Raw genomic sequence first — 51523 nt, 5'->3', positions numbered from 1 at the left:
GGTGACCGCCCCCCGCTTCCCCGGCGCTCCAGGACACGCCCTGCCCCCGGAGCCGTGCCACCACCTTCCGCCGAGCCCATCCCGGCGCCGGTATCGGCGCAGCCGCCATCACCGCAGCTGATGGCGCGCTTCGCCACGGGTGTCCGGCGCGGCCAGGCCGAGCAGCGGCAAGGCCGCACCAATGACCCAGAGACCAGATGATCACCGCCCCGGACATCGGCTGTTTCACGCCCTACGGAGAGATTCGGATGACGCCCCCCATACCACCGCCCACCGCTGCTCCCGCAGCCTCACCACTTCGAGCTGCATCGGTTCCAGCGGGTGACGGCTTGAGTTGGCTTCTCCAAGAGTTCGCCGACCGGGTCGCTGGTGCCACCGGCGCTTTGCTGGTGTCGCGGGACGGGCTGAAGATGGCGGTATCAGGCTTGGACACCGCTGGGGCGGACCGCGCGGCCGCATGGATGTCCAGCTTGCACTCCCTCGCCCGGTCCGCTGCCACCCTCGTCGGCGCTCAGGACGGCGGATTCCGACAGGTCATCATCGAGGATGCCGGCGTCCTCGTGTTCGTGGTGAGCGCCGATTTCGCCGCCATGACCGGGCCGGGTGCCGAACCCGACCTGGTCGGCTGTGTACTCGGTGTCCTGGCCGAGCCGGACGCTGATCCCGGCGTGGTCGGCTACGAGATAACCCTGCTGGTTAAGAGCGTGGCCGAGCACCTGACCACCCGGGCTCGCGGCGGCCGGGACACCGCCGGGGACCGGTGACCATGCTCGACCCAACAGGCCACCGCCCTTCAGACGCCCCCGTCATGGCAGCCGCGACGAGACCAGCCGCTGCTGTCGAGTGGGATCAGGCATGGGAGACCTATGACGCAGAAGAGGTGCGTCCCTACGCCATAACCGGAGGCCGGACCCGCCCGCAGCACTCGATGCGGCTTGTGACTCTGTTGGAAGCCGCGGATACCGCACACGTCCAAGGGCTTGGCCCCGAGTCCGCCCATGCGGTCGAGCTGTGTCGGGCGCGGCCCTGCCCGGTCGCCGAGATCGCAGCCCGCCTTGGTCTGCCAGTCCAGGCCACCAAGATCGTCATCAGCGACCTGATCGACCGCGGTGCTCTGGTCATCGCCCGGCCCGGCCCCGGAGCGTCCGACGATCTGCAGGTGCTGGAGGCGCTGCGTTCCGGCCTGGAAACGAGGCTGTCCGATGTCGCCTGACCACGCTGAGACCACCGGACTTTCCCGGCGCGATTCCGCGCCCTTAACGGCGAAGATCATCGTTAGTGGTGGGTTCGGTGTCGGCAAGACCACGATGATCGGCGCGGTCAGCGAGATCGAACCGCTGACCACCGAGGAGCGACTGACCGTGGTCAGCGACGGCATCGACTCTCTCGCCGGAGTGGAGGACAAGACCACGACCACCGTGGCGCTGGACTTCGGCCGCCTCACCTTCGACCAACAACAGCAGATGGTGCTGTACCTGTTCGGCACCCCCGGACAGGACCGGTTCTGGTTCACCTGGGACGACCTGGTCATCGGTGCGGTCGGCGCCGTCGTGCTGATCGACACCCGCCGGCTAACCGACAGCTTCGGCCCGGTCGGCTACTTCGAGCAGCACGGTATCCCGTTCGTGGTCGCAATCAACGAGTTCGCCGACGCACCCCACCACTACACGCCCGCCGAGGTCCGCCAAGCCCTCGACATCCCCGGCCACGTGCCGATCGTGTGCTGCGACGCCCGCGACCCGCACGCTGCCATCACGGTCCTGCTCACCCTGGTCGACCACGCACTCGCCCGCCCGTACCCACCTCAGCAGCCGCACCAGCCCATCGCCCAGGAAGCTTCCGCATGAGGTATGACACCGACACCGGACCGCACGTCCCCACCTGGCACGACACGGCCGAACAGCGCATGAGGTCGCTCGCTGAACTCGGCCTGGGCGAACCGGACACCGCGTTCGACCGGTTCGCCGCCCAGATCTCCGGCGCGTTCGCTGCCGAACTCGGCGACCACGGTCAGAACCTCTACGCGATGGTGAACCTATTCACCGAACATGAGCAAACGTTCGTCGGGCTGCATATCCCGCCCGGTGCTCGGCCGGTTGACCGAATCATGCGGCCCGATCATGGGTTCTGCCCGGAGATGCTCGAACGCACCAAGGCGCTGATTCTGGCCGACGTGTGCGCCAATCCGCATTTCGCGTCCAATCCGGTGGTCGACAAGCTCGGTGTCCGCACCTACGCCGGAGCTCCACTCATCAACCAGCCGACCGGGACCGTGCTGGGCACTGTGTGTGTCATCGGCACCGAGCCGCTCCCTAGGGACACCGGTCAAACCTCGCTCGTGCTCATCAAGCGGCACCGTGACGCACTCATGGACGTGCTCGCCCAGCGAACCGGCGCCGGCGGCCGCGGCGCTAGAGCGGCGGATACCTCGCCGCAGCGATGACGTCTGCCGGATCCGACCGTCCGGCAGTGGCCCCAAGTGGAAAGACATCCCAGGAGGTTTGATGTCAAGCAACAGCGCTTTGAAGGTGGTGCGACCAGGCGGTCGCTTCGTCGTAGAGCGTTCCGGTCTTGAGGCAGCCGTGCAGGATGCCGACGAGCCGGTTCGCGACCTGGCGAAGCGCGGTGTTGTAGTTGGCATCGCGTCCGCGCTGCCGTTCGTAGTATGCGCGGGCGCCGGGCGACTTGGTAATCGCAATGGATGCCTGCATCAGCAGCGCGTCGATGAGCCGATCGTTATGCACGAACCGGGCGGCTACAACCTTTCTCTTGCCCGAGGCGCGGGTGATCGGGGAGGTGCCGGCGTAGTTCTTGCGGGCCTTGGCGGTGACGTAGCGGTCGGGGGCATCGCCGAATTCTGCGAGCACCCGGGCGCCGAGGATTGGCCCCAATCCGGGCTGGCTGAGGATGATCTCAGCGGCCGGGTGCCGCCCAAAATGGGCTTCCACCTCTTTGTGCATGGCAATGACCTGCTGGTTCACGGTGCCCAGCACGGCAATCAGGGCCCGGGCCGAGGCCGCGTAGGCGGCGGTGACCGCGGCGGGCTGTCCCAAGTGCTCGGTACGCAGTGCGGCCTGGATTCGCGCGGCCTTTTCGGCGATCTTGTAGCGGCCCGCCTTCTTGAGCGCTGCGCTGACCTGCGTGATCGTCAGCCTGGCGGCCGACTCCGGGTCGGGAGCCTTGGCCAGCAGTTCCAGCGTGTCAGGCGCAGCAAGGTCCTCAAAGGCCTCCAATGCGGCGGGAAAGTACTCACGCAGCGCGTACCGCAGCCGCTGCGTATGGCGGCCACGTTCCCAGATCAGCGTCTTGTGGGCACGCGTGACCACCTTGACCGCTTCGGCTTGCGCGCTATCTCCGGCGACAGGCCTCAGCTGGTGGGAGTCGGTGCGGACCATGTCGGCCAGCATGTGCGCGTCGGCCGCGTCGCTCTTGGCGCCCGACACCGCCAGGCGTTCCCGATAACGCGCGGCCTGCAGCGGGTTGACCGCCAGCACGGTGTAGCCCGCCGCTACCAGTGCCAGCACCCATGGGCCGCGGTCGGTCTCAATCCCGACCACGACCTCGGCCTGGTCGGCCTCGTCCCCAAGCTGCTCACCGATCATGGCGTGCAGCCGGGCCATCCCTACCACACCCTCGGGCAGCCGAGCTTTGGCAAGCCGCCGTCCGGCGGCATCCATCAGCTCGACATCGTGGTGAGCCTCGGCCCAGTCGTCCCCAACAAACAGTCGCAACGCCTCTCCCATCACCGAAACCGCCGCTCAGCAGCCTGCGGGAGAACCATCAGCGACCTAATCAAACAGTGCTCACGCCCGATCGGGGCGGGGCACGACATCCCAGCAGCGATCAACTCTCCCGGCCGACCGGCAGGGGCACGATCTTTCCTTGGGACTCCAGGTCCTGGGGATGTGAGTGCTCACCTGCCGGCGGCTACCAGCCCGGGAGTCTGCCGGAATGGGCTCACTCCCATGACTGATTAGGGGATGGTGTCCCGTGTTCGAGACCGACGATCACCAGCGCCTGCGCAAGGCCGTCCGGGCCTTCGCGCTCGCCGAGGTCGCGCCGCGCGTGGCCCGGATGGAGTCCACCCAGACCGTCGACGTCGAGACCTCGGCTCTGATCGCCCGACAGGGGTGGATCGGGGTGACCATCCCCCGCCATTACGGCGGCATGGGCGCCGGTCACCTGGCCAAGACCATCGTGATCGAAGAGCTGGCCCGGGTGTCGGGCGCGATGGGCGCCATGGTTCAGGCGTCCCAGCTCGGAGCAGCCAAGATCCTCCACTACGGAACCGAAGAGCAGAAACAGCGGTGGCTGCCGCCCATCGCCGCAGGCGACTGCTTGCCGACCATCGCGGTGACCGAGGAAGGCTCCGGCGGCAACGTGCTCGACATGCAGGCCACCGCCAGCCGCGACGGCGAGGAGTGGGTACTGAACGGCCGGAAGCTCTACGTCGGCAACTCCCACGTCGGGCATGTGCACGGCGTCATCGTCCGCACCGGCAGCGATAATGACACCCGGCGGTCCGAGAGCCTGTCGGCGTTCCTGGTCGAGCACGACCGGCCCGGCTTGACGCTGGTGCCCTACGCGCCGCCGCTGGGACTGCACGGCTTCTCCTTCGGCGACCTGACCATGGACAACGTACGGCTCCCGGCCGCCAACATGATCGGTGACCAGGGCCAGGGCCTCGACGTCGCCTACAGCTCCTCGGTCCTGTACGGGCGGCCGAACCTGACCGCGGTCGCGTTGGGCATCCATCAGGCGCTGCTAGAGCAGATCGTCGCCTTCGCCAAAGACCGCCACCGCCGAGATGCCCCCCTGTCCGCGCTGCCCACCATCGAGCACCGGATCGGACAGACCAGCGAGCGGCTGATGACCGCCCGCACATTGGCCTACCAGGCCGTCCACATGCTCGATCAGGGGCTGGCCTGTGATGACGAGTTGATCAGCGCCAAGTACCGGGGCGTGGAGTCCCTGATCGAATCAGCCCTGGCCGCGATACGAACCCACGCAGCCTGCGGACTCCGCCGCGACCGCCCCATCGAACGCCTGCTGCGCGACGCCTTCCACATCGACGCCCCCGCCGGAACCGGCGACATCCAGCTCCACCGTCTCGCCGAATCCGCCCTTGGTGTCGACCGTGGCCAATGGTCCGAACGCCTTGCCCACCTAACTGCCCTACCCGTCACAGCACCGTCCGCGGCCACGCAAGAGCACGCCGCATGAGCTCGCGTCCCCTGCGGCCACCACCGCTGCCTCGGTCCCGAGTCATCCACTGAGCCGTCGTGCGACCTTTGGCCGTCAACAGACCCCGCCGGCCTGGGGTCGCACGACACCTCCCGTTGTCCGCCCCTGAAACCGCGATCCATATGACCCTCAACGCGCATACGGCCAAACGGAAACCGACCTCGCCGCTCCCGATCAACGACACAACGACCAACAACCCCATGAGCAAACTGATACGCGACCCCGAACACCACACTGGTCAGCTCCGACTCGGCGTCTTCTACGACGGCGGATGGTTCAGCGGCCTGTGGCGATACCTGGCCGGAAATTCCCATTGGCGTTCGGCGCCGACTTTTATCGGCGTCCACGACGTCATCCGCTGGTTCCTGCACCTGCAAGGCCATCCACTCGATGCGGTCACCCTCGACTGCGCGCACTACGTGCTCGGCCGACCCGAACCCGGCAAGGGCGGTGCTGGCGAGCATTGGGACCGTGTCCTTGACCGCTACGGCATCGTCCGCCATGACGCCCTGGTCGTCGATGGCCGCGAGAAGAACGCCGACGCCCTGCTGAAGCAGGTGACCTACCAGCACGCCACCGACCGCGCACTGGATGCGGTGGCTTTGATCACTGGCGATAACGATCTGCTGCCCCTGGTCCATCGGCTCACCCGCGACGGACTCACCGTCGTGGTGCCCAGCCTCCCCGAGATCCGATACACCGATCACACCGGCCGGCGCTGGATCCGCACCTCACCCAAACTCACTGAGGCCGCGACCTACGCGCCCGACTGGCGCGACCTGCTCTCGACCGCAATCGAGCCGGACTACCCGCTGTCCTACCCGTTCACCGACCCGGTCCCCGGCGCCCTCTCCAAGCCCGCCGCCGATGGCTACCGGTACGGGACCGTGAACCGCTGGCACCCGTACGAGAACTACGCCTTCATCATCGACCGGGGCGGCGTGCAGTGGCACGTCAACCGCAACGCCCTCCCGGACACCACGATCCTCCTCGACCTCGCGCAACCGGTCCGGTTCACGGCAGCCCACGTCCTGCAGGCGGCAAGAAGTACCCCCAGGTCCGCGGAATCCAGCCCTACCAGCCACACGGCGCCATCCCCTGACCGAGCCGCCGACCCAACCACCCAATGTCACCGGCGCGTGTCGTCCACACACAGCCCTGCGGTGGTTACACCGGCAAGACCGCCCATGGAGAGAAATGAGTAACGGCAACATCGATGACCTCGGTGTGTTCCGCGCGTCTCGCTATGGCGGGTGCATCACCCATGTCGGCCTTGACTATGGCGGGACGCTGACCAGCGGGGACGGCTGGGTCGACCCCGGTTTGGGTATGCGGCCGGTCAGCGCTGAGGCCGCAGCCGCTGTCCGCCAACTGGTCAGGGCCGGCGTCACCCTCGCCCTCGTGTCCGACACGAAACCAGGCCAGGACCGCCGCCGCGCACTCGAAGCCGCCGGGATTGCCGGCGCCTTCGACGGCAGGATCTATCTCAGTCACGAACTCGCGACCGGCAAGGCCCACCCGCCCTTTTGGACGCACGTCCTGGACGGCCTGGGCATCAGCCCCGGCGAGCTGCTGGTGTGCGGCAACAACATCGACACCGACGTCCGCGCCCCAGCAGCCCTGGGCATCCGCGCCGTCCTGCTCGGACCGATCGCCGCCCGCACTCACCTGCCCCCACACATCACATTGATCAACCGAATCAGCGACCTTCCCGGCCTCCTTGCCGGAAAGCCGACCCCTAATGCCAGCTGGTGTCCGCTCCCGCGCAGCCGTCGGACCACCCAGAAGCAAGGACGGACACACGATGACTCGTGACAAGGTGACGCTCCGCGTGGGCACATACAACTTGCTCGAAGGTGGCCTGGGCAGTCCAGGCGACGACGATGCCCGCCTCCAGCAGCAGCTTGCCCTGCTCAAGCGGCTCGACTGCGACCTGCTCGGGCTTCAGGAGGCCACCTGGGGTGCGCGATCGACCGGCATCGCCGAAGCCGTGGCCGACGAACTCGGGATGGGCTGGAAGTTCCTGGGCCCGTCGAACTTCTACGGCTGCGACCTGGCCGCCTTCGTCCGTGTCGGCGACCACCTCACCGTCGATGACGTCACGCACCTCACCGGCCCGCCGTTCGTCCACGGCCTCGCCAACGTCACCCTCCGGATCAAGGGGCATCCCCGGCCAGTGCAGTTCCTGGTCGGCCACTCGGCCCCCAGCTCCCCAACGGCGCGGTTGGCCGAGGCCGAAATGATCACCGTCCACCGCAAGCAGGATGCGATCTATGTGGCCGACTGCAACGCCATCTCCCTGACCGACGACCTGGACGTATCGGGGATCGACCCGGCCAAGGCCGGCAAGCTCGACACCCGGCCCGCCCAGGCACTTGCGGCGGCAGCGCTGCTGGACGTGGGGGCGCTGCTGGACGACCCGACCCCCACCGTGGGCCACCACCGCGAAGACTCCCTCGCGTTCAGGTGCGACCGGATCCATACCAACGTGCCCGCCGCGTGGATCACCGAATACGGCGTCGAGACCGGCGGCGACCACCTCTCCGACCACCGACCGGTCTGGGCCGAGATCACGTTCGGAGAGACCGAAGGGCCCACATCGTGACCCCGATGGACTCGCTGGACGTCGACCCGTTCGCTTCCCCCAGCCCGATAGCTCGCATCGAGCACCTGTTCTACCTACGCCGCGCGACCCACCGCTTCCTCGTCCGCCACGCCACGACGCTCTGGACCCGAGTCCAGCAGTCCGGCGGACAACTCGCCGTCGTGCCGCCGACCGTCGCCGCGCTCCCCGCCCGGCGGCAGCCCGAAGCCCTGGCCGCCGAGGAAGCCGCACGATTCACCCACGCCCACTTGTACGGCCTCGACGAGGCGGCCACCACCGCCGCCGTAACCCTCGGCGCCGCCATGGTCGACTACACCCACAACGGCGTCGCCCCGGGTGCCCATCGGGCATGGACACCAGTCGCCACTCCACCCGCCCGGACCGGCCTCCTTCGCTGGGCCAGCGGTATCGGCTACGACAGCGTCGGTATACCGCTGATCGCCTGCCACTGGGGACCCATCCCGCAAGGGATATGGCTGGCCTGGTGGCCCGACCACCGCCTTACTGTCCGCAACGACATCACCCAGTTCGGCATTACGCGCCAGAAGGCCAAGCTCGTCCTTGAGGAGTTCGGCCCGCTCGGTTACCCCGAGGTCGCCACGACCCTTACCCTTCGGCCGGACGCGGATCCCGACACCGCCCTGAACGCACACTCGGACACCGACACGCCCGCCGAACTGCAGGAGGACGCGTACCTGCTGGCGCTGACCTCAACCGTCCTGGCCTCTTGGGCGTTGCTGACCACACCCGGCGCAGCCCACCTGATCAAACGTCGCCCCACCGCAGCCCAGGCCACTCGCGACCGCCGCGCCGGACTGCAACCTCGCCCCGCGACCCTGGTCACCGAACCGATCAACACAGCAGTCATTGAGCGGCTTGGCAACGAGGGAGAACCGTGAACCGCGAGCGGCCCGATGCAGAGTCGCGGGTGCGGAGCCTACGTCCGGCGGCGGGGCTTGAGTAGCAAATCGAACGGCGTAGGTCAGGATCGACAGCGCATGGGCACCAGCGATCGGAGTACGTTCGTAGCGGTTGCGATCAGACGCGGGGCCCCAGCAGCGGGCAGCTGGGCTGGTCAGCGGAAGATGAGGCGGGCTGCGGTGGTGATGTGCTTGCCGGTCTGGGCGGCCGTGGCGCGGCTGGTGGTCAGGTCGAGCAGGCAGGCCAGCAGGACGTGGCCCAGGGTGAGGGCCTTGCCCTCGGTGTCGGTCCAGGCCGGATCGGTGAGGATGGCGCGCACCAGGCCAGTGAACAGCTCCCGCCACACGCTCAGGCCGTCGCCGCTGAGATCAGGTGAGCCGATCGCGCTCATCCCCGCGGTGAGCAGGAGTCTGTCGTCGGCGGCCCAGCCGATGATGTCGGCAAATCCGGCGGCGACGCGGTCGGTGTCGGTCCCGGCGTAGTCGCGGGCGGTCAGGTCGGCGATGACCCGGACCGACCAGTCGATCATCAGGCGCAGCAGCAGATGGTCCTTGGAGGGGAAGTAGCGGTAGACGGTGACGGGTGTGGTGCCGGCGCGCTCGGCGACCGCCCGGATCGTGGTGGCCTCCGGGCCGCCCTCGCGGGCCAGGTCCCGGGCTGCGGTCAGGATCCGCTCGCGCCGCACCCGTTCGGCCTCCTTCAACGGCCGGGTGAGGCTGATGGCGGAACGGCCGCGCTCGACGGCCGGGAGCGGGGTCTCCAACGGGGATCAGGCCTTCCTCTCCAACGATAACGTGAACTATAACGTGTTATATGAACGCACCGATGATCAACGAGGACCTGTTCTCAACCGAAGCGCTGGCCGATCCCTATCCGGTGTACGAACGGCTGCGCGAGCGCGGCCCGGTGCACCTGCTGCCCGAGCTCGGCCTGCACCTGGTGGTCCGCCACGAGCAGGTCCTCCAAGCCCTGGACGACCCGGCGACCTTCTCCAGCAATCTGGCCGGGTTGCTGACTGCCGGCGGCGCGGACGGCCCGCGGCTGATGGACATGGGCGGCGCCGCGGTCGACGTGCTGGCCACTGCCGACCCGCCCGCCCACACTCCTCAGCGCGGCGCAGTCGCCCCCACCTTCGGCAAGCGGAACGTCGCGGAGCTGACCGGCCGGATCCAGGAGTTGCTGGCGCCCCGCGTCACCGCGCTGGCCACCGCCGGCGGCGGGGACTGGATGGCGCAGGTCGCCGGGCCCGTCCCGGTCCTGGTGATCAGCCGGATTCTCGGGCTCCCCGAGGATGACGCCGCCCAGATCACCGCCTGGTCCGACGCCGCGATCGAGCTGCTGGGCGGCCTGGCCGACACCGACCGCACCATGCAGCTCGCCGTCGAGATCCTCGATCTCATGGAGTACATGGACCAGCGGATCACCGCGGCCGCCGCGCGGCCGCGCGGCGGCCTGCTGGACGCCCTCGCCGCCGATGAGACCCTGACCCAACCCGAGCGGGTCGCCATGGCGGCGCAACTGGTCACCGCGGGCAGCGAGTCCACCACCAGCCTCATCGGCGCTACCGCGCACGCCCTCGCCAACGACCCGGCCCTGGCCGACCGACTACGCGACTACCCTGACCAGATCGAGGCATTCGTCGAGGAGACCCTCCGGCTGGAAAGCCCGTTCCGCGGCCACTTCCGCGTCACCACTCGCGCCACCATCCTCGGCGGCGTCCACCTGCCCGCAGGCACCCGCCTGATGCTGCTGTGGGGTGCGGCTAACCGCGACCCCGCCGCCTACTCCGACCCCGCCGCCCTGGATCTGCACCGGCCCGCGATCCGATCCCACACCGCCTTCGGGCGTGGCATTCATTTCTGCATTGGCGCCCATCTCGCCCGCCTCGAAGCCATCCTGGCCGTCAAGGCCCTCCTCGGCCAGGGCTCCTTTCACGCGACCTCGACCACCCGGCACCTGCCCAGCCTCATGACCCGCCGCCTGGCACGACTCGACCTTGCCTTCCCGGCCACCCAGCCCTGACCAGTCGTGCAATGCCGCTAAACCGGCGCTTGTAGCAACGTGGCCGAACCGACCAGGGCAGGCGCCTCGGGATACACAAGACCCGCCGTTCGATGAAGCCCAGGTCGCAGTGACGGTCAGGTTATGGATTGGCGGGACGGCCGGCATTGCGGGGCCTCTGGCCGGACCTCGGTCAGATTTGTGGACGGCATCAAAGGAGACCTCGACTTCGGCGGCGATGGTGCGGATGGACTCACACGCCCGGCTGCGGAGGAAACCAGCAGCGCGCTTGTCCTCGCTGACGACCGGGCGGCGCCCGCCAACCGGCCGCGATTGCGCGCGGCTCCAAGCCCCTCAGATCTTGCGGATGATGCCGCTGCGCTTGTCCTCTGAAGAGGTAAGCAAATTCGCCAATAGCTGGTGGGTCTGGTCGTCGGGTTCGGTGTCGAGGTCGGCGAGGCGCGCGGTGAGCAGCCCGAATGTGCGTTGGACGGCGTCTGGATGGCCGAGTCGGCTCTGGAGTTGCATGACCGACCGGTAGAGGGGCTCGGCGTACGGGGCGTGGGTGATGGCGTCTTCGAGAATGGCAAGGGCTTGGTCAGGGTGGTCGGCTTGGAGGAGCCGGGCTAGCCGGGCGAGGGCGTCGATGACGGTGCGGTGCAAGTACTCACGGTGGTTGTCGGCCCATTCATGGTGGAGGTCGCTGGCGAATTCGGCGGTGTAGAGATCGGGGATGGGGCTGAGCGCAGCGATTCGTTCGGGATCGGTGGGAGCCTTCCGAGCGTTGGTGAGAGCGGTGTTGAGGTGCCATAGATCGACGTCGATAAAGTTCGGATCGATGCTGTAGCGGCCGGCGCCGTGGATGATGTACATGGGTTCGCGGAGGCTGGTGGTCTTGCGCAGAACCTTTCGTATGTTGGCGATAGCGGTGTTGAACAACGTGGTCGTGATTTCGGGGTCGTGGTCGGGCCAAAGGGCGCCGCAGCCTTGATCGCGTGTGATCCCGCTGGGATGCAACGCGAGGTAGGCGAGCAGGTCCCGCGCGCTGCGGCGGAGTCCGCTGTGGATGGGGCCGTCGGTGGTGTGGAGACGGACTGGTCCCAGGAGCTGCAGGCGGATGGGGGCCGGTTCGTTGCGAAGGGTCAGGCGGGGCGGTGAAGCGAGAGTGGGACCGACGTGCGTGCCTTCCGGTGCGGGTTCGGCATTCACCGGTGCTCCTGGCGTGTGAGCACCATCGGAGGGAGCGGCCGCGCCGGTGGCGCTGCGTAGCGTGAGAAGCATCCCGGCGGCGTCCTCGGCGGTCAGGTGGAACAGGTTCGCCCCGGTGAGGTTCTCGGCATGGACTCCTTCCGCGTGTGTGACGACGACGTCCTCAAGGCGCAGACTCGTTCGAGCTGAGGAGATGTCGAGGAGTAGGGCGCCGATTCCGTGCCTGTTTCCGAGTTGGGTGATGGCTTGCACGGTCGCGTTGGCTTGTTCGGGGACGGACGCGACCAGCAGGACGCTGGGAAGCGGCTCCGCGGGATCGGCGGTGCGTAGCGCAGGGAGGTCGGCCTGGTCGGAAGCGTTCAGAAGGCGAGCTCGGCGGAGAACCTCGGCTTCGAGATGGGTGATGGCCGTCCCCAAGTTCGGTGTGACGGTCAAGCCCGGGACGTCGGTGGGCGTGTCGACGGAGAACAGCGTTTCGGCGTCCGGCTGAGGGATGAGCAGTTCGGCGCGGTCGCGGCCGGCTCTGGCGAGGAACTCTGTGGCGATGGCCCGTGCAGCTGCTTGGAACCCGTCGCCCGATAGGCCGAGGCTTAGCCCGGCCACTGGCAGAGCGATGAGGGCCCCGTCGCGCGTACCGATGCTGACGTGGTCAGGTGCCGCTGCGGCGTTGCCTTGAGCGACGAGCTCGACGTCAGATGGAGGGGGTGAGCCGGCGTTGACGTATGAGCTGTCGAGGTGCTTCTTGCGGGCTCTGACCACTGCGGCGGCTGGCATCGGCTCGGTGGCTTCGGTGCCTTGCGCGGACGGTTCGCCGATAAGACGTCGTCGGCGTCGGTGCAGTCGGGTGGCGGCGACAGCGACGCTGAGCGCGGAGGCCAGGCCGAGACCGATATAGGAACCAGAGGGCAGGGTGAAGCTCGCCGCGGGATGAACCTCGTCCACCGTCTGTTGGGGCGACGATGGCGCACTGGTGGGCGGCGGAGTTCGTGGCGGCGCCACGACCGGGTCCGGTATTCGTGACGGTGCGGCCCGCCCCGGCCGTGGAGCTTTCTGCTGTTCACCGGTTTCCTGCTCGGCAGGTGCCGAGTGCCGTCCGGCGCCGGGCGGACTTTCCCGAGCAGGCGAGGGCGACGCGGAGGTCTTCCGCGGACGGGGAAGCCGTACACGCTGACCCGGGCGGAGCTCATCAGGATCGGTGATGCGCGGAAGCCCTTTGGGCTGGGCGAGATCGCGGCTGGCCTTGAATATCTTGGGGTAGAGGCGCCCGGAGCCGTAAGCGCGGCGGGCCAGGCTCCACAGGGTGTCGCCTCGGTGGACGATGCGCGTTTGCCAACCTTGCGGCTTCGGTTTCGAGGTCCTGTCACCGAGCAACGGTTCCCACTCCGTGCTCTCAGTGGGTGATGTGTTGTGACCGGACAATGGCTGCTCAGACGTATGCGAGTGGGCGTCCGTGGTGACGTGGACGGCGGCAGAGGCGGGCGCGGTCAGGGGTGCGGTGACTCCGAAAGCGAGAGTGGCGGTAGCGACAAGGTTCCGGGCCAGGGTCTGCAGAGGCAGGACGGGACGAGGTGGGTACGGCGTGACCTTCCCCGCCAAGCGGCTGAGCGTTTCGACGCAGGTGGAGGCGGCGAACAATGCCCAGGCTGCCCAGCCGAGCGTTCGGATGGCTACCAAGAACAGGTGCTGGTCGGTGTCGGGACGCATCAACGCAGCCATGACCTGCTCACCGGACGGAAGGGCCCTCGGAATGGGCCAGCCGGCAACGGCGTACAGGCCGATCGGGACGCCGCTCAAGAGGATGGCGAATACAAGCAGGGCACCCAGTCCCCGCAGGATGTCGACCGTCCGAGTGTGTGCGAAGCGATTCATGGCTGGCGAGGTCCTCGCACTCCTGTTGTCAGGTTCGCAGTGGCGGTGCCATCAGCTCGCAGGTGCTCGATGCCGATGACGGACAGGAACAGAGCGGGCCGGGTGATGGTGACGTGGACTCGGATGGAGTGGGCACCGGATGAGGTCACCGTCCCGGTGTAGCCACCGGCTTCTAGGTAGGCGCGAGCGGCCCGGAGCCCAGCTCGTCGGTCGACAGTGAACTCGCCGTCGGCGTAGGCACGATCGAGATCGACATGACCGGCGCCGGCGCGGGCGGCTTCCTGGGCAGCGGTGTTGGCGTCCTGGCGCGCTTCGAGCTTCTGCTCGAAGTCGACGACGGCACCGAAGAACACCACCACGACCAGGGTGAGAATGACGGCGAAGATGCTGATGCTGCCCTCGTCCTTACAATGACGGCGGCTCTTCGTAGGTCTCGCCTTCTCTGACGTCATGAGCATCATCGCCCTCGATACGGGTCGATCGGTGAACGGTGAGCCTTGGTGACGACCCGTGATCCCGGCATGCCGGGTAGCGCCACATCGGTGAGCTGGATGACACACGTAACGCGTGCGGAGACCGTTGCTGGCTGCCCGACCGGACGCTGGAAACCGGATAGGTCGAGGCGAACCGTCGGCGTGCAGTGCAAGCCTCGGTCACGCAGTGTGGTCATCGCGCTGGAGGTCGCCTCGGCGCGGGCTTGGGTGGCGGTGCGAGCGATCGAGGCGTGCCGGGCGGCGTCAGCAGCAGCCTGGGCGACGATGGCACTGCCGTGCTGTATGCGCATTACCACGAGAAGCCCTGCCAGGAACGCGATGAACAGCGGCGCGAGTATGGCCACCTCAACTGCCGCATTGCCCGCATCGTTGGTAGAAGCCGAGTTGCGGTCCGCGCTCATGGCTGGTCCGGCACGGTGAACCGCTCGCGCGGGCCACGGACGGTGCGGGTGATGGCGAAATCAAGGCCGGGCAGGATCGACGGCGCGCTCCCCGACACCTGGACGGCGATGGTCGTCGTCCCCGACAGCGCGACGCTCGGAGATCGCAGGATGGGCTCGGCGCGTGCGAACTCCAGCGCCGCGGAGCGGCCTTGGGCCGCTCCGCCCTCCCTGGCCCGCGCCACACGGAGCCCCTCCTCGGCCGCAGACAGGGCTACGTCCCGGGCTACCGAGACCATCACCGTCTGTGCCAGGACCAGGAAAAGCACTCCGACAGCCGGGAACACGATCACGGCGGTGACGGTCGTCGAGCCCCGGTCCCCTTGTCCAACTGCGAGTGGGCGCGTCATGGGCCGGTGGAACCGGGGATCTTGTTGATCCAGCCGTTCACCTTGCCGGCGACCGCGAGGTAGACGGTGAAGGCCAGCCCGGCGAACCCGGCAACGATGATGATCGTCTCCACCACGCCCGAGCCTCGGTCGCGGTCCGAGTCGAGGTCTGCGAGGCGGTTTATTACGGCGGTTATGGCGCGCGTTGCTGCGGCGTTAAGCGTGTTCATGACTCCCCGAATTCGTGGTGCGTTAGCCGGATGCCAGGAGCTTGGAGAAGAACGGAAAGCCGATCAGGATGACGAAACCGAGCATGAGCAGGGACGTCGGCACCCACATCGCGGTCGTGCGCGCGTTGGCCTCCGCGCGTGCGGCGGCTGATGCCTCATGCCGCATCGAGGAGATCTTCGCGACAAGGACGTCGTGCATTTTGGCGCCCTCACTTCCCGCGATCTCGGCCGTATGGGCCAGGTCGGTCAAATCCCGGACGTCGATGTCGGCACCGAGGTCGGCGAGTGCGCGCCAGGGCTGCTGCTGAGCGTGCCGCGCCCGGGACAGCGCTTGGTGGATGCGTTGGAACGGCCAGCCATCGGTGACCTTCGCGGGGTTCTCCAGCGCGGCGTTCAGAGCGGCACCAGCCTGGCGCTCCAGGACGACCAGCTGCAGGTAGGAGGTGAAGGCGTAACGGAACTCGCGGCGACGCTGCCGGCCCTTGGCGCGTACGTTCCAGTCCGGGACGAGGGACAGCACCGCCGCCAGCACCAGCCCGGCTAGGACCGGAAACGTCCAGGGCAGCGAACTCCCAGCCACTCCGACGAGGACGGTCAGCAGCGACGGCACGGCGAGACCTGCGAGGAACAAAGCCAGCTTGTCCAGCATGAACCGCTCGACCGGTCGGCCAAGCAAGGCCAGATCCGTGCGTGGGATGGCGAGCAGCCCGACTGGACGCCCGACCCGTTCGGCCAGCCATCGCCCGACTCGCTCTGCCAGTGGCGCTGAATCGTCACGGACCTCGGCTGACGGGAACGGCACCGGCTGGATGCGAGCCAGCGCGGCTTCCAAACGCGGCGGTCCGGGCCACAACTCGCGGACGAGCAGAATGAGTCCGGCGGCGAGCATGCACCCGGCGAGAACGGCGATCGCGGTCACCGGCCTACCCCCGCTTCGGCACCGGCCACCGAGCTGGTGGTGCGCAGGAAACGGGCGCCGGTCGACAGGACGGCGAGGCGATGCATCCAGCACAGGCCGGCCGCATAGATGGCTGCGACGACGGCGAGCACGGTTTGCCCGAGAGGGGTGTTGTAGGGGTCGGCGAGAGTCTGTGATGACGCGAACAGCACGCTCAGCACCCCGACCGAGGTGACGATCACGAGCAAAGTCGTGCGCAGCCCGGCTCGTTCGGCCTCGACCTCCCGGCGGACGATCACCTCGTGCTCGACCGCGTCGGACAGCGAACTCAACGCCTCGCGAGTGCCTGGGCCGCGGCGGCTGGCAGCCAGGAGCAGGGCGCACGCAATCAGGTCGCCGATCGGGTCGTCCAACTCGTCGGCGAACGCCCGTAGCGCCTGGTCGGTGTTGGCGTGGTTGTTCAGCCGTCCGGCCAGTCGGCCTACGGACTCGCTGACCGCGGCGGGGGCGACGCGGGCGCTGTCGGCCAGGGCCTGCTCCAAGCCACGGCTTGCGCCGATCATCTCCGCCAACCGCCGGGACCACTGCGCAAGCGCCTCGAGCCGCGCGATGCGCCGCTGCGGCGCTCGCCCCGTGAGCATCGGTGGCAGCGCGTACGCCCCTGCCCCCACCGCCAGCGCCGCCACAGGCCACCCGGACAGCAACAGCACCGCCAGACCGCCGCCGATCGCGCCGAGGACCCGGTTGCGGCGCTCCCGCCATGCCCGTGACCGCACCACGCTCCGCAGCCGGGACGGTGGGCGGCCGTCCCACTCACCGATCTCGGCGCCCCGGATTCCGCCCACCAGGACGACGACGCCTCCGGCGGCGCACACGCCCGCGAATACGGCCGACAAAGCCGTCATGCCCAACCTCCGTCTCCGGGCGCGGGTGCCAGGACTCCAGGGTCGAAGCCGTGTTTATGGAGTTCCTCCATCAGCCGGGGGCTGATGTGCCCGTCTTCCGGCATGGCGCGACCGTCGGGGCCAGGGGTGAAGATGAAGTTGCGGGTCGGTTCGGCGGAGTCCGCAGGCGGACCGATCTCCATCACCTGGGATACGTACCGATCGTTGGTGGCCTGATCGCGTTCCAGGTAGACGATCAGTGGCTCGGCCAGGCCGAACATCAGATGTACGTCGTCGGCGCCCAGGCCGAGGTCCGCGCGACGGCCGAGCTGCACGACGCGGCTGAAGACGTGCTCGGGACGATGAACGTGCAAGGTGCACATCGAGCCACGCGCGCCCGAGTACATCACTTCCAGCATCGGTGCGAGCTCCCCGTGCCGAGCCTCACCGACGATGACCCGGTCAGGGTTCAGCCGCAGGCATGCCGGCACCAGATCCTGCAACCGCACTTCACCGGTGCCCTCGGAGTTGGCCTGACGTGCTTCGAGGGCGACCACGTCGTGGTGCCGGTGTGCAAGGCGGGGGTCGTCCAGGAACAGCTCGAAGTCGCTTTCCAGGGTGATGACCCGCTCCTGGGGAGGGATCTCACCGGCCAGGGCCCGCACGAGCGTGGTCTTGCCGGTGTTGACCTCGCCGCACACAATGATGTTCCGGCGCGCGGCGATCGCGGCTCGGAGGAACTGCTCAAGCGGCGGTGTGAGGGTGCCGAGGTCAGTGAGCTGCCGCAACGTGATGTCGACCAAGCGGTGCACCCGGATCGCAAGGTGCGGGTGCCGCGACACCCATCCGACGACGGCCAGCCGCACGCCGTCGTTGAGAGCGACGTCCAGCAGCGGGGAGGCGTGGGAGAACTCGCGCCCCGTGTTGCCGCGCCGCGCCAGGAGTTGGACCCACTCGATCAGGTCCTTGTCGGTCTCGGCGACCGGCGGGCCCGGCTCTTTGGAACCGTCGGTGTAGCTGATCCAGGTCTGTCGGCAGCCGTTGACGACGATGTTCTCCACATCGGAACGCTCCAGGAACGGTTGCAGTGCGCCCAGCCCGAACCGCCGGTCGAACACCTGCTGCGCCACGCGCCGCTGTTCGGACGCGGAGGTGACCCGCCCAGCGGCCATCTGCTCGTGCGCCCATACCCGGACTTGCGCCTCGATCAGCTGCCGGGCCTGCGGCCGGTCGATCCCGTCATCCAGAACGTCGACGAGCCGCGCCGACACCTCACGGATCGCCGCCCACGTGTTCACCTCGCCGCTTTGCTGGACGGGAATCGAGAGCGGGGCCGACGTCCTTGCTTCAGCGGGCTTCCAGCCGGCCGCGGTCACTGGGGAGCCCCTGCCGCTACGGACGCTGACCGCGTTACCTCGTCTTCCGGTGCGGTAGGCGGTGCTGCTGAGTCCGTGACGGCCGAGTGAAGCCGTCGTCCTAGGATCTTCAGGCACCGCACCAGGAGTGAAGTTCTGAAGGTCAGCCGGGGTCGCGCGCCGTCCGACAAGACCTGGGCATCGGCGGGTGAGGACGGAAGCTCGGCCAGAACTGGAACCTCCAGTACGCGTCTGAGTTCAGCTGCGCTGTAGGAGCCATCGTTGATCACGCAGAGCCCGAGCGTTGCGTGTTCATTCACCACGCTCCTTACTGCCTCCAACCGAGGCTTGGCAGCATCGACCTGCGCCAAGGTGGGTTTGAGAACCATGACCACCGCATCCGCGGCCTTCAGCAGTTCCACAGGGGTGCTCTTGCCGCCGACCTGCCCCAGGTCGGCGATCACGTCGCCATCCCAGGCCGTCAATGCCTCGGCCAGTCGAGGCCAGAGAGGCCCTAGCCGCGCCCCATGCTGGGGATCACGGATACCGTGCAGCAGTTCCACGCGCCCGTCGTCCACGATCGGCACCAAGTAGTCCTTTAGCGGCAGCTGCGCGTCCTGTTCGGCCTCGGCCGCCATCCCCAGCCCGAGCAGGCCAGGACCGGCTGATTCGCGCATCCGGTCGGCCATGAACCCCGGGAGCACCCGGCGTCCCATCGGGTCGCACTCGGCTAGCAGGACGCGTCCGGGCCACAGCAACGACATTCCGAGCGCCGTGGTGGAAACCCCCGGAGCTCCTCCGGGAGAGATCAGGCAGCACAAGCCCATCGCGCTCACCCTCGCCTTTCGGTCACCACGAGCACGACCAATCCGGCCGCCGCCTGCTGTGCCACGGTGCTGCTGTCGGATTCAGTCACCATCAGCGACACCGTCACGGTCCCTTCGGTGTCCGGGCCTTCCACCTGGTCCACCACCCCGGCTACATCCCGCATCAGCCCCGGCCGGGCGCTGCCTTGCACCGAGCCGCCGACAGAGGCCGGCTCGCCAGTGGTGAACACCACGCGGACGCGCCAGCCGGGAGCGAGACCCGGCGGCACAGCGCTGGTCTTCAAGGGCACCGTCACCAACGCCTGTCCAGGCTGTGGATTCTGGTGTGCTGCCAGCTGCGAGGAGGCGAGCAGCGTGCCCTTCCGCAACCCCACCGCGGCCCGCAGTCCGACCACCTCCCGCAGTCGACTCTGCGGGACCGTCGCCACCTCGGACTCCGTCGCCACCCGCACCACATCCAGGTCGGCCTGGACGAGCTTCTGTCCGACCGGAACATCGCGCGCCAACCGCACTACCGGCATTCGTTCTCCAGCCGAACGGAACAGGTGCACATTCGCCAGGACGGCGAACGCCACGAGCATCGCGCCGACCACGATCCATCCCGGGCGCCGCTGCCGCGCCAGCCGCTTTGTCGTCGCGGGCATCGGCCCACCGGTCACCTTCGGAACCGCCGGCCTTGGCCGGGTACCGCCGCTGGACTTCATCGAACTCCTCATCCGTACAGGCCCTGCGCCTCGGTCACCCGCAGGCGGAATGTCGTCGATCGCGTCAATGGCGGCAGCGCACCGCCGGATCCGTCCGAGCCCCGCCACGTGCCGCCCCACGTCACCGTCACCCGGACCCGATAACTGCCACCCGGTTGGGTCGCCGACGACCGTGCGTAGGTGTACGAGCAGTTTGTGCGCTGCGCGGCCGCAGGCTTGGACGGGTCATATGCCGTGCCCGGCCCCGGGCAACCGACGACGTGCCGTTCGTCGCCGGGCTTGATCGTCAGCCGCTGCGGGACCGCGTTCACCTCTGCCCACACCTCGCCGGCCGACGCCCGCCCGCTCAGCGATCGCCAGTTCGTCACCCAGAACCATTCGGGCAATCCCACGAGGCCGGCCTTGTGTCGCGGCGGAGCCGTACGCACACGAGGAGCGGGAATCGGCAGTTGTGACCATTTAATGATCGCCAGGTCTGCGGGCGACCTGCCAGAGCGCTTCTTCGCAGGGCCGGTGGGAAGACAAACCTGAACGTCATCGCCCGCACTCCTGCAGTCGTGTGGGCCAATCGAATCCACCTCATTCCCCTTTGCGGGGGAACTTCCGTCGGCAGGTCTCCCTGACTGCCCAGTAGGACCGCCAGGCTTTCCATCTTTCTTGGCTCCGAACCAGTAACCGCGAATGTTTCCATTGCTGACCGGTGGGAGCGGATCCTGGGGAAGTGACGTCATGGTTGTGCCCGTCATTGGCACCGCCGCGCCCAGGAAGAGTGCGACTGCAACGATCAATGGTCAGCACCCCTTACCGTGGGAGACCGTCTTTGTGACACGCCACCGTCCGTCTGAATCTTTCAGAAGTTGGGCTGTAACGGTCTCCTTGTTGAGACCGCGGTCGATCTTCTTCCTGGTGAGTGTGTTCATGTTCCCGGCGTTGCTGGAGTCCTGGCAGTCGTGGAGCGTTGCGTCATTGCCGTTTACTTCGATGCGCTGTACGTGCGGGATCACGCTTCCGTACGAGGTGACGTTGTCACGCTTCATTTCTTGGATCCGGTTCATCACCTGGGATAGCTGAGGGTCGGTCATGTAGATCGAGAGTTTTTTCCGGCGGCTACTCGCCGGCAATGAGTCGGCGCGATCGAGGGTTCTGATGAACGCGATGTAAGAGCGCTTGATCGCCTCGGTGTCGGACTGTGGCGTGGTGGAGGTCCGAGGTGAGCTGGCTGCTGCTGGCAGCGGAGAGGTACTTGCCTTGTCGGTGCAGCCCACCAACGCCAGCATGGCGACTACCAGCAATAGCCGATGGCGGGGTGTGAGCTTGGCTGGTGTCCGCTGGTGCCCGGCTGAGTCGAACTCCGCAGGCGATTGATCGTTGTGAGATTCGCGCGGGTGCGTATGTCGTCTGGCTGAGTCTGCGGCGCGGTGTTGTGGCGTTGTTGCTCGGAATGCCAGCTTGGACAAACTCTCAGGCAGCACCATGGCGGTCACCCTCCACCCCAATGGATATGGCGGGGAGCAGCGCGATTACCCACTTGCCTTTCGGTGAGAAGGTCCGCTCCACCTGGAGCGCCCCGGCAATCGCATGGACCAGTGGAAGGCCCCAACCGCCCGTTCGGTCGTCCTCGTGCTCAAGGGCTTGAGGATCGGGAACGATTTCGTCCAGGGTCAGGTCACCGATCGTGGCGACCGTCGGCATCGATGCGGAGGCGTCCCAGACGCCGATCAGCAGCCCGAGGCCCTTCTGACGCAGGTGGATACTGATCCGATCGGTTGGCCTCGACGTCCGAACGGCATTAGTCGCCAATTCGCTGATGATTAATTCGGCGTCGTCCAGTGATACTGGAAGGTGCCATCTACGTAGGGTTGTGATTACTTGATCACGGGCCATGCCGACGATCGCCGGCTGGGCCGGGTAGTGGCGAGTCTTGGCATGTACGCTCAGCGTTGCAGTCATAATGATCACATTTCTCGGGGCTGTCGTACGTACTGAATGGTCATCCACGGCGCGAATAACGGATTGAATTGAATGGAAATGTGGATAGGGGATTGCCCGGGGACGCGGGCTTGAAGCGGGTGTTCCTCGCGCATGGGCGCCGCGTCCGTTCACCGAGTCCCGACCCCGCTCGCAATCCTTGGAGCCAAGGACCCGACTTCGGACTGGTGCCTTGCGTCCCCGGGAGCCACCTGAACCTGGTTTCTCAGTACCGAGTGAGTGGGACCCGGGTCAGATCGGCCGGAACTGGTTGTCGGCGCGTAGTCGGCATCTGGCGATGCGTGCTGTTGCCATGGCAGAGGACGGTTCGGCGTTCCTGATCCAACTGACCCCGCGTTGGTGACCGGCATGCGTTCTCGGCGTGTCGATGTGACCGGCGTTGGCGGTTTGCTCTTCTGAGTCGCTTCGCAAGTGGGCGGACTGGTCCATTGGCGTATCTCCCCCGTGGTGTCGTCGCCTCCAGGACGCCTCTTCACTTATAAGTGAAGAGGCGTCACGTAGAGTAGTGAGTCAATCACGGTGTGTCAAACCCGTGTGACCGGCGAAGTGGCGTCCCGGCTCGGAATAGAAGTGACGGCTTCGGCGGGTCAGCACCTGGTGCCGGTTTGCGCCGTGGGGTGATCCGCCTCTGATCGCCCGGATTGGCTTCAGCTGGTGGGGTTCCAGCGAACCGGGAGAGCGCGTAGGCCGCGCATCATCCGGCTGGGACGCCAGTCGAGCTGTTCGGCTGTGGTGTCCAAGCGCAGACCGGGGAGCCTGCGCAGCAGGCTGGTCAAGGCCGTATGGGTTTCAGTGCGAGCGAGCGCAGACCCCAGGCAGTAGTGGGGACCGTGGCCGAAGGCCAGATGACCCGGAGAGGCCCCGGTGCGTGTGAGGTCGAGGGCTGCGGGGTTTGGATATTGGGCGGGATCGCGGTTCGCGGCGCCGATGCTGACCATGACGACCTGCTCGGCGGGGATCGTGGTCGGGCCGTAAGTGACCGGCTGGGTGGTGAATCTGACGGTGGCGATCCCAAGAGGGGAGTCGTAGCGGAGGAACTCCTCGATGGCCGGCGCAAGCCGGTCAGGGGCGGTGGTCACAGCGGCGTGCTGGGCGGGGTGGAGGAGAAGGGCGAGCACGGCGTTGCCGATCAGGTTGGTGGTGGTCTCGTGCCCGGCGACCAGCAGCAGCGCCGCCAACGACACCAGCTCCTGCTGGTTGAGGCGGTCGTCGCGCTGGCGGGCCGCTATCAGGCTGTCGAGCAAGTCCTCCCCGTCTCGAACGGAGACGTCGCGATCGGCGCATTGGTACTTGGCGGTGACCAGGTGTGTCATGTAATCGGCGATGTGGTGGGAAGCCTGGTCGCGGAGGGCCGGATCACCCGAGGTGAACAGGGCGTTGGACCACTGCCGCAGCCGCGGACGGTCTCGTTCGGGGACGCCCAGTAGCTCGCAGATGACGGTGACCGGCAGCGGTACGGCGAACTCGTTGATCAGATCGGCGGTGCCCCTTGGGGAGATCGTCTCCAGCAGGTGATCGGTGATCTGCTGGATGCGAGGGCGAAGCCGGTCCACGGTGGCGGCGGTGAACGCTTGGGCGGCCAGGCGGCGTAGCCGTGTGTGGTCGGGGGGGTCGGTGGCCAGCATCGTGTCTCGCAGTGGCGGAGCGATGTCGCGGCGGTCGCCGAACAGATATCCGAAGCGGCAGGTGTCCTTGCTTAGCCGTGGATCGGCCAGGGCGGCGCGGGCTTCCGCATATCCGGTGATCAGCCAGACGTGATGCCCGCGGGAGGAGACCTTCACCTGCTGCACCGGGCCGTGGCCGCGCAGCTTGTCATAGATCGGGTAGGGGTCGCGGTGGAAGTCGGCATCGAACACGAGGAGCTCCACGATCAAGGTCGGACGGTACGGGGCGTTATCGACATCTAGGACGCGTGTCCTTGGCGGGGTTCCCAGCCGGGCTCGCCGAGATGGAGAACGCCGAGGACACCCGCATCAGCCAGTCGGCCTCGCTGTCCAGGTCGTCGCCGGTACCGCCGTTCCATGTTTCCTTGTCTTGGTGACCGTTCTGAGGATCACGCTCGGTGGCGTCGTTGTTGGAGGTGTGCCCCTCTCCCGGGCGTCCGGACTGGTAGGCGGTCAAAGCCATGCGGACTGAGTTCGCCTCTCGCACTGCCGCTTCCTGACGAGGGTCGAGCGCGGCGCCACACGTGGCGGCCGCGGCCTGTGATCCTGCGCCGGCATCCCGATAGGGGCCAAGGAGCAGCAGCCCGTCGCGGATCTCAATCACCCGGCGGTGGACCCCGTAGCGGTAGCTGAAGCGATCCCGGCCGTTCCTGGGCAGCACGATCTGCGGCATAGCCGTGGTCAACGCCAGCCACAGGGGGTTCAGTCGCTGGTAGGTACGCCTGTACTGCAGCCACCGCACAGGAGCCGCCGCGGCCGGTCCCCAAGCGGGCAAGGTCATGCCGATCGTGATCGCCAGCACCGCCAGTGCAGGAAAACCGACCGAGAACAAGCATCTTGGTGGGTGTAGCGGGCTGGGACACAACCCTGCTGGCTCCGGCAGCAGCGGACGTAGCCGCAGCGCTTGCGTGACCATCACCGCTGTCTTCTCAACCAGGTAGATGACCCCGAGGGCGCATCCCACGCTCACAATCCGCAGCCCGGCCCTCAGTTCGGGACGCGCTGCCGGGCCCGCGTACCGTACGGCGGTGACCGCCAGGACCACCAGTGCCCATCCCGAGAACGCCACGTAGATCAGGACGTAACCAACAAGTGTTGGGCGGTCGCGGTAAAAGTGGCCGAAGTCGATGACCGGTGGAAGGCGGCTGGACACGAACAGCCCGGTCATGACGGTCACCGCGACTAACAGCGCCAATCTCCAACGGCGGATGCGTACCCGGGCCTCCCTGGGAGGACGCGTGACGCACAATACGTGCGCAAGCGCTGCGAAGGCGGCGACCGTCGTGCACAGGTTGGACAGCAGGCGGCCCAAATTGGGGTACACCGCGTTCTCCACCTGCTGCGCGCCGCTCGAGATGAGCACCAGCGCCAGGCCGACGGTCCCCAACAGCAGGCACGTCGATCCCAGTCCGGGCGGAGGAGAGGAGCCGCGAAGGCCACGTGCTTTGGTTCCCGCCGCTGCGAACGCCGCTGCGGCGACCGTCCAGAAGAAGATGTTGACCAACGACAACCCCCGGATGTGCTTGTCGTCCGTTCGCCCATGTGGCTAGTGGCCGTGCTTCCCCCTACCACTCGCTGGCGCCCCGATGGCTTCAGCCGCCTCGACCGGCTTGGAACCCCGGGACATCGAACAGCGCCCCCACGCACCCTCCAACTTGTCGAGTACTTCAGCGACGGCCGGATCAGTCGCGACCCGATGGGCGGCCCGGCGAGGGCGTGAGCGCTTGGCGACCAGAGTCGCGAAATACTCGGCCTCTTGCTCTTGCTCGCTGGTGTAGCTGGTACGTCCCAGCACGGCACGCACCAGCGCTGGGTTCAGATCGGGCAGTAGGTCCGCGGCCAGGTCGCTTACGCCCACCCCGCCTTGGTGACCTGCGATCAGATGGCCGATCTCATGCATCGCAATATGTTCACGATGGAACACCGTGGTTCCCATCGGGATATAGATGTAATCGGCACCTGCGGTAGAGACGTATAGGCCACACAATCCTTCCGGCATCGTAGGGATCTGTATCACCCTCAATGCGCGGCCTGAATGGGTTGCGACGCTTTTGCAGAACTCCTCAAAATTCCATGGGTCGGGGATGCTCAACGCCCCCATACGGGTGCGGCATCGCCGTCGGAGTTCCCCTCCTAGCATCCTCAACCTTCCAGATTCCGTGCCGGGCACTCGTGCTCGGTGACTCGAATGGACATTTCGCTGCCGACTGCATCCATGTCATTACCGACTCAGTTGCTCGGCGATGAATCAGCATCGTTCTGCCTACTTCGTTGCTCCAAGCGAGCGGTTGATTCGATCAGTTCACCGACCATCTGCTGCGCCTCGGGCGATAGTCGTAGAAAGTTGCGCAGGTGTGCGCTGCGTACCCCGGTGTCGCGCAAGACAGTCAGCAGTTCAATCTGCTCTTCGACAGCCCGGAATACTTCGTCGTCAAAGAAATAGGAGGGCGGGACACCAAAGAAGGTCGCCAGGGCTTCCAGTACACGCTTGGTGGGATTGTCGTGCTTTCCGGTTCGCAGCTTCCACAGCGTATTGTGCGAGACCTTCTCTCCGGTCAGCTCTTCGATCGCGCCTGTGGCCTCCTGGAGAGAGTAAGGTCCGCGCCCATCTGGATGCATCCGGCGAAACAGGTAGTCGACCTTGTGGGCGAGAGACGGAACCGCGACGGCATCGTCTCTCCTTTCCGGCGTAGTGTCGCCGCCTACCACAGAACACCCCCTCTCCTCGGACGTTGAAGAGCCTGGGCAACAGTATGTCACCGGCGCTTGGCGCAGGCGCTGAACTTGCCGCACTAAGGTTAATCGGATGTGCATTGGCTACTTATGTCTTTATAGATCTTTTTGCCCGATTCGGAGCGCCGCCATCTACGGCCTGATTCCCTTGAGGCGATCCCAAAAGAATGCACCCGCAGCGAAGAAGCCTCGCTGCGGGTGCAAGCTTGAAATTCAATCCTCCAGGCCCGTGGTGGCTGAGATTCGATCACCTCGAATCGCAGCCAAGAGGCGGGCCTCCGCGTCCTGCCGCCGCTTGTACAGTCGGCTCGCTGGCACGCCCATGTCCCTGGCCATGCGTTGGATGGACAGGCCGTTAAACCGGGTCGCGATGATCAGCTCGGCGCCGGCCGAGGTGATGACTTCCTGCCGCACCGCGTCCAAGAGCAAGGCGATCGGGTCGGTGTCGGAGACGGGTGGGCGACTGGGCAGTTCCCACGGGTCGCAGGGCAGGTGACGGACGTCCCGTCCACGAGCCCGCAGCGCCCCCTTGCGCGCCCACAGCATGAGCCGCGCGGCGACGTGCGGACGCTCGATGTCGATGCGCGGCAGCTGTGCGACGAACTCCGTCAGCAGCTCCGACACGATGTCATCGATGAGCCGGCTCGGACTGGAACGGATCACGCGGGCCGCCGTGTTCTTCAGTCCCGGCATCGCCACACCTACGCAGCCCACCACCCAGGCGGAGTCGCCGGTCCTTGCTCGTCCGACGAGCTCCCGCCACGCGGCGTCCTTCAAGTCGTCCGACGCGGATGCCTCAAGCAGAAGCGTGCGGAGCTCCCCGAGGTCGATCGCACGGGCGGGGAGGCCGTGCCCGACCGCACGTCCGTCGACCGCCAGCGGTCTTGGGCCCGTGGTCAGCAGCTGGAAGGCACGCTCGGCGACGGCTAGCGCGTTGCCGGTGCGCTCGCCGGCGTTCGGGTGGACCGGCCGCTTGCTGTTGATCTGGTTGCTCATGACGCCCCCGGAAGGTCGTGACGGATCGATGGCGTCAGGTATCCGCCACGCCATGTGCACTTCATGAGCACTTCGTAGGCACCCGAGCGTGCTTACGAAGTGCTCATAGGTTGCTCATAATCGCCCTGACCTGCGAAGACTCTGCTCTGGGCGAGGGGTGCGGTCGGCGTGGTAAAGCCAACGTCTGTGCTTAAAAGCCGCGTGACCTGGCCATTTGCTCAAGATCGGTCCTTCGTTAACGGCTTGGCAAACATCAGTCTGCGATGAAGGACCTACGCCACCATGCCAACCGGAGTAGAACTGCTAGAGAGCTTCAATAGTTAGAGTTACCGACTGCGTCTTGCCGGTTACTGGTCTGCCGGGTGTGGGTGGGTTACTCCTGGTGGATGCGGTATGGCGAGGGCGGCGGGTTGACCGCTGCGGAGCGGGGACGGCGGGAGGCGCTGCGGCTGGAAGCGGCCCGGCTGTTCGAGCAGGGCTTGCTGTCGGATGCGCAGATCGGGCGTCGGTTCCGGGTGTCGCGGATGTCGGTGAACCGGTGGCGGCGCGCCTGGCAGGCAGGCGGGACGGCGGCGCTGGCGTCCAAGGGAGCCGGTGGCGCGAAGTGCAGACTGACCAGTGCCCAGGTGATCCTCCTGCAGGAGGCCTTGGAACTCGGCCCGGCCGCGCACGGCTGGACTCAGGACCAGCGATGGACGCTCGCGCGGATCGCCGAAGTGATCTGGGACCTGTTCTCGGTCTCCTACACCCCGGCCGGTGTGGATGTGCTGCTGCACCGGATCGGGTGGAGTGTGCAGATGCCGTCCCGCCGCGCCGCCGAGCGCGACGAGGAGAAGATCGACCGGTGGCGGGAGCAGGTGTGGTCGACGGTGGAAACACCGCGGGCGACCTGGGCGCCTGGATCTGCTTCGAGGACGAAGCCGGCCAGGGGCTGAGGCCGCCCAAAGGCACCACCTGGGGACGACGCGGCCGCGCACCGGTGGTGCACGTCACCGCCCGCGGCACCCACCGGGTCTCCCTCGCCGCGCTCCTGGCCGTCAAGCCCGGCGAACAGCCCCGGCTGATCTACCGGGCACACGCCTACCGCGGCCGAAAACATGACAGGAAGGGGTTCGACGAAGGCGACTACATCCGCCTGCTGGACGCCGCTCACCAGCAACTCGGCGGCCCGATCGTCCTCGTGTGGGACAACCTCAACACCCACCGGTCGGCCCGGATGCGGCGCTACCTGGCCGCCCGGGACTGGCTGACCGTCTTCCACCTGCCGCCCCATGCTCCCGAACTCAACCCCGTCGAGGGCGTTTGGTCACACCTGAAACGGTCCCTGGCCAACCTCGCCAAACACACCATCGACCGGCTCATACGGCTGATCAAAACCCGCCTGAAACGCATCCAGCACCGCCCCGCCCTGCTCACCGCCCTCCTCGCCCACACCCACCTACCAATCGGTAACCCCAACTATTGAAGCTCTTTAGAGGCATGACGAATTTTCGAACTCGGCAATCTGGAGCCTTCTGGCCTGCATGATATCGAGTTATAGGCGATCTACACTTCGTCGTATGGTCCAAGCCTCAAGGCCTTACTGATTGAAGACCGAAGCTTATGTTCCGCCGCGATGACATCATTGAAAAGATCTCTAGTTCCGTCGGAGACGAAACGGTCATTCCATTTCAAGATTGCGAAAAAGTAATGATTTCCAGCCTCCATAACTGAGCTAGACCCTGATCTGTCGATATTTATTTGGAGAGTCCTCAGCGAATCTCGCAGTTCTAGGGAAAATGACTTTCTTGCGTCGAGGATCTTCGTGGTCTCCGCATGGAATTCCTGTGCGAGCTTTTCTAGATTCCTGCTTGAGCGGAGCGCCGACTCGCTTTCCTTGGTCGTCCTCTTAAGGAATTCCTCTTGAGAGTATTGTTCCACTTCCCTGGAGAGATTAAATAGGTTTTCTACGGCTTCTCCGAACTGCGTCATTGACGACCCTATGTTCTTGTTAGGTTGAGTGTCGAAGTAATTGTATTCACCGGAGACCTCTCGCCTTACTTTCTCCATGTGTGTTTGTTGTGTAAGTGATGCGAGAGTCTCTTGAATCTGAAAAAGTGCAACTCTCTGTACTTCGAAGTTGTTGTTTCTAAACTCTTCACGTCGGCCAATCCTATCGCGTCGGAAAGCGCGCTTATCTGTAAGCAATTGTCCGATAATTGTGAGTCCCGAACCGATGGTCAATGATGCGAGTGCAATTACGGCACTGATCCAAGGTGACATGAGCGGTAGCTTACCTTTGGTGCCCAAAGGATGCGGCGGCGAACGTAGGCCAGAGTTGGACGGTTTCGGACTTGGAAGGGTGGGGCCTCGTAGCGTGGCCCGCCGGACGGGCCGGCCGTTGCTGCCAGCCCACCTTGGCCTCCCGTTGCTTACGTGTTGGCCTGTAAGCCGGGTTCTTCGCGGGCACCGTTGCCACCTGCGCGTTCTCGCCAAAATGTCCTCTCACCATGCGTTCTGACCCTCGGCGCTTCTCGTTGTCTCGTACATGATCGCAAGCTCATGTGCCCTTGATGTGCCCCGCTCTGGAGATGCATCCCTGAGCGCTTGACACAACGCCCGATTTACCTGAGCCGGTAGGCAGGATGGCCCAGTCGTTGGCGACCAATCCACCGTCAAGAGATCATTGGCATCAGAGTGCCCCCGGATGGGCCCGAGGCGGGCGGTTCGATCGATGTCGGTGGGTGGTACTCGGCTCCTGGTCACGATCGTGCGCAAGGCGACAGATCATTTCGTCAGGTGGGTCCTGGTCTGCGATGGGCGACCATGGCCAGAGATTAGAACATGCCTTCGATGAGCGCGTTTAGGTCGTCGGGGCCAAACTCGGCATCAAGCAACACCTGCCGGTCATTCTCTGGGATCCACCTCCACAACTGCGCGGTCACGGCGACCTCACGCTCGCGGGGCTGCGGCAGATCGAACCCGGCGAGGGGCGTGTCCTTCGGGTGGTGGAACAGGAAGCGACGGGCACTGTTGACCGCGCACGAGTTGCTGAAGAGCGCCACCGCGGCAACCCCGGCAACACGGATGTCAGCCCCATGGGGCGATATCTCGGGCGGAACCGCGGACGGTAGGTACATAGCCAGCGAGTGGCGACGGGTCATCGGCGCATGAAGGACGGTCGCGTTCTCAACACCGGTGCCCATGCCCATTCGGGTCGCATCGTCGTTCGGGACGACAAACACGGGGTGGTCGCTGGTCGCGAGGGTCTTGCGTTGGAACACGGTGAGCAGCCAGGAGCGGTCGAGGAGTGACTGCGTGACCCGGGGCAGCATCTGCGCTAGGTGCTGCACGTGGTGGTTGGCGTGAACCTGCGCCCGGAGCGGATTCTTGAAGAAGTCGACCCATTCGCGGTCGACGGTCTCGTCGTCGGCCGGTTCGCCTGCGGCGTCAAGGGCCTCGCGTACCCGTTGGCGCCCGCCGGTGATCGTTTCGAGGAGCAGCGCGTGGGTCGCGATCTCGCTCATGGAGTTTCGTACCCCACTACCGCGCAGGAGTTGCAGCGCCAACCACGCGGCCATGGCCACCCGGTGCTTCTCGGGGAGCGGCCACACCCCGGCGGCGAGTTCACGCCATGCGTCGGCGGCGAGCGTCTCGATCTGGGAGAGGGCCTGTTCTGCGAGGTCGGACTCATGCCCGTCGTTGTCGATGACGGTGTAGAAGTCGGTCTGCACCGAGGCATTCGCGATGTTCTGGGTGAAGGTCCGCTCACCCGGCAGCATGATCGTTGTGACTCGGTCGCGCTCGTCGGCGAAGTACCGCAGATAGAACTTCGACACGACGTGATGGCGCCTCGCCTGCTCAGGCACGTTCTGCCCCTCAACACCCGTTCCCGCCCAGCCAAGGTCAGGCTAGGGCGTCCCAACGATATATAGTCATGTTTGCCGAATCCTCCGGATCCGACGGTTCCGGGCCCTCGCGGCGGCTACCGTCCATCGGGTGACGAAGGACGAGTACGACGACGGCATCATTGCCAAAGTCACCCGGGCGGCCAACCTGCTGGAGCACCTCCAGGCCATGCAAGCGGAACTCCGCGAGGGCCGGGAGGAACACCAATACGAGCGCCGCGACAATGCACGCGGTGACGAAACCAACCCGATCGTGTGGGTTGAATGGGTAGTGACCAAAACCCCCGCGCCGCTTCCCCTGGCGTTCAGCGCTCTACTCGGCGACGTCATCCACAACCTTCGCGCCGCACTCGACTATTCCACCTGGGCCGCCGTCGATGACGGCATCCGCGAAACGGACCCGCAAGGCGTCGCGTTCCCGCTGTACGACCAGGAGGCCAAGTTCATCAAGTGGACGATCCGGAAGAAGGACTGGTACGCCAAGCCCACCATGGACGCCATTGAGCGCGCCCAGCCGTTCAAGGCACGGGCCAGCCAGCTGCACCCCCTGGCGGTGCTCCAGCAACTGTCCAACGTCGACAAGCACCGGCTGCTCAACGTGGTCGAGTTCGCGGCGTTCGACCTCGGGCCCGTCGGCATCACGCCCGAGCCGGTGGTGAAGCGCTACGGGGCGGCGACGGGCCGGGTGGAGGCTGGTGATGTTCTGGTGCGCATCGAGTTCCCGCGCCCGGTTAAGGGCCATGAGGTGGAATTGCGGCCCACGTTCGGCTGGTACGAATCCGTGCCGTACGAGCGCGGCGGCGAGGTCGACTACCTGCGTATCGACTGGATGTTGAACGCCATTTACCAGATGGTCGTGACTACGGCATCGGACATGATCGTGGCCCGCCGGATTGAACGCGGCGAGGTCGACCCGAACGCAGAAGCCGAGCGCGGCAACTAAACTTGCGACCCTAGGATCTGGCAGCTGGCCACCCCGGTGGGGCAGCGCCTTGGCCGCCCACCGGCACTGATGCCCATCAAGTTCGCCAACCTCGCGCCCTGTTCGCTTCCCTCGGGAGAATCGGTTCCTAGGCGGGCGACACTCCAAGCGAGCACCAGCGGCTTTACGAAAGGCGCGGCGCCACGATGTCATCGGGCAGCCCTGCTGGCCGCACACCGGTCGCCGAGGTGAAGTCGACAATGCCGCCCTCGAACCGGGCCACGCTGAAGTCCACCGTGGCGCCTCCAAACCAGGCGTTCTCGAAGAGAAGTAGGCCGCCCTCGAACCGGGCCCCACCCCCGAACTGGACATCTCCGAAGCCGATGGCCCCACCCTCGAACTGGGCACCCACAAACCCGATCGTCCCGTCAATAAACCGTGTGTCCCTGAAGCCGATCACGGAGCCTCTGAATCGGGCGTCCGCGAAACTAACCACGCCGCCCTTGAACTGGGCGTCTCCGAAGTCGATCACGCCCCCCTCGAACCGAGTCAGCACGAAGTCAGCCATGCCATCCTCAAACCGGGCTCCCTCGAAGCTGACTATGCCGCCCACGAACTGAGCGCTCCGGAAGGAAACCGTGCCAGTGAAGACGGCGCCATCGAAGTTGCCGCCGTCGAACACGACATTGCTGAAGTCCAGGTCGTGGCCACGCCAGGAGACATCGGTGTGGCCATTGAGGTGGTTGCTGATAATGCGGATGACCGTGTGCCGGACTTCACGGGCCGCCTGGTAGGCCGCACGGGCCGTGGCGTGGGCAAGAAGGTCCTCGCCGTCAGCGGGGACCTCTCCAGGGTCGGGTACGTAGGGTAGCCGCAAGAAAGCGCACAGCACGTCGATACAGGTCTGTCGGCCATGTTCCCAGTCATCAGCGAGCCCGGCCATAGCGTAGGCACCGGCCAGCCGCACGGCGGGCTCCTCGTGGCCGAGTTGGGCAGAGGCTGCACCGAACCGTTCATTGAAAACTCTGGTGAGATCGTCATGAGCCTGCTGGTACTCACGGAGTTCTGCCACCTCGGCCAGGCGTTGACGGCGGTAGGCCATCACTAGTGCGAACAACGCCCCCACAGCCGCAACGGTGCCCAGGACTAGTTTCAGCACGTTCAGCAGTTGGTCGATAGGCAGGGTTTGGGGGTGTTGCAGATTCGGGAACCCCAGCGCTGCCAGCACCGTCATCAGCACCGCAGCTAGGCCCGCCACCGCCGCCAGGCCCGCAACCGCCAATGCCCGCTGGATCGGCCATAGCCCGGCTGCCTGCTCCCGTTTCCGCAGTTCTGTTCTGGGATCCCTGCCTGAGTTGCTACCGGCGTCCACCGGCCCTGTCCCACTCATAGCGCGAACCTACGGACACGTTCCTTCCTCGTCTCCCGTGACCCACGATCTGCCCACATCCGGACGGCCTTCGCGCCGGGCGGTGATAACTCAGCCGCCCGGGTACGTCTTGAGGTACCCGTACATACTTCGGCTAACTGTCTCCCATGTGCCAGCGTTTGCGGGCGTCGCCCTTCCTGAGGGACGTTAGGCGGCGGGTGAGTTCGCGACGGGAGAACGGGTCGCCGGGGGCGTTGCGGACATGGATGCCGATGGCATAGAGGTCGCGGATCTGCATGAGGGTTTCGTAGCCGTCCCATCCGCGCAGGTCGTAGCCGTAGGCTGCGGCGAAGTCGTTGACGTCCGTGGGTGAGAGGCCAAAGCGGCGTTCGCCGTGGTAGCTGTGGATCAGGTCCCATTCGCGTGGGCCGGCGGCGACGCTGTCCCAGTCGCCGAGGACCACGTGCCCGTCTCGATGACGTAGCAGGTTGTCTATCCACGCATCGCCGTGCAGGAGTGTTGGTGGTTCGTGGAACGGCAGGCTTTGCCATGCGTCGGTGAGCACCGTTATGCGGCGGCTGAGCCAGGCTTGATCGTCGTGGGTGAGGACGCCGGGCTGGTGTTGGACGGTCGTGCGGATGCCCGCCAGCGGATCCTTCAGGGCCCGGAGTGGAAACAGCGGCATCGGGCTAGCGTGCAGCCGTCGAAGTAGCCGACCGAGGTCGGCTGTGGTGGCCGGGTCCGGTGTTGTGGGGATGTAGCGCCAGAAGGTGACGGTGGCGCCGTCGACGCTCAGGGGTTGGTCGGTGATCTCGTCGGCCGGTTGGACGGTGGGGAAGCCGCGGTCGGCGAGCCAGCGGGTGACTGCTAGGACGGTAGGGAGGCGCTCCGCGGCGGTTGGGGCCGTAGCGACACGCGCGATGATTGGCTCGCGGAGTTTGAACACCGCGTTGCTGCGCAGCCGTAGAAGTTCAGCGCCCGTCGAGTCGAGGCCGACCCGACTACAGGCTTCGCCGAGGATTTGGCGAGCGCGCTGGTGGAGGTTGGCCGCCCCGGTCAGCTGGTTAGGCATCGCGGTGACCAGGGGTGATGGCAGTGTCCAAGGCTAGGGCTTCTTCGAAGGTGTGTAGGGCCTTGTCGCCTCGGCGGTTGGCGGGGATCGCGGAGCGGACGTCGCGGGCGCGGACGAACACGATGGTCGTGCGTTGTTCGGGCGGCAGTGCCATGAGGGTCTGGGTTGCGAGTTCGCACGCCTCGGCTTCCCGTGCGCTGCGGGCGAGCGTCGTCGCCCGATCCAGTTGGATCAGCGCCGGATCGATTCCCGGGCTGTTCGGGCGGCACAGGGCCGAGGCGGTGTCATGCACCGCTTGAGCGCGTGGCCGGTCGGGTAGGTGCGCGTGGGCGCCGCTCATGTACAGGTAGAGGCGCTGCTCGGTGAAGTCGAAGGCCAGCGTTCCGGTGTTGCGATCCTTGATCTTGGAGAAAAGCTGTTGGGCTCGGGCTAGTGCGGCGAAGGCGCCTTGGCGGTCATCGAGGCGGGCCAAGGCACGTCCCTCGGCGGCTGCGGCGAGTGCTGTGGGAGAAGTGGGCTTCGCTCGACCGAGGGCTTGGGCTTCCCGCGCGAGACTTACGGTTTCGGCTGGATCGCCGTAGTAGTACGGGAGCATCGCTTCTTGTGCGCGGACGAGCGCGCGGAGTTGGGGATCGCCGGTGTCGTCGGCGGCCGTCTTGGCCGTCCCGTACCAGGCGCGAGCCTGGCGGATGTCGCCCAGCTTCATCAGGGCGTCCGCGCTCAAGATCGCCAAGGCAGCGGCGACGCGGGAGAGCCGGCATTGGATCGGGCCTGGTTGCCGCTGAGAAGCGAGGTCGCGGACGTCGCTGAACTCCAGCATGAGCTGGCACAGCATCGGCAGAGGGGGAGTGATCAGGTAGTTGCGCCGGCACCGCAGGACCATTTCCTCAAGGCGATCCATCTGATCCTCGGTGACCGTGCCGGAGACCAGGGTGCGGTCCATGTGCTGCCGCAGCGTTTGCACTTCAGCCAGTAGGCGGCCATGCGATATACGAGCGCTCCCGGCGAGGACGTCGTTAAACAAGGTCCGACGGATGGTCTCATCCTCGGAACCATGGGACGGGCCGGGGTTGTGCAGGGCGCTTGGCGTGAGCACCGGTACGTCTGAGGTCGAGGGCGAGGGAGGCGGCATACGGGGAGCCGGAACGACCGCGGTTTCGTGGGGATCGATATCATCCGAGTAGTCGGCGGCCAGGCCGAGCCGAACGGGGTTGGCGCGGTACAGCCGTGAAAGGCGGTCGACGGTGTCAGGCCGTGGACGGCCACGGCCGTTCTCCCACACGTTCAGCAGATCGATGCTGGCATGCGGTTCTCCGAGGTGCTCGCGCTCGCATAGCTCGGCCAGACGGTCGATGGCGGTCCTAGCTGTCCAGCCTTGGGCGAGGCGGTGGGCCTTGAGCAGGCTTACTCCACAGCAGTGGTGGATGGCCTGCACCAGTTTCCACGTCCGCCAGTCCTCGGCCTGGGCTCGCTGGCGCCACCGGCGGGCGCATGACGGTGCGTGCTCTCCTCGGGCCATTCGTTCTCCCCATGCCGTTCTGCCGAGGCCGGGTACCAGTGGGCTTCAGCGTAGACGCCGCTAATCGACCCGGATTCCTCCTTGCCGGGCGTCCACGGTGTTCCGGTGGACCGGCGACGGGTTCGTAGCCGTTTCCGTGGCTGTGCCACGGGTTCTGGACATTCGTGGATTCCCCGCGATTGGCGCCACGCTGACTCTGCGTCACTGTTCTGGCACTCAGACGTGGTCAGAGGGCTGCGAGACAGCCCGAACCGTTCAGGAGGTGTGGTTGTGGCGGAGTCCTCCAGGCTTGCGTGGGAGGTGATGTCCGGACAGAGCGACGAGCCTGTGAACAACGAAGGGACGGTGTGCGCAGGCTTTCGGTTGGAGGCGCATGACCTCCCAGACGAAAGGACTGTGCGTCACGCTAGGGCGTTGGTCAGGCAAGTCCTACGGACTGCCGGCGCGGATGAGAGCGACGTTGACGACGCGGAGCTCGCCGTTGGTGAGCTTGGCGCCAACGCTGTCTCCTACGCCAGCGGGCCTTACGAGATCCGCTTCGTGATCGTCGCCGGACGTCCGACCTGGTGTGAGGTCGTCGACGGAGATAGCGACCTGGTCGGCATCCCGGAAATCCTCGAAAAGCTCGACCACACTGACGCCTCGGAGTGCTCCTCGGAGGAGGTGCCGCAGGGCAGCGGTCACGGCCTGGCCATCGTCCATCGGCTCTCGGGCGGCCGATGCAAGGTGTACCCCACGGTGATGTCCTCGACTGGACGGCCCGGCAAGGCGGTGGCGTTCGCGCTGCCAGGAAGTGGTGCGCGGTGACCAGCCGCCACACCCCCGAAGTCGGCAGCACGCATGTGGTTTCGTTGCTTCAGTCGATCCCGCGCGACCGGTTCGACCTGGCCCGCGACCTCGTTGACCACCTCAGCGACGCGGGTCTGTGCGCCGTCAGCACCTGGGAATGCGCGCCGCCGACCGTCTCGGTGTCGGCACGCCTTGCTGGCACCGATCCGTCGTCCAGTCGAAGTGTCTGGGGCTTGCCGTGGCCCGGACAGGACGTCCTGTATTGGCAGTGGCCGCGAATCGCGTACCGCGGCGGTGTCGTCGCCGGACGCTGGTTCGAGCCCTTGTGCCCGATCGCTGACACCGCTCGGGCCGCCGCCCATCTCGTCGCAGCCGTCCGGCTCATCGCTGCTTCGCCTGCGCCCCGTCCCCGTTCCTTTCGCACCAAATAGTTCGCCCGACCTGGGGTCGGGGCCTGAAGGCTGCATCTTCTGCGCTGCTCGACCGTCTCCCGAATGCTCTGCGGAGGTTGGAACGTCTGTCCGTTCGGAGACTGGACGGTCGTCGGAGCGCGGGTGAATGTCTAGCCGACAGGCGTCACCCTTGGTCACACTCGCGACGCTGGAGGCTGTCGTGCGACTAAGTTTCGTTGGTATCACGCCGGACACCCCGACCAATGAGTGCCCGGCCGTCTACGTCGATGAGGACACCGGCGACGTCTGGTTCCAAGGCGAGCAGGTCACCGACCCGCGAGCACTGGCCGAGGTCGACGGGCACAGCCCGATCGGCGAGCACGAGGTGGTGGTGAAACTGCCGCCGGTGATGAGGGACATCATCCTGGAGGCGATCAATGGCACGTACGAGCGAGGAAGACGCGGGCCAGGCCGCCACGGCGAATGAGGAGACCGGGGCGCAAGTCCCCGAATCGTTCACCTCTCTGCTGAGCGGGTGCCGTTTCTCGGCCGTGCACCTGGAGCAGCGGGACGTCTACACCCCAGCCAATCCCGACTTCCTGCGGTGGCGGGACGGCGATCACTTCGACCCGATCGAGTGGGGGCGCGACTGGATCGACCTGGTGGCGCCGCTGGTCGCCCGTGGGGTGACGGTCCGCCGCGCCCGGATCGTCTCCGAGCCGGTCACCGACTACATCCGGTTCGAGTACGGGGTCACGCCGATGAACGTGGCCGCCGGCGAGCAGGTGCGGTGGCTGCCCCGGCGCCGAGCGCTGGATGTGGCCGTGCCGCTGAACGACTACTGGGTGTTCGACGATCGGGTGGTGCAGTTCAACCATTTCGCCGGGGACGGCTCGTCGCTCAAGCAGCCCGAGAATCGCGACGAACCGGCCCTGGTGTCGCTGTGTCTGACGGCGTTCGAGGCGGTGTGGGAAAGGGCAATCCCGCACGAGGACTACAAGCCGGCCTGATCGAGACCATTGGACGTGCCACCTTGTCCCGCTCGCCCTCGTCGTCGGCGCAGGCTGCCCGGCAAGCGCTCGCCGACCAGTTGAAGGAGATCCGCAGCGAGGCGGGGCTGACTGCCAAGGCGCTGGCCGCTGAGGCGGGATGGGATCGGACGAAGGTCTCCCATATCGAGCACGCTCGCCGCTCACCATCCGCCGAGGACATCCGGACATGGTGCCGCGCGTGCGGGGTTGACGATCGGTCCGAAGACCTGGTCGCGTCGCTGCGGACCGCCGAGGGCATGTGGGTCGAGTGGCGCCGGATGGAGCGGGGCGGGCTGAAGCGAGCGCAGGAGTCCGTCGTTCCGTTGTTCGAGCGGACCCGCATGTTCCGTTCTTACTCGTCGTGGTTGCTGCCTGGGCTGTTGCAGACCGAGGACTACACCCGGGCCGTGTTGCAGGCGGTTCGGCGACGCCGTGGGCTGATCGACGACGTTGAGGCCGCTGTCGCCGTCCGGATGGAGCGCAAGCAACTCCTTCGCCGACCTGGACGCACGTTCGCGTTCCTGGTCGAGGAGTCGGTGCTGCGGACGGGGGTCGGAGGCGCGGACGTGATGCGGGGTCAGCTCGCTCACCTCGCTGAAGCGGGCTCCCAACCATCGGTGTCGCTCGGGATCGTTCCGATGAAGCCCGACCGCGAGATCCGCCAGGTCGAGGACTTCTGGATCTACGACGGTGACCAGGTCAGCGTCGAACTGGTCTCCGGCTACCTGACCATCACCAATCCGCGCGAGATCGCCATGTACGGGCAGGTCTTCAGCGCGCTGGCGGACGAGGCCGTTTACGGAGCACGTGCCCGGCACCTTCTTCGGAGCGCTCTTGACGGCCTGAGTGACGGAAAGTGACCTGTCACATCTGGTCACACTCATCGCCTCGGTCGTCCGGCCGCTTTTAACGTCGCACTGCATTGCTCCCTTGCTCCAGCGGCTGCTGGAGCAGCGCCAACACCAGGTGGTGAGGGCTGGGGGCGTTTGCTTGTCAGCGTTCCAGCAAGCGGAAGGACCCCCAAATGAGCCACAGCACGATGGAGCCCCTCTCGTCCGCCGGGCAGACGGCGGCCGAGGACCCGTTCGACCTGGACATCCGTGTCCTTGAGTTCAGCGACGCCGCCGCGTCCCTGATCAACCTGACCGACGACGGATGCGGCAGTTCCTGCCCCAACGCCTGCGCCACCAACGTCGGCTGAAGCCGGCGAGCCACGCCGAGCGCTCAGGCGCTCGCCGGGAGCTGAGCCGCAAGCGGTGAGTTTCGGACGACGGGAGGGGCACGATGGACGGCCGGTTGTATCAGTGCGGCGACTCGGCGTTTCTGCGCGCCGCCGCAATGACGGAACTGCCGGTTCCCTTGTGCCCCGATCTCTCCGGCGACACTCCGGAGCTCGTCGCCCGGTGGCTCGTGTGGCTGCGGAACGTCTGGACGATCGACGCAGTCGCCGACGCGATCGACCATGCCAGCCCCGGGTTGGCGCGGGAAGTGCAGAAGGTCTTGACGACGGAAGCCCCCGACGTTCGACGGGTACGGCGAACCGTGCTGTCTGTGGCCCGGTACGTCCTGCGGATGACGAACCGGGCCACCCCCTTCGGCATGTTCGCCGGGGTGGCTCGGGCCTCGTTCGGACAAAGGCTCATTTGGCGCTGGGACGACCATCACCGTGTCGTGGCTCGCGTGGACGAGGCATGGCTGGCGGACGTGATCGCCCGGTTGGAGTCGTGCCGGGAGCTCTTCTCGCGACTCACTGTGGTCGTCAACGAGGTGGGTTTCCGGCGCGGAGATCGGCTGGTCGTTCCGTATCCGCCTCAGAGCCCTGATCGGGAGTGTGCGGCGGCGGCCGAGGTTTCGGTCCGTTGCACGCGGGCGGTCGAGCTGGTTATCGAGGCGGCCCGGTCGCCGATTCGGTGCGTGGAGCTTGCCGCGAAGCTCACGGCCGAGTTCCCTTCAGCATCCTTGCCGTTGATCGAGGAGATGCTCGCCGGCCTGGTGAAGCAGCACGTCCTGATCAGCAAACTCCAGCCGGCGGCCACGGTCGTCGATGCCATCGGGCACGTGATCGAGCAACTTGAAGCCGCCGCAGCGGGCGACATCCCGCAGGTCAAGGAGGACTTGGCAGGGCTACGCCAAGTTCGGAGTGGACTGGCGCAGCACAACAGCACGACCGAGCCCGGAGCCAGGCGATCTACCCGGGCCGACGTGGTGTCCCGGATGAGGGATCTCAACGCCGAGTCCGACCCGCGGACTGCGCTGACCCTGCATCTCGACACCCGTCTCGTTCTGCCTCGCCGTATCGCGCGTGAGGCCGAGGCAGCGGCTTCAGCGCTTGCTCAGCTGACGGGCCATCCGTTCGGAACAACGGCATGGCAGAGGTACCACACGCGCTTCTTCGAGCGGTACGGCGTCGGCACGCTCGTCCCGGTCCAGGAGTTGGTCAATCCGGACGTTGGGCTCGGCTTCCCGGAGGGATACCTGGGCGTCCCGGCACCGCCTCGTCCGCGAGTCTCCGAACGTGATGAGCGGTTGCTGGCGCTGGCGCAGGCCGCCGTCCTCGATGGACGTGACGAGGTCGTGTTGGACGAGCGGCTGCTCGAACAACTCGCGCCGGGCGAAACACCGCAGTGGCCGCCCCACCTTGAGATGTGCTTCCAACTGCGTGCGGTGTCCGTGGCTGCGGCGAACGACGGCGACTTCTGCTTGGCCGTAACCGGAGTCTCCCGGGGCGCGGCCACCATGACCGGCCGGTTCCTCGGCTCCCTCAGCCATGCTGACCAAGCTCCGATGAGAGGCTCGTTCGGAGATCTTCCGACGCAGGATCCCGATGCGCTGCCCGTCCAGCTCTCGTTCGCTCCGCTCAACCACACCGCTGGGAATGTCAGCCGCGTCCCCGAACTGCTGCCGTACGTCGTCGGTCTCGGCGAGCACCCGGCTGGGGACAGTACCCGGATTCCGCTGGCCGACCTCGCTGTCGTTTGCGACGGGAAACGGCTCTACCTGGCATCTCGGAGCCTGAAGCGGACGGTCGAGCCGGTTGTGCCGCATGCGCTCGACCTACGGGCGCACACCCCACCGATCGTCCGTTTCCTTGCGGAGGTCAGCAGCGCGCAGACCGCCGTCGTCACGGGGTTCGATTGGGGAGCGGCCGATCGCCTGCCGTTCCTGCCGCGGATTCGATACCGGCGCACAATCGTCTCTCCCGCTCGCTGGATCCTCGATGCTGCGGAACTCCCGGCGGAGGGTGTTCCGTGGCCGCAGTGGAGAGCCGCTTTCCACACGTGGAGTACCCGTCGGCAGCTTCCTCAGGCGGTTCTGCTGGTGCAAGGGGATCGTCGGCTGAACTTGGACCTCGCCGACCCGGGCCAGCTTGCGTTGCTTCGTGCGAGCCTGCGGGGGGCGCGAGCGGTTCTCCTGGAGGAGGCCGCAGAATCCGGCGCCAACGGATGGTGCGGCGGACGCGCTCACGAGATCGTCGTCCAGCTGACGGCTGCTCGCGCCGCAGCCGAACGTCAGTCCATCGGGGTCCAGGTGGCGGGACGTGGCGACGGGCATGCGCCTGGAGCGTCGGCGTGGCTGTTCGCCAAGCTGTACGGGTCTCCGGACCGTCAGTCTGAACTCTTGGCGCGGTACGTCCCCGCCCTTCTTGCCGAGTGGGATGAGCGGCCGGGCTGGTGGTTCATCCGCTACCGCGATCCTGAACCCCACATTCGGCTCCGGATCGCTCTGGCCGACGCGAGCGAGTTCGGGGCGGCCGCCGCCCGCGTAGGGACGTGGGCGCAGCAGCTTCGCCGACTGGGCCTTCTGCACGACGTCCAGTTCGCCACCTACTACCCCGAGACCGGACGTTGGGGAAGCGGGCCTCTGCTGGCGGCAGCGGAGGTCGTGTTCGGTGCCGATTCACTAGCGGTCACAACCCAACTCACCGACCCGCCCGGAGAGCTCCACCTCCAAACGCTCACGGCAACGCAGTTCCTGTCGATGGCCATCGCGTTCACGGGCAGCTTGGAACTCGGGGTGTCGTGGGTGGTCCAGCACGCGGAGGTCAAGGCGCCTACGCCGCTGCCCCGCAGCCTCCGGAATCAAGCAGTGCTCGTCGCCGACCCGACGGACGACTGGGCAGCGTTGTGTGCGCTTCCCGGCGGCCAGTCGATCGCGCGGGCATGGAGGTCCCGTGATCTGGCACTGGCCGCGTACCGTGCTCGCCTTGCCAAGGCCAGCGATGTCGACGCCGACGCCGTTCTGACTTCCCTTCTGCACGCCCATCACATGCGGGCTGTCGGGCTCGACCCCGACGACGAACGCATCTGCCTCCAGCTCGCTCGCGCCGCTGCCCAAGCGTGGACGGCCCGCCGCACGAGGAATTACGGATGACACCGCTAAACCGAGAAGCTGCCCGAGGCATGGCCGATGCCATCGCCGAGCGCCTCGGCTCACCGTCCGAAGTCCGCGCGATGAGGCTGCGTGACGATTGGTGGCCCCAGTCCCTTGCAGTAGGTGCGGCAGGGGTCGCGCTACTGCACATCGAACGTGCCCGTGCGGGGCTGGGCTCGTGGCAGCGGGCGCACGAATGGCTCAACGCCGCAATCAGTGAAGGCGTTAACGCGAGCAATCACGCTCATTTGTACTACGGAGCTCCGGCGGTCGGGTTCGCCCTGCACGCGGCCTGTGGCGAACAGGGACGGTATGCCCATGTCCTGGAGATCCTCGACGGTCATATCGCCGCTGAGACGCGCCGCCGCCTAGCCTCGGCGCACGCCCGCATGGACGCCGGCGCCCTGCCCGCGCTGGCCGAGTTCGACGCCATCCGCGGTCTCACCGGCCTCGGCGGCTACCTGCGGCAGCGCGACGCGAAAAGCCAACTTCTCAGCGAAGTACTGACCTACCTCGTCCGGCTCACCGAGCCCATCAACGACCACCATGAGTGCCTCCCAGGGTGGTGGACCACCCTTGCGCCCTCGGGTCGGCTTTCGGGCGACTTCCCCGGCGGTCATGCGAACACCGGCATGGCGCACGGCATCGCAGGCCCGCTCGCGCTACTCGCGTTGACGATGAGAGACGGCCTGGCCGTGGACGGTCAGGGCGAGGCCATCATCCGCATCTGTACCTGGCTCGACCGCTGGCGCACGGACGACGGTCCTTGCGCCTGGTGGCCTTACTGGGTCACACGTACACAACTTCGCGGTGCTCAACCCATTCCGGCGAAGCCCTCGCGCCCTTCCTGGTGCTACGGAAGCGCAGGCGTGGCCCGTGCTCAGCAGTTGGCCGCCCTCGCTATCGGTGACCGCGCTCGGCAGGAGATGGCCGAGCGCGCCGTCGTCGGTGCCCTCACCCACCCTCTGCAGCTTGCCGCGATATCCGACGCGTCGCTGTGCCATGGCCACGCTGGGCTGTCGCAGATCGTGACCCGCTGCACCGCTGACGCGAACGTCCCCATGACGGGATACCAGTTATCGCTGCCGCAGGCGTTGATCGACCACGAGGACGACGCAGAACGACTTGCCGCGGAACTCCTCCGGTCACCTGATGGACGGTTCGGACTCCTTGAAGGCGCCGCGGGCGTCGCCCTGGCGCTCCACACCGCCACCTCTGGCTCTCCGCCCGTCTCCGGCTGGGACTCATGCCTACTGATCGCCTGATCGAAATCGCGGAGGGAACGAGCGTGGACACTGGCGACTGGCCGCAGGTCGTCATCGACTTCCCCGACTGGTGCGCGGCTGAGGACACCGCGGTGAACGTCCTGCGACCGGCGCTGACCTGTGCCGAGGAGAACGGGTTGATCAGCCGCTGGTTCTTCGTCCGCAAAGCACCGTCTTGGCGAGTTCGGTACGTCCCAGCCGACGGCGCCGCCCTGCTTTACCTGACAGATGTCCTGGACCGTGCGACTTCGGAGAACCGGCTGTCCATCTGGAGGGCCAGCATCTACGAGCCCGAATTGGTCGTGTTCGGCGGTGCGTTCGGTATGGACGTCGCCCACGAGCTGTTCCATCGCGATAGCCATCACGTCCTCACGTACTTGGCCCGACCGACGGCCAGCCGGGTGTTGGGGGGCCGTGAACTGGGCGTGCTCCTGTGCAGCGTGCTGATGCGCGCCGCTGGACAGGACTGGTACGAGCAAGGAGACGTCTGGAGCCGTGTCGCCCGGCACCGTCCTGCCGTGGCCGACCGCTCCCCGTCCCCGCGGCTGAGGGTGGCCGTCCACAAGCTGATGACCGTCGATGTCGGGCCGACCAGCGACCTCGTTGACGGGGGCGCGCTCGCCGCCATCGCGCCCTGGATAGCGGCCTTCGAGCAGGCGGGACGACGGCTGGCCGAACTCGCCGCGCACGGGGTCCTCGAACGCGGGCTGCGGGCCGTCCTGACCCACCACGTGATCTTCCACTGGAACCGGCTCGGTCTGACCTACACCGATCAACACACTCTGGCCAAACTGACAAGCGAGGTAGTGATGGGAACCCTGCGCGACGGCGCGTCAACACCAAACCCGAACGGCGACGACTCTAGGGTCCCCGAGGTGGACATGGAGACTAGCCGGACGCCCGACCCGACCGAGACCGCGGACCGTTTGCGGGACGCGCTCGCCGACGCGCTGCGCGCTAACGGGACGGTGCGCAGCCCGCAGGTCGAGGCCGCATTCCGTGCCGTCCCCCGGCACATGTTCGTCCCGGACATCCCGCTTGAGCAGGCTTACACCGATGGAACCGTCCACACCAAGCACGACGATAACGGTGTCTCCATCAGTGCCGCGTCCCAGCCGACGATCGTGGCGATGATGCTGGAGCAGCTCCAGCCGGCACGCGGTCAACGCGTACTCGAACTCGGGGCCGGCACCGGGTACAACGCCGCCCTCCTCGCGCACCTCGTGGGCGACGAAGGCCACGTCACCACGATCGACGTGGACGACGACATCGTCACCGGCGCCCGCAACGGGCTGGCCGCTGCCGACATCAAGAACGTCCACGTCGTGCTCGGCGACGGTGCGCTCGGCCACGCCGAAGGCGCACCCTACGACCGCATCATCGCCACCGTCGGAGCAGGCGACCTCCCCCTCCCGTGGCTGGACCAGCTCGCCCCCGGCGGCCGACTCGTCGTACCGCTGCGGCTGCGCGGCGGAGTGTCCCGCTCGATCGCCTTCGAACGAGACAGCGACGGACGCTGGCTCGGCCGCAACAGTCGGCTGTGCACGTTCATGCCCCTGCGCGGCATCGCCGATGACGCGCGCCGCGTGATCCCCCTGACCGCCGATGGATCGGTGTGCCTCCACACCAACCGAGAGCAGTCCGTAGACGAGTCGCTGCTGAGCAGGGTTCTGGAGACGGCGCCCAGCGAAGTGTGGACGGGCGTGTTGTTCAGGGGCGACGAATCATTCGAGTGGCTCGATGTCTGGCTCACGTGCGTCATGGACAACGCGCTGAGCCGGATGCCGGTCGAGCGCGCCGCGGTCGACCAAGGCTTGGTTCGTCCCCAGTTCGGCTGGGGTGCCATGGCCGTAGCCGACAAGGGCGACCTCGCGTACCTCACCCTCCGTCCCCACGACCCCGCGAGCGGGAACCGTCGGATGTACGAGGTCGGAGTTGTGGGCCATGGCCCAACGGGGAACGCTCTGGCCGGTCGAGTCGCCGATGCCATCGGAACCTGGGATCAGAGCTACCGATCTCGGCCCGTCGAGTTCGAGATCGAACCGGGCACTGTGGGGCAGGGCACCGCCGCGCCGGTGCCGGGCAGGTTCGTCTTCGAGCGTCCGAACACGCGCCTCACCATCACTTGGCAATGAGACCGCCCCTAAGCCAGGCCGCGCGACGGTTCCCCCTAGTCGCACGTCAGCGGCCGGTGTGCCGACCGCTCGCCGAGCGAATCCAAGAGATCACCGACCTAGCCCGGACCAGCAACGAATCGGCCGATACCGCTGATGGGCTCGCCGCAGCTGCGGCCGCGCAGAACCGGGCGGCCCTGATCACCAGCGACTGCGGCATGCCCGACCTCGCAGCTTCCCTGTGCCGACAGCAGTACGAGCTGTACATGGACGCTCGGCCGCTGACTGCGCAGACGGCGAAGTACGCGCTGGAACCGCTCATCAATCTTGCTCGGCTTCTCATTCGTGCTGGAGATCCAGAAGCCGCCTCCAACCAGTTCAAGGAGCTGTATCGGGCCGTCTGGACGAGGGGTTCGGCAAGGATCGGCGGATGGGACCTCCCGCTCGGCGGCCTGACCCGCTCTGGGCACGAGCACCGCGACCTGTGCCAGTGGCTATGGGGCGTGATGCTCGCCGACGGTCTCCGCGCTCTGGCAGCAGCCGGCAGGTGGGAGCACGCAGGCGCATTCGCGCAGCAGCACCGAGGTGTCGGCCGTCGACTGCTGGACGGTCGGCAGGCCGTGATCATTGCCCAGGCGCTCGCGGGAAAGCCTGAATCCGCTCTGGCGAGCGTCGAGCAAAGTAGTACTTCAGAGGTATGGGAAGAGGCCGTTGCGGCCTGCCTGGCCATGTTGTGCCGACGAGCAGCCGGGCGTCCGCCGAGCACTGCAGATACCGCCCCAGTGGACAAGTACTTGGCGCTCGAACAGATCCCGGGACTCGCGACCTTCCGTGTCCGCGTGGCCCTCACGGCGATCTGCCTCTCCGGCAGCGACAGCGGTCCAATAGTCAGCCGGATCGCCAGCGAGATTCCTGATGTCGAGGACGGCTACGTTGCGCAAGAGCTCCTTCGAAGCCCCGAGCTCAAGGGGAAGCTCACCGCATCCCAACAAGAACAGCTTTTCTTGGGCGTGAAGTCTGCCGGTCTTGGCCAGGGGAGCATTCCTGAACCTCTGCACACGAAACTGCTCAATGCGGCTGAAGAGAGCAGACGTGCTGCGGCGAAGGTTCTCCAGATCCATCCGGCTGCCCAACTTCCCTAAAGCGTCCGACCCAGTTCACCGAACCTGCCCGTGGACCAGCGGTGGGTATCTGACACTTGACCCGACGTAAGAGGTGCCTATTAATGGGCGCTGTCAATCACGTCGTTCGGGCGGCTGCGGTACTGGACGCGCCCGAGGAAGGAACGGGGAAAGTGAAGAACAGGAACTGGGGATTGTGCTCTTCCGCTGAGTGGCTGCGGGGTTCAGAGCCGATGCGGTGGCGCCGGGTCTATCCCGGCCGGGCCGATCAGGTGCGTGTGGCGCGAGTGTTCGCGGCGACGCTGTTCGAGGGGACCGGGCGTGAGGAGGATGTGGCGGTGGTGGTGGCTGAACTGTCCACGAACGCCGTCCGGCACTCGCGGTCGGGCGAGGGGCGGGGCTGGTTCGGCCTGGAGGTCACGCTGGCTGAGATCGCCTACATCGCGGTCACCGACCTGGGCGGGGGCTGCGTGCCTACCATCCGCTCGGAGACGCCAGGGTGCGAGCCGCGGGTGGGCGGCTACGGCCTGCTCACGGTATCCAAACTGGCCCTGGCGATGGGGGTCCACGGTAGCCCTGACGACGGCTTCACCGTCTGGGCCGACATGGACCTGCGCCGCCACACCCAGAACGGTCCGGAGCAGCAGGTGGCACTGGTGTCGTAGGGAGGGTCCAGCCTGTCGGTAGCAGGCTGGCCCCTCAGGGGACAGAGTAGAGCAGCCCTCTTCGAGGGCGGGGCTCCGTCCGCGGACCCGGCATCGACCGGGCTGCGGACGGAGCCCGCCCATGTTTGCGCCGTTTTCTTCGTTTCTGTCTTCAGGAGCGACGCATACAGATGGCTGTGTCTTTTCGGGGTTCTTTTCAATCTTCTTTTCGGGGTTCTTCTCGGGCTTCTGGCTATGACCAGAAGCCCCAAATGCGTACGTCGGTGCAGGTGGATGCGCTGATGCATCTTCTGTTCGCGCGCCCGACTCGTCACCAGGACGACCCCTGGTAATAGCTCGCGATGTGGGTTCTGGTTCTCCTCCTGCCTCTACTCCTCGCCTCTCGGTCGGTTAACCACACCTCCCTACATCACCGGCCCACTGCCGGTGGCCGGCCCGCCAGCGGCTGGGTCGGCGTGGTGCCGTTCAGAGCCGAGGCGTGAGGTCGCCGTGCGCGGTGAGTCGATGAGGTGAGAAGAGGCGCGAAACACCTCGCATTAGGTGTCCACGGGTCACGCCGCCGCGCCTTTCGATGCAGGGGACCTCGAAAAAGGTGCGTGCGTGATGAGGTGCCCGGTTATGAATTGGCGCAAATCTGCTTTACCGGCGGGTGGGTTTAGCGGGTGTGGGTGGGATTGGTTAGGTCGTTCAGCCGTTGAGGTGATAAAAAATGTGGCCGAAGGTGCTTGCTGGTGGCGCGGTATCGAGAAATGGTCGACCTGCCGATGAAGGGGAACGGCGCCGGGAATCCGGTCGCCGGTCACATCGAATGGGGAGATGAAATGGCCGCGAAGAACATCACCGCGAATGGCGCCACCGGAAACGGCACCACGGGCGCAGAGAACGCCGGAAACGGCGCCGCCGCTGTCACGGGCGGGGCGCGCCCGTCCGGGGCGGCTGGGGACGTGTGGGACGCGCTGACGGCCGACCCGGGCGCCACCGTGACCGCGATTGCTGAGGCGTCCGGTGTCAGCCGCGCCACCGTCACGCGCGCGCTGACCGCCCTGGAGCGCGACGGACGCGCGACCCGCACGCGCGGCGGACGTGACGGCGGTAAGCGCCAGCCCGACACCTGGCACCCGGTCACGACCACCACCGGCACCGGCACCGGCACCGGCACCGGCACCGGCACCGGCACCGGCGAAGACGCTCCGGACGCCTCCGCCGAGGACGCGCCCGCCGGTGAGGCGAACACCGACAAGGCGAACACCGACGAGGCGCCCGCCACCACCGACACGCCGGACGCCACCGAACCGACCGGTGCCGAGCCGACCGGTGCGGACACCGGCGCCGGGGACGGTGACGCCGAGGACCCGGGTGCGGGGCTGGATGCGGGGGCGGTGGCTGAGGCGCGCGACGCGCTGACGGGGCTGCAGGACGCCATCGCGGCGGCGCTGACCGCGTTGGATGCCGGGGACGGTGCGGCGGCGCTGACGGCGGTCGAGGGCGTCTACGGCGGGTCGGGTAAGGCGCGGCGGCTGGTGCGGACCGCCGCGAACGGGCGCCCGCGCAACGCCTCGGGCAAGCCGCGCTCGGCTCCGGGTGAGATGCGCACGAAGGTCGCCGCTCACCTGACCGGCCACCCCGGGGCGGCGTTCACACCGCACGAGATCGCCAAGGTGATCGGGCACTCGGCGGGGGCGGTGTCCAACGCCCTGGACCGGCTGACCGAGTCCGGTGAGGCCGAGCTGGTGTGCGACCGGCCCCGCCGATTCACCGCCACCGGCGCCCGCTGAGCGCAGCGCACCGACCGCCATCGGGGGCGGGTCACCGTGCCACCGCCCGCCCCCGGCGTCCTGAACCACCCACACACCAAGGAGCCATGCCATGACCACCGTTCCCACCACCCCGACCGCCGCTGCTCCCGCGACCACGGCGCCCGCGCCTGCGGCCCCAGGTCGCCTCGGCCAAGGAGAGCTGCGCCGCAGGGTCGCCGTTGTGCTGTCCGACCTTCCGGGGGATGTGTTCACCCCGGGTGAGATCGCCCGGGCGCTGGGCCGGTCGGCGGGTGCGGTCGGTAATGCGCTGGCGGCGTTGACCGACCGGGGAGAGGCCGAACTGGTGTCGGCTTCGCCGCGCAGGTACCGGGCCACCGCGACCACCGATGAGGCCGCCAAGGGCGGCGGGGCGCCGCGCACCCGGCCGGTACCCGCGCCCGCCGCCGCGCCCGCGCGGTCCAAGGTTGCGCCCGCCTCGCCGTCGGGCACGTCCGGGGCGTCGGAGAAGGGCAGCGCGAAGGGCGGTAAGGCGGCGCCTGGTGGGCCGGTGGTGCGGCCGAACGGGCAGACCTATCACCCGCGCCGGTTGGCGGATCTGCCGGACGTGGCGGCGCTGCGCAAGCTGCGGGAGGCGTCCGTCCCGGCCATGTTGTACGGGCCTCCCGGGACCGGGAAGACGTCCCTGGTCGAGGCCGCGTTCCCGGACCTGATCACCGTCGCCGGGGACGGTGACACCGCCGTGGCCGATTTCGTGGGCGAGTACACCCAGGCGCCGGGGGGCGGGTACGAGTTCGTCTACGGGCCGCTGGTCACGGCGATGACGGAGGGCCGCGCGCTGCTCATCGATGACGCCACCCTCATCTCGCCCAAGGTGCTGGCCGTGGTGTATCCGGCCATGGACGGGCGGCGGCAGATCACCGTCAAGGCGCACAAAGGCGAGGTGATCACCGCCGCCGAGGGGTTCTACGTGGTCGCCGGACACAACCCGGGCGTGCACGGCGCCGTGCTCACCGAGGCCCTGGCCTCCCGGTTCGCCGCGCAGATCCGGGTGTCGACCGACTACGACCTGGCCCGCGCCCTGGACATCGCACCGCGCGCTGTGCGCGTCGCGCGCAACCTGGCGCGCCGTCAGGAGTCCGGCGAGATCGGCTGGGCCCCGCAACTGCGCGAACTGATCAACTTCCAGAAGGTCGCCGGTGTCCTCGGTGACGAGGCGGCGGTGGCCAACCTTCTCGGCGTCGCGCCCGAAGAGGACCGCGACGTGGTCGCCGAGGTCGTCAGTGCCGTCTACGGACGCGCCGTCACCCCGCTCGCCCTCGGCCAGCAGGTCTGACCGCACGCACCGGCACCCGCACACACCTGACCGCTCCTACTCACCGGAGGAACCCATGGCAACGCACGTCATCCCCGCACCCACACCCGCACCCGTCGCCCCGACCGCCGCGCCGTCCGGCGCCGGACCGGGCACCGCCCCACCGGCACCGGTGACCGGGCTGAGTGAGGCGTGGCTGCGGCTGTCGGCCGCGTTCACTGACGCTGTCACCGACCTGACCGACCGCGAAGACCTCACCGTGCAGTGCGCACCCGGCCTCGGGCGAGGCGCACCCGGTTGTTTCGTCCCGGCGCTGGCCACCATCGAACTGGACGGGATCCACCTGCGGCAGGACCCGGGCACGTGCGATCCGTCATGGCCGACCGACCGGGACCGCTACCCGGCCATGTGGGGCGTGCTCACCCACGAGGCCGCCCACGCCACCCACACCCGCTGGAACGTCCCCGATGGTGCACCTGTCGCCGCAGCCGACGCCGCACTCGCCCTAGAAGAGTCGCGAATCGAGGCGGCCCAGATCCACCGCC

At 67.0% G+C, this 51523-nt stretch carries 51 protein-coding genes and 1 pseudogene; 27 read left to right on the top strand and 25 right to left on the bottom strand.

The window, feature by feature from the left end:
* The first annotated feature begins 197 nt into the window (after window positions 1-197).
* From E1266_RS08435 to E1266_RS08420, 4 genes are read left to right on the top strand one after another with little or no spacing between them, the layout of a single operon-like run.
* Window positions 198-764, top strand: a complete 567-nt coding sequence (locus E1266_RS08435; protein ID WP_207945499.1) for a roadblock/LC7 domain-containing protein — start codon at window positions 198-200, stop codon at window positions 762-764.
* A 44-nt stretch (window positions 765-808) separates the two neighbouring features.
* Window positions 809-1213 carry a DUF742 domain-containing protein gene (locus E1266_RS08430; RefSeq protein ID WP_132045495.1) on the top strand — a complete coding sequence of 135 codons (405 nt, stop codon included), beginning with the start codon at window positions 809-811 and terminating at the stop codon, window positions 1211-1213.
* Window positions 1203-1847 carry an ATP/GTP-binding protein gene (locus tag E1266_RS08425; RefSeq protein WP_132045493.1) on the top strand — a complete coding sequence of 215 codons (645 nt, stop codon included), beginning with the start codon at window positions 1203-1205 and terminating at the stop codon, window positions 1845-1847. Before E1266_RS08430 ends, E1266_RS08425 begins: the two co-directional genes overlap by 11 nt.
* Window positions 1844-2443 (top strand): GAF domain-containing protein, encoded by a 600-nt coding sequence (locus E1266_RS08420; protein WP_132045491.1) that lies wholly within the window; start codon window positions 1844-1846, stop codon window positions 2441-2443. The genes E1266_RS08425 and E1266_RS08420 overlap by 4 nt, the downstream gene beginning before the upstream one ends.
* A 64-nt stretch (window positions 2444-2507) precedes the next feature.
* On the opposite strand, the gene E1266_RS08415 is transcribed toward E1266_RS08420, so the two are convergent.
* A complete protein-coding gene (locus tag E1266_RS08415) occupies window positions 2508-3743 on the bottom strand; it encodes an IS110 family transposase (protein ID WP_132045489.1) in 1236 nt (411 codons plus the stop codon).
* 247 nt (window positions 3744-3990) lie between these two features.
* On the opposite strand from E1266_RS08415, the gene E1266_RS08410 reads away from it, so the two are divergent.
* The 5 genes from E1266_RS08410 to E1266_RS08390 all read left to right on the top strand — a co-directional run bounded on the left by E1266_RS08410 (window position 3991) and on the right by E1266_RS08390 (window position 8748).
* The gene (locus E1266_RS08410; RefSeq protein WP_243718292.1) at window positions 3991-5223 is read left to right on the top strand and encodes an acyl-CoA dehydrogenase family protein; all 1233 of its coding nucleotides are present in this window, start codon (window positions 3991-3993) and stop codon (window positions 5221-5223) included.
* Window positions 5224-5366: 143 nt separating this feature from the next.
* Complete coding sequence (locus E1266_RS08405) at window positions 5367-6449, top strand: NYN domain-containing protein (protein WP_132045487.1); 1083 nt, start codon at window positions 5367-5369, stop codon at window positions 6447-6449.
* On the top strand, window positions 6442-7059 hold the full coding sequence (locus E1266_RS08400) for an HAD family hydrolase (RefSeq protein ID WP_132045485.1): 618 nt from the start codon (window positions 6442-6444) through the stop codon (window positions 7057-7059). Before E1266_RS08405 ends, E1266_RS08400 begins: the two co-directional genes overlap by 8 nt.
* 4 nt (window positions 7060-7063) lie before the next feature.
* Window positions 7064-7849 (top strand): endonuclease/exonuclease/phosphatase family protein, encoded by a 786-nt coding sequence (locus tag E1266_RS08395; protein WP_165965985.1) that lies wholly within the window; start codon window positions 7064-7066, stop codon window positions 7847-7849.
* A 5-nt stretch (window positions 7850-7854) separates the two neighbouring features.
* Window positions 7855-8748 carry a hypothetical protein gene (locus tag E1266_RS08390; protein WP_132045481.1) on the top strand — a complete coding sequence of 298 codons (894 nt, stop codon included), beginning with the start codon at window positions 7855-7857 and terminating at the stop codon, window positions 8746-8748.
* A 176-nt stretch (window positions 8749-8924) separates the two neighbouring features.
* On the opposite strand, the gene E1266_RS08385 is transcribed toward E1266_RS08390, so the two are convergent.
* Window positions 8925-9533 carry a TetR/AcrR family transcriptional regulator gene (locus tag E1266_RS08385; RefSeq protein WP_132045479.1) on the bottom strand — a complete coding sequence of 203 codons (609 nt, stop codon included), beginning with the start codon at window positions 9531-9533 and terminating at the stop codon, window positions 8925-8927.
* A 50-nt stretch (window positions 9534-9583) separates the two neighbouring features.
* Here E1266_RS08385 and E1266_RS08380 point away from each other — a divergent pair, with 50 nt between their 5' ends.
* Entirely contained in the window at window positions 9584-10792 is a 1209-nt protein-coding gene (locus tag E1266_RS08380; RefSeq protein WP_132045477.1) for a cytochrome P450, read from the top strand.
* A gap of 333 nt (window positions 10793-11125) precedes the next feature.
* Here E1266_RS08380 and E1266_RS08375 read toward each other — a convergent pair whose 3' ends face one another.
* The 18 genes from E1266_RS08375 to E1266_RS08290 all read right to left on the bottom strand — a co-directional run bounded on the left by E1266_RS08375 (window position 11126) and on the right by E1266_RS08290 (window position 27392).
* The gene (locus E1266_RS08375; RefSeq protein WP_132045475.1) at window positions 11126-13849 is read right to left on the bottom strand and encodes a BTAD domain-containing putative transcriptional regulator; all 2724 of its coding nucleotides are present in this window, start codon (window positions 13847-13849) and stop codon (window positions 11126-11128) included.
* The gene (locus tag E1266_RS08370) at window positions 13846-14301 is read right to left on the bottom strand and encodes a pilus assembly protein TadG-related protein (RefSeq protein WP_165965984.1); all 456 of its coding nucleotides are present in this window, start codon (window positions 14299-14301) and stop codon (window positions 13846-13848) included. Before E1266_RS08370 ends, E1266_RS08375 begins: the two co-directional genes overlap by 4 nt.
* A 5-nt stretch (window positions 14302-14306) precedes the next feature.
* Window positions 14307-14744: a TadE/TadG family type IV pilus assembly protein gene (locus E1266_RS08365; protein WP_132045471.1), complete on the bottom strand. Its 438-nt coding sequence runs from the start codon at window positions 14742-14744 to the stop codon at window positions 14307-14309.
* Window positions 14741-14968: a hypothetical protein gene (locus E1266_RS08360; protein WP_132045469.1), complete on the bottom strand. Its 228-nt coding sequence runs from the start codon at window positions 14966-14968 to the stop codon at window positions 14741-14743. The genes E1266_RS08365 and E1266_RS08360 overlap by 4 nt, the downstream gene beginning before the upstream one ends.
* 161 nt (window positions 14969-15129) lie before the next feature.
* Window positions 15130-15342 carry a hypothetical protein gene (locus E1266_RS08355; RefSeq protein WP_132045467.1) on the bottom strand — a complete coding sequence of 71 codons (213 nt, stop codon included), beginning with the start codon at window positions 15340-15342 and terminating at the stop codon, window positions 15130-15132.
* A gap of 22 nt (window positions 15343-15364) precedes the next feature.
* Window positions 15365-16261: a type II secretion system F family protein gene (locus E1266_RS08350; protein ID WP_132045465.1), complete on the bottom strand. Its 897-nt coding sequence runs from the start codon at window positions 16259-16261 to the stop codon at window positions 15365-15367.
* Complete coding sequence (locus E1266_RS08345) at window positions 16258-17145, bottom strand: type II secretion system F family protein (protein ID WP_132045463.1); 888 nt, start codon at window positions 17143-17145, stop codon at window positions 16258-16260. The genes E1266_RS08350 and E1266_RS08345 overlap by 4 nt, the downstream gene beginning before the upstream one ends.
* The gene (locus E1266_RS08340) at window positions 17142-18500 is read right to left on the bottom strand and encodes an ATPase, T2SS/T4P/T4SS family (protein WP_132045461.1); all 1359 of its coding nucleotides are present in this window, start codon (window positions 18498-18500) and stop codon (window positions 17142-17144) included. Before E1266_RS08340 ends, E1266_RS08345 begins: the two co-directional genes overlap by 4 nt.
* Window positions 18497-19168 (bottom strand): hypothetical protein, encoded by a 672-nt coding sequence (locus tag E1266_RS08335; protein WP_132045459.1) that lies wholly within the window; start codon window positions 19166-19168, stop codon window positions 18497-18499. Before E1266_RS08335 ends, E1266_RS08340 begins: the two co-directional genes overlap by 4 nt.
* A 143-nt stretch (window positions 19169-19311) precedes the next feature.
* A complete protein-coding gene (locus tag E1266_RS08330; protein WP_165965983.1) occupies window positions 19312-20010 on the bottom strand; it encodes an SAF domain-containing protein in 699 nt (232 codons plus the stop codon).
* 8 nt (window positions 20011-20018) lie between these two features.
* Window positions 20019-20378, bottom strand: a complete 360-nt coding sequence (locus tag E1266_RS08325; RefSeq protein WP_132045455.1) for a hypothetical protein — start codon at window positions 20376-20378, stop codon at window positions 20019-20021.
* Window positions 20379-20801: 423 nt separating this feature from the next.
* Window positions 20802-21485, bottom strand: coding sequence for a hypothetical protein (locus tag E1266_RS08320; RefSeq protein ID WP_132045453.1), 684 nt, complete (start codon window positions 21483-21485; stop codon window positions 20802-20804).
* A complete protein-coding gene (locus tag E1266_RS08315) occupies window positions 21472-21960 on the bottom strand; it encodes an ATP-binding protein (RefSeq protein WP_132045452.1) in 489 nt (162 codons plus the stop codon). Before E1266_RS08315 ends, E1266_RS08320 begins: the two co-directional genes overlap by 14 nt.
* A gap of 686 nt (window positions 21961-22646) precedes the next feature.
* Window positions 22647-23867, bottom strand: coding sequence for a cytochrome P450 (locus tag E1266_RS08310; protein WP_243718294.1), 1221 nt, complete (start codon window positions 23865-23867; stop codon window positions 22647-22649).
* Window positions 23868-23892: 25 nt separating this feature from the next.
* Complete coding sequence (locus E1266_RS08305) at window positions 23893-25167, bottom strand: MAB_1171c family putative transporter (RefSeq protein WP_132045450.1); 1275 nt, start codon at window positions 25165-25167, stop codon at window positions 23893-23895.
* A 42-nt stretch (window positions 25168-25209) separates the two neighbouring features.
* On the bottom strand, window positions 25210-25755 hold the full coding sequence (locus E1266_RS08300; protein ID WP_132045448.1) for a hypothetical protein: 546 nt from the start codon (window positions 25753-25755) through the stop codon (window positions 25210-25212).
* Window positions 25756-25892: 137 nt separating this feature from the next.
* Window positions 25893-26372: a helix-turn-helix domain-containing protein gene (locus E1266_RS08295; protein ID WP_207945497.1), complete on the bottom strand. Its 480-nt coding sequence runs from the start codon at window positions 26370-26372 to the stop codon at window positions 25893-25895.
* Between the two features lie 237 nt (window positions 26373-26609).
* Complete coding sequence (locus E1266_RS08290; protein ID WP_132045446.1) at window positions 26610-27392, bottom strand: sigma-70 family RNA polymerase sigma factor; 783 nt, start codon at window positions 27390-27392, stop codon at window positions 26610-26612.
* A gap of 386 nt (window positions 27393-27778) precedes the next feature.
* Here E1266_RS08290 and E1266_RS08285 point away from each other — a divergent pair, with 386 nt between their 5' ends.
* Together E1266_RS08285 and E1266_RS08280 are read left to right on the top strand one after the other, a co-directional pair.
* Window positions 27779-28327, top strand: coding sequence for a winged helix-turn-helix domain-containing protein (locus E1266_RS08285; RefSeq protein WP_132045444.1), 549 nt, complete (start codon window positions 27779-27781; stop codon window positions 28325-28327).
* Window positions 28252-28857 (top strand): transposase, encoded by a 606-nt coding sequence (locus tag E1266_RS08280; protein WP_243718291.1) that lies wholly within the window; start codon window positions 28252-28254, stop codon window positions 28855-28857. Before E1266_RS08285 ends, E1266_RS08280 begins: the two co-directional genes overlap by 76 nt.
* Window positions 28858-28937: 80 nt before the next feature.
* On the opposite strand, the gene E1266_RS08275 is transcribed toward E1266_RS08280, so the two are convergent.
* Both E1266_RS08275 and E1266_RS08270 read right to left on the bottom strand, forming a co-directional pair.
* Window positions 28938-29654, bottom strand: coding sequence for a hypothetical protein (locus E1266_RS08275; protein WP_132045440.1), 717 nt, complete (start codon window positions 29652-29654; stop codon window positions 28938-28940).
* 554 nt (window positions 29655-30208) lie between these two features.
* Entirely contained in the window at window positions 30209-31240 is a 1032-nt protein-coding gene (locus tag E1266_RS08270; RefSeq protein WP_132045438.1) for a DUF4238 domain-containing protein, read from the bottom strand.
* A gap of 130 nt (window positions 31241-31370) precedes the next feature.
* On the opposite strand from E1266_RS08270, the gene E1266_RS08265 reads away from it, so the two are divergent.
* Window positions 31371-32222, top strand: coding sequence for a hypothetical protein (locus E1266_RS08265; protein ID WP_132045436.1), 852 nt, complete (start codon window positions 31371-31373; stop codon window positions 32220-32222).
* Window positions 32223-32385: 163 nt separating this feature from the next.
* Here the strand turns inward: E1266_RS08265 and E1266_RS08260 are convergent, their stop codons facing one another.
* From E1266_RS08260 to E1266_RS37835, 3 genes are all read right to left on the bottom strand, one after another.
* On the bottom strand, window positions 32386-33573 hold the full coding sequence (locus E1266_RS08260; protein ID WP_165965982.1) for a pentapeptide repeat-containing protein: 1188 nt from the start codon (window positions 33571-33573) through the stop codon (window positions 32386-32388).
* A 151-nt stretch (window positions 33574-33724) separates the two neighbouring features.
* A complete protein-coding gene (locus E1266_RS08255; protein ID WP_132045432.1) occupies window positions 33725-34642 on the bottom strand; it encodes an aminoglycoside phosphotransferase family protein in 918 nt (305 codons plus the stop codon).
* A complete protein-coding gene (locus tag E1266_RS37835) occupies window positions 34635-36077 on the bottom strand; it encodes an XRE family transcriptional regulator (protein WP_165965981.1) in 1443 nt (480 codons plus the stop codon). Before E1266_RS37835 ends, E1266_RS08255 begins: the two co-directional genes overlap by 8 nt.
* A gap of 354 nt (window positions 36078-36431) precedes the next feature.
* Between E1266_RS37835 and E1266_RS08240 the strand changes: the two genes are divergently transcribed.
* The 14 genes and pseudogenes from E1266_RS08240 to E1266_RS08175 all read left to right on the top strand — a co-directional run.
* A complete protein-coding gene (locus E1266_RS08240) occupies window positions 36432-36968 on the top strand; it encodes an ATP-binding protein (protein ID WP_132045426.1) in 537 nt (178 codons plus the stop codon).
* Window positions 36965-37381: a hypothetical protein gene (locus E1266_RS08235; RefSeq protein WP_132045424.1), complete on the top strand. Its 417-nt coding sequence runs from the start codon at window positions 36965-36967 to the stop codon at window positions 37379-37381. Before E1266_RS08240 ends, E1266_RS08235 begins: the two co-directional genes overlap by 4 nt.
* 151 nt (window positions 37382-37532) lie before the next feature.
* Window positions 37533-37829, top strand: a complete 297-nt coding sequence (locus E1266_RS08230; protein ID WP_243718290.1) for a hypothetical protein — start codon at window positions 37533-37535, stop codon at window positions 37827-37829.
* On the top strand, window positions 37780-38352 hold the full coding sequence (locus E1266_RS08225) for a DUF6879 family protein (RefSeq protein ID WP_347876706.1): 573 nt from the start codon (window positions 37780-37782) through the stop codon (window positions 38350-38352). The genes E1266_RS08230 and E1266_RS08225 overlap by 50 nt, the downstream gene beginning before the upstream one ends.
* Complete coding sequence (locus E1266_RS08220; RefSeq protein ID WP_243718289.1) at window positions 38310-39233, top strand: helix-turn-helix transcriptional regulator; 924 nt, start codon at window positions 38310-38312, stop codon at window positions 39231-39233. Before E1266_RS08225 ends, E1266_RS08220 begins: the two co-directional genes overlap by 43 nt.
* Before the next feature lie 164 nt (window positions 39234-39397).
* Window positions 39398-39574, top strand: a complete 177-nt coding sequence (locus E1266_RS08215; protein WP_132045422.1) for an FxLD family lanthipeptide — start codon at window positions 39398-39400, stop codon at window positions 39572-39574.
* Between the two features lie 83 nt (window positions 39575-39657).
* Window positions 39658-42744, top strand: coding sequence for a lantibiotic dehydratase (locus E1266_RS08210; protein WP_132045420.1), 3087 nt, complete (start codon window positions 39658-39660; stop codon window positions 42742-42744).
* A gap of 29 nt (window positions 42745-42773) precedes the next feature.
* On the top strand, window positions 42774-44009 hold the full coding sequence (locus tag E1266_RS08205) for a lanthionine synthetase C family protein (RefSeq protein ID WP_243718288.1): 1236 nt from the start codon (window positions 42774-42776) through the stop codon (window positions 44007-44009).
* Between the two features lie 23 nt (window positions 44010-44032).
* Window positions 44033-46144 (top strand): methyltransferase, FxLD system, encoded by a 2112-nt coding sequence (gene fxlM / locus E1266_RS08200; RefSeq protein ID WP_132045416.1) that lies wholly within the window; start codon window positions 44033-44035, stop codon window positions 46142-46144.
* Window positions 46145-46200: 56 nt separating this feature from the next.
* Window positions 46201-47265: a hypothetical protein gene (locus tag E1266_RS08195; protein ID WP_132045414.1), complete on the top strand. Its 1065-nt coding sequence runs from the start codon at window positions 46201-46203 to the stop codon at window positions 47263-47265.
* Window positions 47266-47348: 83 nt separating this feature from the next.
* Complete coding sequence (locus E1266_RS08190; protein WP_132045412.1) at window positions 47349-47909, top strand: ATP-binding protein; 561 nt, start codon at window positions 47349-47351, stop codon at window positions 47907-47909.
* 821 nt (window positions 47910-48730) lie between these two features.
* On the top strand, window positions 48731-49684 hold the full coding sequence (locus E1266_RS08185) for a winged helix-turn-helix transcriptional regulator (RefSeq protein ID WP_165965980.1): 954 nt from the start codon (window positions 48731-48733) through the stop codon (window positions 49682-49684).
* A gap of 91 nt (window positions 49685-49775) precedes the next feature.
* Window positions 49776-50999: an AAA family ATPase gene (locus E1266_RS08180; protein WP_132045408.1), complete on the top strand. Its 1224-nt coding sequence runs from the start codon at window positions 49776-49778 to the stop codon at window positions 50997-50999.
* A gap of 55 nt (window positions 51000-51054) precedes the next feature.
* Window positions 51055-51523 (top strand): annotated as a pseudogene (locus E1266_RS08175) (hypothetical protein); the annotation flags it as partial.

Origin of the sequence: Actinomadura sp. 7K534, assembly GCF_004348575.1 — a bacterium.
GTDB lineage: Bacteria > Actinomycetota > Actinomycetes > Streptosporangiales > Streptosporangiaceae > Spirillospora > Spirillospora livida.
Note: the sequence above shows the minus strand (reverse complement) of the source record. Positions and strands in the feature narration are given on the sequence as shown.

Coding starts and splice junctions, on each gene's coding strand:
- E1266_RS08435 (WP_207945499.1), top strand. CDS start 198: ATGATCACCGCCCCGGACATCGGCTGTTTCACGCCCTACGGAGAGATT.
- E1266_RS08430 (WP_132045495.1), top strand. CDS start 809: ATGGCAGCCGCGACGAGACCAGCCGCTGCTGTCGAGTGGGATCAGGCA.
- E1266_RS08425 (WP_132045493.1), top strand. CDS start 1,203: ATGTCGCCTGACCACGCTGAGACCACCGGACTTTCCCGGCGCGATTCC.
- E1266_RS08420 (WP_132045491.1), top strand. CDS start 1,844: ATGAGGTATGACACCGACACCGGACCGCACGTCCCCACCTGGCACGAC.
- E1266_RS08415 (WP_132045489.1), bottom strand. CDS start 3,743: ATGGGAGAGGCGTTGCGACTGTTTGTTGGGGACGACTGGGCCGAGGCT.
- E1266_RS08405 (WP_132045487.1), top strand. CDS start 5,367: ATGACCCTCAACGCGCATACGGCCAAACGGAAACCGACCTCGCCGCTC.
- E1266_RS08400 (WP_132045485.1), top strand. CDS start 6,442: ATGAGTAACGGCAACATCGATGACCTCGGTGTGTTCCGCGCGTCTCGC.
- E1266_RS08390 (WP_132045481.1), top strand. CDS start 7,855: ATGGACTCGCTGGACGTCGACCCGTTCGCTTCCCCCAGCCCGATAGCT.
- E1266_RS08380 (WP_132045477.1), top strand. CDS start 9,584: ATGAACGCACCGATGATCAACGAGGACCTGTTCTCAACCGAAGCGCTG.
- E1266_RS08375 (WP_132045475.1), bottom strand. CDS start 13,849: ATGAATCGCTTCGCACACACTCGGACGGTCGACATCCTGCGGGGACTG.
- E1266_RS08370 (WP_165965984.1), bottom strand. CDS start 14,301: ATGACGTCAGAGAAGGCGAGACCTACGAAGAGCCGCCGTCATTGTAAG.
- E1266_RS08365 (WP_132045471.1), bottom strand. CDS start 14,744: ATGAGCGCGGACCGCAACTCGGCTTCTACCAACGATGCGGGCAATGCG.
- E1266_RS08355 (WP_132045467.1), bottom strand. CDS start 15,342: ATGAACACGCTTAACGCCGCAGCAACGCGCGCCATAACCGCCGTAATA.
- E1266_RS08345 (WP_132045463.1), bottom strand. CDS start 17,145: ATGACGGCTTTGTCGGCCGTATTCGCGGGCGTGTGCGCCGCCGGAGGC.
- E1266_RS08335 (WP_132045459.1), bottom strand. CDS start 19,168: ATGGCCGACCGGATGCGCGAATCAGCCGGTCCTGGCCTGCTCGGGCTG.
- E1266_RS08330 (WP_165965983.1), bottom strand. CDS start 20,010: ATGAAGTCCAGCGGCGGTACCCGGCCAAGGCCGGCGGTTCCGAAGGTG.
- E1266_RS08320 (WP_132045453.1), bottom strand. CDS start 21,485: ATGGTGCTGCCTGAGAGTTTGTCCAAGCTGGCATTCCGAGCAACAACG.
- E1266_RS08315 (WP_132045452.1), bottom strand. CDS start 21,960: ATGACTGCAACGCTGAGCGTACATGCCAAGACTCGCCACTACCCGGCC.
- E1266_RS08290 (WP_132045446.1), bottom strand. CDS start 27,392: ATGAGCAACCAGATCAACAGCAAGCGGCCGGTCCACCCGAACGCCGGC.
- E1266_RS08285 (WP_132045444.1), top strand. CDS start 27,779: ATGCGGTATGGCGAGGGCGGCGGGTTGACCGCTGCGGAGCGGGGACGG.
- E1266_RS08275 (WP_132045440.1), bottom strand. CDS start 29,654: ATGTCACCTTGGATCAGTGCCGTAATTGCACTCGCATCATTGACCATC.
- E1266_RS08255 (WP_132045432.1), bottom strand. CDS start 34,642: ATGCCTAACCAGCTGACCGGGGCGGCCAACCTCCACCAGCGCGCTCGC.
- E1266_RS08225 (WP_347876706.1), top strand. CDS start 37,780: ATGGCACGTACGAGCGAGGAAGACGCGGGCCAGGCCGCCACGGCGAAT.
- E1266_RS08215 (WP_132045422.1), top strand. CDS start 39,398: ATGAGCCACAGCACGATGGAGCCCCTCTCGTCCGCCGGGCAGACGGCG.
- E1266_RS08210 (WP_132045420.1), top strand. CDS start 39,658: ATGGACGGCCGGTTGTATCAGTGCGGCGACTCGGCGTTTCTGCGCGCC.
- E1266_RS08205 (WP_243718288.1), top strand. CDS start 42,774: ATGGCCGATGCCATCGCCGAGCGCCTCGGCTCACCGTCCGAAGTCCGC.
- E1266_RS08190 (WP_132045412.1), top strand. CDS start 47,349: ATGGGCGCTGTCAATCACGTCGTTCGGGCGGCTGCGGTACTGGACGCG.
- E1266_RS08185 (WP_165965980.1), top strand. CDS start 48,731: ATGGCCGCGAAGAACATCACCGCGAATGGCGCCACCGGAAACGGCACC.
- E1266_RS08180 (WP_132045408.1), top strand. CDS start 49,776: ATGACCACCGTTCCCACCACCCCGACCGCCGCTGCTCCCGCGACCACG.